The organism is Pseudomonas sp. SORGH_AS_0211 (assembly GCF_031453455.1).
Lineage (GTDB): Bacteria > Pseudomonadota > Gammaproteobacteria > Pseudomonadales > Pseudomonadaceae > Chryseomonas > Chryseomonas aestiva.
This window is the reverse complement of the sequence record NZ_JAVIZV010000001.1, coordinates 396576-453171: the sequence shown is the minus strand read 5'-3', so window position 1 is coordinate 453171 and position 56596 is coordinate 396576. Positions and strand designations below refer to the sequence as shown.

Annotated in this window: 51 protein-coding genes, 2 tRNA genes, 1 rRNA gene, 1 other RNA gene and 1 pseudogene (1 of these 56 running past the window's edge); 11 read left to right on the top strand and 45 right to left on the bottom strand. The window is 66.0% G+C overall.

Annotation, left to right across the window (positions count from 1 at the left end; genetic code table 11):
• Positions 1-304 precede the first annotated feature (304 nt).
• From QE393_RS02080 to rpoE, 13 genes and pseudogenes are all read right to left on the bottom strand, one after another.
• Positions 305-380, bottom strand: a tRNA-Ala gene (locus QE393_RS02080).
• A gap of 6 nt (positions 381-386) precedes the next feature.
• Positions 387-463, bottom strand: a tRNA-Ile gene (locus QE393_RS02075).
• 96 nt (positions 464-559) lie between these two features.
• A 16S ribosomal RNA gene (locus QE393_RS02070) occupies positions 560-2096 on the bottom strand.
• Between the two features lie 494 nt (positions 2097-2590).
• Positions 2591-3331, bottom strand: coding sequence for a pyridoxine 5'-phosphate synthase (pdxJ, locus tag QE393_RS02065; protein WP_310041848.1), 741 nt, complete (start codon positions 3329-3331; stop codon positions 2591-2593).
• Positions 3332-3334: 3 nt separating this feature from the next.
• Positions 3335-4018, bottom strand: a complete 684-nt coding sequence (gene recO / locus QE393_RS02060; RefSeq protein WP_310041847.1) for a DNA repair protein RecO — start codon at positions 4016-4018, stop codon at positions 3335-3337.
• Positions 4019-4020: 2 nt separating this feature from the next.
• Entirely contained in the window at positions 4021-4926 is a 906-nt protein-coding gene (gene era / locus QE393_RS02055; RefSeq protein WP_133862947.1) for a GTPase Era, read from the bottom strand.
• A complete protein-coding gene (rnc, locus tag QE393_RS02050; protein WP_133862948.1) occupies positions 4919-5608 on the bottom strand; it encodes a ribonuclease III in 690 nt (229 codons plus the stop codon). The genes era and rnc overlap by 8 nt, the downstream gene beginning before the upstream one ends.
• Complete coding sequence (locus QE393_RS02045; RefSeq protein ID WP_133862949.1) at positions 5605-6000, bottom strand: DUF4845 domain-containing protein; 396 nt, start codon at positions 5998-6000, stop codon at positions 5605-5607. The genes rnc and QE393_RS02045 overlap by 4 nt, the downstream gene beginning before the upstream one ends.
• On the bottom strand, positions 5997-6851 hold the full coding sequence (gene lepB, locus QE393_RS02040; protein WP_133862950.1) for a signal peptidase I: 855 nt from the start codon (positions 6849-6851) through the stop codon (positions 5997-5999). The genes QE393_RS02045 and lepB overlap by 4 nt, the downstream gene beginning before the upstream one ends.
• Positions 6852-6856: 5 nt before the next feature.
• Positions 6857-8656 carry a translation elongation factor 4 gene (gene lepA, locus QE393_RS02035; RefSeq protein WP_187978494.1) on the bottom strand — a complete coding sequence of 600 codons (1800 nt, stop codon included), beginning with the start codon at positions 8654-8656 and terminating at the stop codon, positions 6857-6859.
• A 147-nt stretch (positions 8657-8803) separates the two neighbouring features.
• Positions 8804-10233: pseudogene (locus QE393_RS02030) on the bottom strand (DegQ family serine endoprotease).
• A 221-nt stretch (positions 10234-10454) separates the two neighbouring features.
• Complete coding sequence (locus QE393_RS02025; protein WP_310041843.1) at positions 10455-10985, bottom strand: sigma-E factor negative regulatory protein; 531 nt, start codon at positions 10983-10985, stop codon at positions 10455-10457.
• Between the two features lie 33 nt (positions 10986-11018).
• Positions 11019-11600 (bottom strand): RNA polymerase sigma factor RpoE, encoded by a 582-nt coding sequence (gene rpoE, locus QE393_RS02020; protein WP_026083736.1) that lies wholly within the window; start codon positions 11598-11600, stop codon positions 11019-11021.
• Between the two features lie 331 nt (positions 11601-11931).
• On the opposite strand from rpoE, the gene nadB reads away from it, so the two are divergent.
• A complete protein-coding gene (gene nadB, locus QE393_RS02015) occupies positions 11932-13554 on the top strand; it encodes an L-aspartate oxidase (protein ID WP_310041841.1) in 1623 nt (540 codons plus the stop codon).
• On the opposite strand, the gene QE393_RS02010 is transcribed toward nadB, so the two are convergent.
• Entirely contained in the window at positions 13511-13963 is a 453-nt protein-coding gene (locus QE393_RS02010; RefSeq protein WP_310041839.1) for a protein YgfX, read from the bottom strand. The genes nadB and QE393_RS02010 overlap by 44 nt on opposite strands.
• Positions 13947-14204 (bottom strand): succinate dehydrogenase assembly factor 2, encoded by a 258-nt coding sequence (locus QE393_RS02005; protein ID WP_183633393.1) that lies wholly within the window; start codon positions 14202-14204, stop codon positions 13947-13949. The genes QE393_RS02010 and QE393_RS02005 overlap by 17 nt, the downstream gene beginning before the upstream one ends.
• A 122-nt stretch (positions 14205-14326) precedes the next feature.
• Here QE393_RS02005 and QE393_RS02000 point away from each other — a divergent pair, with 122 nt between their 5' ends.
• Both QE393_RS02000 and QE393_RS01995 read left to right on the top strand, forming a co-directional pair.
• The gene (locus tag QE393_RS02000; RefSeq protein WP_310041837.1) at positions 14327-15244 is read left to right on the top strand and encodes a folate-binding protein YgfZ; all 918 of its coding nucleotides are present in this window, start codon (positions 14327-14329) and stop codon (positions 15242-15244) included.
• 40 nt (positions 15245-15284) lie between these two features.
• Positions 15285-16115 (top strand): HDOD domain-containing protein, encoded by an 831-nt coding sequence (locus tag QE393_RS01995; protein ID WP_310041835.1) that lies wholly within the window; start codon positions 15285-15287, stop codon positions 16113-16115.
• Positions 16116-16117: 2 nt separating this feature from the next.
• Here QE393_RS01995 and QE393_RS01990 read toward each other — a convergent pair whose 3' ends face one another.
• On the bottom strand, positions 16118-17521 hold the full coding sequence (locus tag QE393_RS01990; RefSeq protein ID WP_310041832.1) for a sensor histidine kinase: 1404 nt from the start codon (positions 17519-17521) through the stop codon (positions 16118-16120).
• The gene (locus QE393_RS01985) at positions 17514-18185 is read right to left on the bottom strand and encodes a response regulator (protein WP_007161984.1); all 672 of its coding nucleotides are present in this window, start codon (positions 18183-18185) and stop codon (positions 17514-17516) included. Before QE393_RS01985 ends, QE393_RS01990 begins: the two co-directional genes overlap by 8 nt.
• Before the next feature lie 330 nt (positions 18186-18515).
• On the opposite strand from QE393_RS01985, the gene QE393_RS01980 reads away from it, so the two are divergent.
• From QE393_RS01980 to QE393_RS01970, 3 genes are read left to right on the top strand one after another with little or no spacing between them, the layout of a single operon-like run.
• Entirely contained in the window at positions 18516-19496 is a 981-nt protein-coding gene (locus QE393_RS01980) for a tripartite tricarboxylate transporter substrate binding protein (protein WP_133862960.1), read from the top strand.
• Between the two features lie 49 nt (positions 19497-19545).
• A complete protein-coding gene (locus tag QE393_RS01975; protein ID WP_310041829.1) occupies positions 19546-20004 on the top strand; it encodes a tripartite tricarboxylate transporter TctB family protein in 459 nt (152 codons plus the stop codon).
• Position 20005: 1 nt separating this feature from the next.
• A complete protein-coding gene (locus QE393_RS01970) occupies positions 20006-21514 on the top strand; it encodes a tripartite tricarboxylate transporter permease (RefSeq protein ID WP_310041826.1) in 1509 nt (502 codons plus the stop codon).
• 62 nt (positions 21515-21576) lie between these two features.
• On the opposite strand, the gene QE393_RS01965 is transcribed toward QE393_RS01970, so the two are convergent.
• The 8 genes from QE393_RS01965 to ppc form a co-directional block, all read right to left on the bottom strand.
• Positions 21577-21668, bottom strand: a non-coding RNA gene (locus QE393_RS01965) — sX9 sRNA.
• A gap of 60 nt (positions 21669-21728) precedes the next feature.
• Positions 21729-22511 (bottom strand): class I SAM-dependent methyltransferase, encoded by a 783-nt coding sequence (locus QE393_RS01960; protein ID WP_310041825.1) that lies wholly within the window; start codon positions 22509-22511, stop codon positions 21729-21731.
• Positions 22512-22542: 31 nt separating this feature from the next.
• Positions 22543-23244 carry an extensin family protein gene (locus QE393_RS01955; protein ID WP_310041824.1) on the bottom strand — a complete coding sequence of 234 codons (702 nt, stop codon included), beginning with the start codon at positions 23242-23244 and terminating at the stop codon, positions 22543-22545.
• Between the two features lie 107 nt (positions 23245-23351).
• Positions 23352-24209, bottom strand: a complete 858-nt coding sequence (locus QE393_RS01950; protein ID WP_310041822.1) for a DUF72 domain-containing protein — start codon at positions 24207-24209, stop codon at positions 23352-23354.
• Complete coding sequence (locus QE393_RS01945) at positions 24209-24568, bottom strand: hypothetical protein (protein WP_310041821.1); 360 nt, start codon at positions 24566-24568, stop codon at positions 24209-24211. The genes QE393_RS01950 and QE393_RS01945 overlap by 1 nt, the downstream gene beginning before the upstream one ends.
• Before the next feature lie 137 nt (positions 24569-24705).
• Positions 24706-25389 carry a tRNA (adenosine(37)-N6)-threonylcarbamoyltransferase complex dimerization subunit type 1 TsaB gene (gene tsaB / locus QE393_RS01940; protein WP_310041819.1) on the bottom strand — a complete coding sequence of 228 codons (684 nt, stop codon included), beginning with the start codon at positions 25387-25389 and terminating at the stop codon, positions 24706-24708.
• A gap of 138 nt (positions 25390-25527) precedes the next feature.
• Positions 25528-26175 (bottom strand): adenylate kinase, encoded by a 648-nt coding sequence (gene adk, locus QE393_RS01935; RefSeq protein ID WP_310041817.1) that lies wholly within the window; start codon positions 26173-26175, stop codon positions 25528-25530.
• 190 nt (positions 26176-26365) lie between these two features.
• Positions 26366-29002, bottom strand: coding sequence for a phosphoenolpyruvate carboxylase (gene ppc, locus QE393_RS01930; protein ID WP_310041815.1), 2637 nt, complete (start codon positions 29000-29002; stop codon positions 26366-26368).
• A gap of 163 nt (positions 29003-29165) precedes the next feature.
• Between ppc and QE393_RS01925 the strand changes: the two genes are divergently transcribed.
• From QE393_RS01925 to QE393_RS01915, 3 genes are all read left to right on the top strand, one after another.
• A complete protein-coding gene (locus QE393_RS01925; protein WP_310041813.1) occupies positions 29166-29501 on the top strand; it encodes a pilin assembly protein in 336 nt (111 codons plus the stop codon).
• Between the two features lie 266 nt (positions 29502-29767).
• Complete coding sequence (locus QE393_RS01920; RefSeq protein WP_007161972.1) at positions 29768-30199, top strand: DUF4398 domain-containing protein; 432 nt, start codon at positions 29768-29770, stop codon at positions 30197-30199.
• A gap of 45 nt (positions 30200-30244) precedes the next feature.
• Positions 30245-31018 (top strand): OmpA family protein, encoded by a 774-nt coding sequence (locus tag QE393_RS01915; protein ID WP_017640124.1) that lies wholly within the window; start codon positions 30245-30247, stop codon positions 31016-31018.
• 59 nt (positions 31019-31077) lie between these two features.
• On the opposite strand, the gene QE393_RS01910 is transcribed toward QE393_RS01915, so the two are convergent.
• The 5 genes from QE393_RS01910 to msbA all read right to left on the bottom strand — a co-directional run bounded on the left by QE393_RS01910 (position 31078) and on the right by msbA (position 38254).
• Positions 31078-32568: a helicase HerA-like domain-containing protein gene (locus tag QE393_RS01910; protein WP_310041808.1), complete on the bottom strand. Its 1491-nt coding sequence runs from the start codon at positions 32566-32568 to the stop codon at positions 31078-31080.
• 50 nt (positions 32569-32618) lie between these two features.
• Complete coding sequence (hldE, locus tag QE393_RS01905; RefSeq protein ID WP_310041806.1) at positions 32619-34046, bottom strand: bifunctional D-glycero-beta-D-manno-heptose-7-phosphate kinase/D-glycero-beta-D-manno-heptose 1-phosphate adenylyltransferase HldE; 1428 nt, start codon at positions 34044-34046, stop codon at positions 32619-32621.
• A gap of 90 nt (positions 34047-34136) precedes the next feature.
• Positions 34137-35552 carry a PIG-L family deacetylase gene (locus QE393_RS01900; RefSeq protein WP_310041805.1) on the bottom strand — a complete coding sequence of 472 codons (1416 nt, stop codon included), beginning with the start codon at positions 35550-35552 and terminating at the stop codon, positions 34137-34139.
• A 1-nt stretch (position 35553) separates the two neighbouring features.
• The gene (locus QE393_RS01895; RefSeq protein WP_310041803.1) at positions 35554-36450 is read right to left on the bottom strand and encodes a GNAT family N-acetyltransferase; all 897 of its coding nucleotides are present in this window, start codon (positions 36448-36450) and stop codon (positions 35554-35556) included.
• A complete protein-coding gene (gene msbA, locus QE393_RS01890; RefSeq protein WP_310041801.1) occupies positions 36440-38254 on the bottom strand; it encodes a lipid A export permease/ATP-binding protein MsbA in 1815 nt (604 codons plus the stop codon). The genes QE393_RS01895 and msbA overlap by 11 nt, the downstream gene beginning before the upstream one ends.
• Before the next feature lie 103 nt (positions 38255-38357).
• Here msbA and QE393_RS01885 point away from each other — a divergent pair, with 103 nt between their 5' ends.
• Positions 38358-38954, top strand: a complete 597-nt coding sequence (locus QE393_RS01885) for a serine acetyltransferase (protein ID WP_273809775.1) — start codon at positions 38358-38360, stop codon at positions 38952-38954.
• On the opposite strand, the gene QE393_RS01880 is transcribed toward QE393_RS01885, so the two are convergent.
• Positions 38929-39768: a hypothetical protein gene (locus tag QE393_RS01880; protein WP_310041797.1), complete on the bottom strand. Its 840-nt coding sequence runs from the start codon at positions 39766-39768 to the stop codon at positions 38929-38931. The genes QE393_RS01885 and QE393_RS01880 overlap by 26 nt on opposite strands.
• A gap of 22 nt (positions 39769-39790) precedes the next feature.
• Entirely contained in the window at positions 39791-40840 is a 1050-nt protein-coding gene (locus tag QE393_RS01875) for a hypothetical protein (RefSeq protein WP_310041795.1), read from the bottom strand.
• A gap of 117 nt (positions 40841-40957) precedes the next feature.
• Between QE393_RS01875 and QE393_RS01870 the strand changes: the two genes are divergently transcribed.
• Positions 40958-41599, top strand: coding sequence for a lipopolysaccharide kinase InaA family protein (locus QE393_RS01870; RefSeq protein ID WP_310041792.1), 642 nt, complete (start codon positions 40958-40960; stop codon positions 41597-41599).
• Here the strand turns inward: QE393_RS01870 and QE393_RS01865 are convergent.
• The 13 genes from QE393_RS01865 to glnE form a co-directional block, all read right to left on the bottom strand.
• Complete coding sequence (locus QE393_RS01865) at positions 41596-42774, bottom strand: O-antigen ligase domain-containing protein (protein WP_310041791.1); 1179 nt, start codon at positions 42772-42774, stop codon at positions 41596-41598. The genes QE393_RS01870 and QE393_RS01865 overlap by 4 nt on opposite strands.
• Positions 42768-43529 carry a glycosyltransferase family 2 protein gene (locus QE393_RS01860; protein WP_310041789.1) on the bottom strand — a complete coding sequence of 254 codons (762 nt, stop codon included), beginning with the start codon at positions 43527-43529 and terminating at the stop codon, positions 42768-42770. The genes QE393_RS01865 and QE393_RS01860 overlap by 7 nt, the downstream gene beginning before the upstream one ends.
• A 50-nt stretch (positions 43530-43579) precedes the next feature.
• Positions 43580-44539, bottom strand: a complete 960-nt coding sequence (locus QE393_RS01855) for a glycosyltransferase (RefSeq protein ID WP_310041788.1) — start codon at positions 44537-44539, stop codon at positions 43580-43582.
• Positions 44536-45669 (bottom strand): glycosyltransferase, encoded by a 1134-nt coding sequence (locus QE393_RS01850; protein ID WP_133862982.1) that lies wholly within the window; start codon positions 45667-45669, stop codon positions 44536-44538. Before QE393_RS01850 ends, QE393_RS01855 begins: the two co-directional genes overlap by 4 nt.
• The gene (locus QE393_RS01845) at positions 45666-47408 is read right to left on the bottom strand and encodes a carbamoyltransferase (RefSeq protein WP_133862983.1); all 1743 of its coding nucleotides are present in this window, start codon (positions 47406-47408) and stop codon (positions 45666-45668) included. Before QE393_RS01845 ends, QE393_RS01850 begins: the two co-directional genes overlap by 4 nt.
• A gap of 186 nt (positions 47409-47594) precedes the next feature.
• Positions 47595-49016, bottom strand: coding sequence for a lipopolysaccharide kinase InaA family protein (locus QE393_RS01840; protein WP_310041786.1), 1422 nt, complete (start codon positions 49014-49016; stop codon positions 47595-47597).
• Positions 49013-49768, bottom strand: a complete 756-nt coding sequence (locus QE393_RS01835) for a lipopolysaccharide kinase InaA family protein (RefSeq protein ID WP_310041785.1) — start codon at positions 49766-49768, stop codon at positions 49013-49015. The genes QE393_RS01840 and QE393_RS01835 overlap by 4 nt, the downstream gene beginning before the upstream one ends.
• A complete protein-coding gene (locus QE393_RS01830) occupies positions 49765-50496 on the bottom strand; it encodes a lipopolysaccharide kinase InaA family protein (RefSeq protein ID WP_310041782.1) in 732 nt (243 codons plus the stop codon). The genes QE393_RS01835 and QE393_RS01830 overlap by 4 nt, the downstream gene beginning before the upstream one ends.
• Positions 50496-51302: a lipopolysaccharide core heptose(I) kinase RfaP gene (gene rfaP, locus QE393_RS01825; RefSeq protein WP_310041780.1), complete on the bottom strand. Its 807-nt coding sequence runs from the start codon at positions 51300-51302 to the stop codon at positions 50496-50498. The genes QE393_RS01830 and rfaP overlap by 1 nt, the downstream gene beginning before the upstream one ends.
• On the bottom strand, positions 51299-52417 hold the full coding sequence (locus QE393_RS01820; protein WP_310041779.1) for a glycosyltransferase family 4 protein: 1119 nt from the start codon (positions 52415-52417) through the stop codon (positions 51299-51301). The genes rfaP and QE393_RS01820 overlap by 4 nt, the downstream gene beginning before the upstream one ends.
• Positions 52414-53421, bottom strand: coding sequence for a lipopolysaccharide heptosyltransferase I (gene waaC, locus QE393_RS01815; RefSeq protein WP_133862989.1), 1008 nt, complete (start codon positions 53419-53421; stop codon positions 52414-52416). The genes QE393_RS01820 and waaC overlap by 4 nt, the downstream gene beginning before the upstream one ends.
• Positions 53422-54456 carry a lipopolysaccharide heptosyltransferase II gene (waaF, locus tag QE393_RS01810; protein ID WP_273809801.1) on the bottom strand — a complete coding sequence of 345 codons (1035 nt, stop codon included), beginning with the start codon at positions 54454-54456 and terminating at the stop codon, positions 53422-53424.
• A gap of 113 nt (positions 54457-54569) precedes the next feature.
• Positions 54570-56596: the 3' portion of a bifunctional [glutamate--ammonia ligase]-adenylyl-L-tyrosine phosphorylase/[glutamate--ammonia-ligase] adenylyltransferase gene (glnE, locus tag QE393_RS01805; RefSeq protein ID WP_310041776.1), read on the bottom strand. Its footprint extends 934 nt past the window's final position; 2027 of the gene's 2961 nt are visible here — the last part of the coding sequence; its start codon lies beyond the right edge, outside the window; it ends in the stop codon at positions 54570-54572.

Sequence of the window (56596 nt, the reverse complement as noted above, 5' to 3'; positions counted from 1 at the left end):
TAACCCCAAGCAATCTCGCTGGCGTCACAAGGACGCTACCGATCTGCAGGGCGCTAAATGAGTGAAGACGACATTTCGCCGAAAACTTGCGCTTGAGTTCGCAAGATTTTACCTTGACGACACTAACTGCCAGTGAAAACAGTTAATGCAGTCTACTTCTATCACTTTCCCAATTTTTTAAAGAACAGTTCTGATCAAAGACCAGAAGTCAGCTTTTGTGCCCTTCTCATTACCTTTCGGTAGGGAGAAGTCAAAGGCTCACTTCTGAGCTTTTCAAGCAATCGCGTTAGCGGTTAGGTGGAAATGGTGGAGCCAAGGAGGATCGAACTCCTGACCTCCTGCGTGCAAGGCAGGCGCTCTCCCAGCTGAGCTATGGCCCCATCGATTGGTGGGTCTGGGCAGATTCGAACTGCCGACCTCACCCTTATCAGGGGTGCGCTCTAACCAACTGAGCTACAGACCCAATCGTCTTACCTTGAGTCTAACTAACTCAATTGCTCTTCTATCAGTGAATCAAGCAATTCGTGTGGGTGCTTGCCAGCAAGCTGACATCTTCGATTAAGGAGGTGATCCAGCCGCAGGTTCCCCTACGGCTACCTTGTTACGACTTCACCCCAGTCATGAATCACTCCGTGGTAACCGTCCTCCCGAAGGTTAGACTAGCTACTTCTGGAGCAACCCACTCCCATGGTGTGACGGGCGGTGTGTACAAGGCCCGGGAACGTATTCACCGTGACGTTCTGATTCACGATTACTAGCGATTCCGACTTCACGCAGTCGAGTTGCAGACTGCGATCCGGACTACGATCGGTTTTATGGGATTAGCTCCACCTCGCGGCTTGGCAACCCTTTGTACCGACCATTGTAGCACGTGTGTAGCCCTGGCCGTAAGGGCCATGATGACTTGACGTCATCCCCACCTTCCTCCGGTTTGTCACCGGCAGTCTCCTTAGAGTGCCCACCATAACGTGCTGGTAACTAAGGACAAGGGTTGCGCTCGTTACGGGACTTAACCCAACATCTCACGACACGAGCTGACGACAGCCATGCAGCACCTGTGTCTGAGTTCCCGAAGGCACCAATCCATCTCTGGAAAGTTCTCAGCATGTCAAGGCCAGGTAAGGTTCTTCGCGTTGCTTCGAATTAAACCACATGCTCCACCGCTTGTGCGGGCCCCCGTCAATTCATTTGAGTTTTAACCTTGCGGCCGTACTCCCCAGGCGGTCAACTTAATGCGTTAGCTGCGCCACTAAGATCTCAAGGATCCCAACGGCTAGTTGACATCGTTTACGGCGTGGACTACCAGGGTATCTAATCCTGTTTGCTCCCCACGCTTTCGCACCTCAGTGTCAGTGTTAGTCCAGGTAGTCGCCTTCGCCACTGGTGTTCCTTCCAATATCTACGCATTTCACCGCTACACTGGAAATTCCACTACCCTCTACCACACTCTAGCTAGACAGTTTTGGATGCAGTTCCCAGGTTGAGCCCGGGGATTTCACATCCAACTTATCAAGCCACCTACGCGCGCTTTACGCCCAGTAATTCCGATTAACGCTTGCACCCTTCGTATTACCGCGGCTGCTGGCACGAAGTTAGCCGGTGCTTATTCTGTCGGTAACGTCAAAACTCACAGGTATTCGCTGTAAGCCCTTCCTCCCAACTTAAAGTGCTTTACGACCCGAGGGCCTTCTTCACACACGCGGCATGGCTGGATCAGGCTTTCGCCCATTGTCCAATATTCCCCACTGCTGCCTCCCGTAGGAGTCTGGACCGTGTCTCAGTTCCAGTGTGACTGATCATCCTCTCAGACCAGTTACGGATCGTCGCCTTGGTAGGCCTTTACCCTACCAACTAGCTAATCCGACCTAGGCTCATCTAATAGCGTGAGGTCCGAAGATCCCCCACTTTCTCCCGTAGGACGTATGCGGTATTAGCGTTCCTTTCGAAACGTTGTCCCCCACTACTAGGCAGATTCCTAGGCATTACTCACCCGTCCGCCGCTGAATCGAGGAGCAAGCTCCTCTCATCCGCTCGACTTGCATGTGTTAGGCCTGCCGCCAGCGTTCAATCTGAGCCATGATCAAACTCTTCAGTTAAGTAGACTGATCGGGTTTTGAGAAAACCCTAAACTTGGCTCAGCAATCGCAAAAAACTCATGAATTCACGAGTTACTTGTGTTGCTGATAATCTTGCGACATCAGACTTATCTCACAAGCACCCACACGAATTGCTTGATTCAACTTGTTAAAGAGCAGTTGGTTGCGACCGTGTCGTCAACCGAGGCGCGCATTCTACGCCAGCCTCACATCCTGTCAAGCGTTGATTTGAACTTTTTCGTTTCAACTCAACCACTTGCGCCTGCCTGACGGGTCTAGCCAATCTCGGCAGTGGGAGGCGAATCCTACAGCATCCCAAGACGCTGTCAACCCCCTCCGCTTCATTTCGTCATCACCTTGAGGTGGAGACCCAATGGCGAAGAATCCGTGGACCCCTCGCCCGGCTCAGATCTAAGTGCTTGATTTTCAAGCCGCTTCAGCGTCTGCGCCGGAAGTGGGGCGCATTATAGGGGAGTTTCAGAGCAGGTCAACAGTTATTTTACGACCGAGTTGCAGCGGATCAATTCGGCCATGTCCCTGACCGCCTGCTTGAAGCCGACGAAAACCGCCTGGGCCACGATGGCATGGCCGATGTTCAGCTCGTTGATACCTGGCAGGGCCGCGATCGGCTGGACATTATGGTAGTTCAGGCCGTGGCCGGCATTGACCACCAGCCCGAGGCCGGTGGCGAAATCCACGGCCGTGGTCAGGCGCTGCAGCTCAAGGGTCTGCTCTTGCTGGGTGTCAGCCTCGGCATAACGACCAGTGTGCAATTCGATCACCGGGGCGTCGCTGTCCTTGGCGGCCTGAATCTGCTGCAGATCAGGGTCTATAAAGAGGGACACTTCCGAAGCGGGCAGCGCGGCAATGGCATCACGGATGCGCTGGACCTGCCCCAGGACATCCAGGCCACCTTCGGTCGTCAGTTCTTCCCGGCGCTCCGGTACCAGGCAGACGTGCTCGGGCCGGATCTCCCGAGCGAACGCCAGCATCTCGGGAGTCAGGGCGACTTCGAGATTCATGCGGGTCTGCAGGAGGTCACGCAGCAGGCGGACATCCCGCTCCTGGATATGGCGACGGTCCTCACGCAGGTGCAGGGTGATGCCATCCGCTCCCGCCTCTTCGGCGTCCAGTGCCGCCTTGACCGGATCGGGATATCTCGTACCCCGAGCCTGGCGCAGGGTGGCGACATGATCGATGTTGACGCCCAACAGAACACGACTGAACTCTTTCATGGCTTATTCACTTGGCTTGGCGAACAATTCGCGACTCATCAGGGGTTTGCTGCCCAGGTGCGGCGCCAGGGCCTGGCGCATCAGGCGCTTGGCAGCGCGGACTACCGTGGGATCGTCCCATTCGCCGCGATCCAGTGCCAGGATTTCCGCGCCAGCCAGACAGCCCGGGCGAACCTCGTCAACGGGCTCGAAGCCCTGATCCGGAATGAAGCGATAGAGACGCTGGGCCTCGATGGCCCGACCATCCAGGGCCTGGGCCAGCGAAAAACCGTAGCCCAGCAGATCAAGCAGATGCCATTCGAAGGTACGCAACAGGGGTTCGACCGGACGACCCTGGACCAGGGCGGTCAGGGTCAGACCATAGAGTTCGAAGAGGGCGGGATAGGGATCTTCGGCGGGTAGCAGCCGGACCAGCAGCTCGTTGAGATAGAAGCCACTGAAAAGGGCCTGCCCCTGGAGCAGAAAGGGCGGCGCCAGGGCCGCCACCTTCTGCAGATTCTTCAGCTCCCCTCGCCCGCTGAGCTGAGCCTCGAGCGGAATGAAGGGTCTGGCCAGACTTCCGGAGCGGGAGCGGGCCGCGCGCAATACGGTACGGACCCGGCCAAAGGCGCCGAACACATCCACCAGCGCACTGCTTTCCCGGTAAGGACGCGAATGCAGGACGAACAGCGGCTCGGACGCCTGCATCGCTAGAGGTCGGAATAACCCAGAGAGCGCAGGGCACGCTCGTCATCGGACCAGCCGCCTTTGACCTTGACCCAGAGATTGAGCATGACCTTGGCGTCGAACAGGGTTTCCATGTCGTGGCGGGCTTCCTGGCCGATCCGCTTGATGCGCTCGCCGGCCTGGCCGATGAGGATCTTCTTCTGGCCATCACGCTCGACCAGAATCAGGCCATGGATGTGCAGCACGCCGTTGTCGTACTTGAATTCCTCGATCTCGACCGCGACCTGATAGGGCAATTCCGCTCCCAGCTGACGCATGATCTTTTCCCGGATCAGTTCGGCCGCAAGGAAGCGGCTGGATCTGTCGGTGATCTGGTCCTCGGGGAAGAAGTGGTCGCCTTCCGGCAGGCGCTCGGCAACCAGCTCCTCGAGGGCGTCGAGATTGTGGCCGTGCTGGGCGGAGATCGGAATGAGCGCGGCTTCCGGCAACTGCTCCTGCAGCCATTGCAGGTGCGGCAGCATGTCGGCCTTGTCTTCCAGACGATCCATCTTGTTGACGGCGAGCAGCACCGGGCACTTCACGAAGCGCACCCGCTCCAGCACCATCTGGTCTTCGTCGGTCCAGCGGGTGCGGTCGACCACGAACACCACGACGTCCACATCGCGCAGGGCGGTGACGGCCGTCTTGTTCATGAAGCGGTTGAGCGCCTTCTGGTTTTCCTTGTGCAGACCGGGGGTATCCACATAGATGGTCTGGACCTCACCCTCGGTCTTGATGCCGAGCATGTTGTGCCGGGTGGTCTGCGGCTTGCGCGAGGTGATAGCCAGTTTCTGCCCGAGGATATGGTTGAGCAGTGTGGACTTGCCGACGTTGGGGCGACCCACGATGGCTACGTAGCCGCAGCGCGATGCCTTCAGCTCATCATTCATGACCATTCTCCACGCCCAGGGCGATCAAGGCCGCCGAGGCCGCTATCTGTTCGGCGATGCGGCGACTGGCGCCCTGCCCCGTCGTCTTTTCATTGAGCATGGCGATCTCGCATTCGACGAAGAAGACCCGGCAATGGGGCTCTCCCTCGATGGCGACCACCTCGTAGCGCGGCAGGTCGCAGGCGCGCGCCTGGAGGAATTCCTGCAGCCGCGTCTTGGGATCCTTGTTGGTATCCACCGGCGTGAGCTCGCGCAGTTGCGGCCCCAGCCAGGCCATGACCCGGTCTTTCGCCGCGTCCATGCCGGCATCCAGATAGATGCCGCCGATCAGGGCTTCCATGGCATCGGCGAGAATGGATTCGCGCCGAAAGCCGCCGCTCTTCAATTCACCGGAGCCCAGGCGCAGGTAGTCACCGAGTTCGAAGCTGCGGGCCAGCAGCGCCAGGGTCTCGCCTTTCACCAGCTTGGCCCGCAAGCGGGACAGCTGGCCTTCGCGGGCCTGGGGGAAGTGGTCGTAGAGGGCTTCGCCGATGATGAAGTTGAGGATGGCGTCGCCGAGAAATTCCAGGCGTTCGTTGTTGCGACCGGCAAAGCTGCGGTGCGTGAGGGCGAGCAGCATCAGGTCCGGGTCCTGGAAGGTATAACCCAGCCGACGCTCGAGGCGATCTAGAGATAAAGTCACGGGAGATTTATACGGAAATCACGATTGAAACGAACGACCAGATCAATGTTGCGGATCAGGTGTTCACGTTTTTCATAGTCGAGGTGGATCTGCAGGTGGTTGCCGTCGGCTTCGACGCGCATGGCCTTTTGCAGATCGAGATCACGGATGTCGTTCACCTGCATACCCTTCCCCACGTAGCTGTAGACGTCGGACACGCTGCGAATCTGGTTATCGGGGTTGTCGCCGATGGATTCGATGACCTTGGTCAGAGCATTGTAGTCCAGGTAATGCGGAACGAGTTTCATGGCCGTGCTGGCCAGGAAGGCGATGACGCAGAGTCCGAGCAGACCACCGAGAAACGACAGCCCCTGCTGACGCGACGGGAGACCGGGCACTCTGCGTTCATTCATCTGATGATACCTACGCGAGACAGGGTGGGCATGCTTTGCAGCTTGGGCTCCGGCCAGCTCAGCCAGACGGCGAAGGCCTTGCCGACGATGTTGCGGTCGGGAACCATGCCCAGCAGGTCACGGGGAATGTTGGGATCGTCCCAGTAGCGACTGTCGTTGGAGTTGTCGCGGTTGTCACCCATCATGAAGTAGTGACCGGCCGGCACCTTCCACTCGTGGTCGGGCTCCATGCGGTAGCGGGTCATCTCTTCGCGGATCAGGTGTTCGGCCTTGCCCAGTTGTTCCTTGAACAGCTTGACGCTGCCCAGCGAGCCCGGCTCGTCGCCCACCAGCTCCTCGCTGACGCGCTGGCCGTTGATGTACAGCTGCTTGTCGCTGGTATAGCGGATGGTATCGCCCGGCACCCCGATCACGCGCTTGATGTAGTTGACGCTGGGATCGCTGGGATAGCGGAACACCATGACGTCGCCACGCTGGGGATCACCGATCGGGATGACCTTGAGATCGATCACCGGCAGGCGAATGCCGTAGGCGAATTTGTTCACCAGGATGAAGTCGCCCACTTCCAGGGTCGGCTTCATGGAGCCCGAAGGAATCTGGAACGGCTCCACCAGGAAAGATCTCAGGATCAGCACGATGGCCAGGACGGGAAAGAAGGACTTCCCGTACTCGACCAGCGCCGGTTCCTTGTTCAACTGCTCCAGGACCACGGGATCAGGCTCGCTGACCTGCTGCCCGTAGGTCTGGATCGCCTTGCGACGACGCGGTGCGAGCACCAGCAGATCGATGAGCGCCAGGGCGCCGCAGACGGCGACCGCGAGAACCAGCAACAGAGGGAAGTTCCAGGACATGGGCTTCAGCTATCCACCTTGAGCACGGCCAGGAAGGCCTCTTGAGGAATCTCTACGCTACCAACCTGCTTCATGCGCTTCTTACCCGCCTTCTGCTTTTCCAGCAGCTTGCGCTTACGGGAGACGTCACCGCCATAGCACTTGGCCAGGACGTTCTTGCGCAGCGCCTTGACGGTGGTACGGGCGACGATCTGACCGCCAATGGCTGCCTGGATCGCCACGTCGAACATCTGCCGCGGGATCAGCTCCTTCATCTTCTCGGTCAGGGCGCGACCCTTGTAGTGCGCCTTGTCGCGATGGACGATCAGAGCCAGGGCGTCGACCTTCTCGCCGTTGATGAGGACGTCGAGCTTGACCAGGCTGGCCGCCTCGAAGCGATCGAAACTGTAATCGAGCGACGCATAGCCGCGGCTCACCGACTTCAGGCGGTCGAAGAAGTCCAGCACTACCTCGTTCATCGGCAGATCGTAGCTGACCTGCACCTGGCTGCTGAGGAACTGCATGTCGCGCTGGACGCCACGCTTTTCGATACACAGGGTGATGACGTTACCCAGGTGCTCCTGGGGTACCAGGATGTTGGCGCGGACGATGGGCTCGCGCATCTCGGCGACGGAGGCCAGGTCCGGCAGTTTCGAGGGGTTGTCGACATAGATGGTGCTGCCATCCTTGAGCACCACCTCGAAGACCACGGTCGGCGCCGTGGTGATGAGGTCGAGATCGTATTCCCGCTCCAGGCGCTCCTGGATGATCTCCATGTGCAGCATGCCGAGGAAGCCGATGCGGAAGCCGAAGCCGAGGGCCTCGGAGCTTTCCGGCTCGTATTGCAGGGCCGCGTCGTTGAGGGTGAGCTTCTGCAGCGCTTCGCGGAAGTCCTCGAAGTCGTCGGAGCTGACCGGGAACAGACCGGCGTAGACCTGCGGCTTGACCCGCTGGAAGCCCGGCAGCATGGCCACGTCAGGGGTGGCGCTGAGGGTCAGGGTGTCACCGACCGGAGCACCGAGGATTTCCTTGATACCGGCGATGATGAAGCCCACTTCACCGGCCTTCAGATCAGGCATCTCGGTGTGCTTGGGCGAGAAGACGCCGACGCTGTCGACCTGGTGCACCTTGCCGGTGGACTTGACCAGGATCTTGTCGCCCTTCTTGACCCGACCGTGCTTGACGCGTACCAGCGAGACGACCCCCAGGTAGTTGTCGAACCAGGAGTCGATGATCAGCGCCTGCAGCGGCGCGTCGATCTCGCCTTCCGGCGGCGGAATGACCTTGACCAGCTGTTCGAGCACCTCCGGCACACCCATGCCGCTCTTGGCACTGCAGGGCACGGCGTCGGTGGCATCGATGCCGATGATGTGCTCGATCTCGGCCTTGACCTTGTCCGGATCGGCCTGGGGCAGATCCATCTTGTTCAGCACCGGCATGACCTCGAGGCCCTGCTCGATGGCGGTGTAGCAGTTGGCGACCGACTGGGCTTCCACCCCCTGCCCCGCGTCCACCACCAGCAGCGCGCCTTCGCAGGCGGCCAGCGAGCGGCTGACTTCATAGGTGAAGTCGACGTGGCCAGGGGTATCGATGAAGTTGAGCTGGTAGGTCTTACCATCTTCGGCCTTGTAGTACAGCGTAACGCTGTGGGCCTTGATGGTGATGCCGCGCTCACGCTCGAGATCCATGGAATCCAGGACCTGGGCCTCCATTTCTCGGTCGCTCAAACCACCACACATCTGGATGAACCGATCCGCAAGCGTCGACTTGCCGTGATCGATGTGGGCGATGATGGAGAAATTGCGGATATGGCTCAGATCACTCACGAATCAGCACTCGAATAGCCAGCGGCGGAACATCCGCCGGGAAAATAGCGGGGGAGTTTACCTGAATGCGGCAAACAAGGGGACTCGCGCCGTTCGAGCGGACAAAAAGAAGGGGCGGTCGCCCGCCCCTGCTCGACTGCCTTGCCGTTACTTGCCCGGCAGCTTGAAGGTGATGAAGCTGGCGCGACCTTCGCGCACTACGCGCATCGAGATGGAGCGACCCGCCGGCAGCGCCGAGGTGATCTTCTCGAAGGCCGGGGCCGATTCGATCGGCTGGTTGTTCAGGTGGGTGATGACATCGCCCGGACGCAGGCCGATGGCCGCGGCAGGACCGTCGCCACTGAGCTTGTTGATGACCACGCCGCCCTGGATATCCAGGGTCTTCTTCTGCTCGGGGGTCAGGTTGGCCACGGCGATGCCCAGGCGATTGCTGGCCCGGTCGGAGCCACGCTCGCCACCGGAAGCGGCCTGGTCATCCTTGGGCATATCGCCCACGGTGACGCTCAGGTTCTTGTCTGCCGCTTGCCCTCGCGGATGATCTCCATGTCGGCCTTGGCCCCCGGCTTGAGGTTGCCGATCAGGTGCGGCAGGTCGGCGGATTCCTCAATCTTCTGGCCATTGACCGAGAGGATGACGTCACCCACCTTGATGCCGCTCTTGGCCGCGGGACCGTCGTCCAGGGTCTGGGCGACCAGGGCACCCGCAGGGCGATCCAGACCGAAGGATTCGGCGAGATCCTTGTCCACTTCCTGGATGACCACGCCGAGCCAGCCACGGCTGACCTTGCCTTCGGTCTTCAGCTGATTGGCCACGTTCATGGCGACGTCGATGGGGATGGCGAAGGACAGCCCCATGAAGCCACCGGAGCGGGTGAAGATCTGCGAGTTGATCCCGACCACTTCACCCTTGAGGTTGAACAGCGGGCCGCCGGAGTTGCCCGGGTTGATGGCTACGTCGGTCTGGATGAAGGGCACGTAGCTTTCATTGGGCAGGCTGCGGCCCTTGGCGCTGACGATACCGGCGGTGACCGAATGATCGAAGCCGAAGGGCGAGCCGATGGCCAGCACCCACTCACCGACCTTGAGCTGGTCGGAGTTGCCCAGCTTGAGGGTAGGCAGGTCCTTGGCGTCGATCTTCAGCAGGGCGACGTCGGTGCGGGGATCTGCGCCGATCAGCTTGGCGGTGTGATCGCTGCGATCGGAAAGGCGTACCAGGATCTCGTCGGCATCGGCGACTACATGGTTGTTGGTCAGAATGTAGCCATCGGGCGAGATGATGAAACCGGAACCCAGCGACTGGGCCTGCTCCTGCTTGCCCCGGGGACTGCGCGGCATCTGCGGAATGCTGCGCTCGAAGAATTCACGGATGCCCGGCGGCAGACCTTCCAGGTCCGGCATGGTCATGGCGCCGGCGCCCCGACCTTCGGGAATTTTCTGACGGGTACTGATGTTGACGACGGCGGGCGACGCCGCCTCGACCAGACCGGTGAAATCCGGCAGATCGGCCCGAGCCATGGCCGTCAGCCCCATCAGCCAGAGCCCCATCAGGGCCGCCGTGTAATGCTTTAGATTGCGCATGCGCATGCAGCTCCACTCTATCCAATGACTTGAACACATCGCTGGCGACCTGCCTTTCCCGGATCGGAGGCACTGTCAGTGACGACTGGCAGCAGAAATACCATGCCCTTGCTGAACGATAGCTTTCGAAGCTTTTTTGCGACCTGGTCGAAAATCTCCAGGGCAAAAAAACGGCGCCTGGAGCTGGACTCCGGGCGCCGTTTCGAGGTGAAGCCAGCGGATCAGCGCTGGGCAGGAGCGTCCTGCTTTTCACCTGCTGCAGGCTGATCAGCCTTGACCTGGGCATTGGCCTTGGTGCTTTCTTCGCTGAAGCTGGCCAGCACGGCCGGGCTACGCGCGGGTTGCGGCACGGTCAGCTGGCTCGGGGCCTGCTGGGCCAGACCCTGGGTGGAGACGTCGGACTGGTTGTACATCCGCACGCCCGCCAGGACGACGAAGGTCACGGACGCGGCGACCGCGACACGACCCAGGCTCGACCAGCGACCCTTGCTCGCCTGAGCGGCAACAGGTGCCGCTGCCGGCGCTGTGGCGACCTCATCACGCTCCAGCGTGGTGGTGACACCCTTGGCGATATCCAGATTCGGCAGCATGGGCTCACCGCGAATCACGGCGCTGACCATGGCGTAGCGCGACCAGGTGGCGCGCAGTTCCGGATCCTTGCTGACCTCGGCGATGACGCGCCGGGTTTCGAATTCGTCCGCTTCGTTATCCATAACAGCGGACAGGGATTCCAGCAGGGCTTCACGACTCATACGTATTACCTCTCTAAAAGCTGTCGCCGCTGTCTATGCATCACGCAGCAGGGGCTGCAATGCTTTGTCTATCGCTTCCCGAGCCCGGAAAATCCGGGACCGGACCGTTCCCACCGGACATTGCATTACATTGGCAATGTCCTCGTAGCTGAGGCCTTCGAACTCACGCAAGGTCAGCGCGGTGCGCAGATCTTCCGGGAGTTGCTGGATGGTCCGATGCACGGTGGCCTCGATCTCATCCCGCAAAAGGGACCGCTCCGGGGACTCGATATCCTTTAGAGCATGGTCGCCTTCATAAAATTCCGCATCTTCGGCACTAACGTCGCTGTCCGGTGGACGACGACCCCGGGCAACCAGATGGTTCTTTGCCGTGTTGATGGCGATGCGATAGAGCCAGGTGTAGAAAGCACTATCGCCACGGAAGTTCCCGAGGGCGCGATAGGCTTTGATAAAAGCCTCCTGAGCGACGTCCTGGGCTTCCTGGGTATCGTGGACGAAACGCACGATCAGACCGAGAATCTTGTGCTGATACTTGAGCACCAGCAGGTCAAAGGCACGCTTGTCGCCGCGCTGTACGCGCTCGACCAGTTGTTGATCCTGCTCCTGAGTGGGCAGGGCTTGCTTGCTATCCTTGGCTTGCAGCTCGGTATCGTCCTTGCTTTCACTATCGACGCGCGCTGCTAGACTGGGCTGTTGCACGAAAGTTCTCCCCTCCACAGCAGTTGATGAGCGAGCACTGAAATGGCTGCTGATCGCTCCTGGGTATTACTGATTTAGCTTTGGCAGATGGCCCATTCTCGTCCAGGCACTCCGGCCGCACGGATGAGCGATTATCTGTACATAGACCCTGCTTTGCGCCCGCGAGTTCCCTGCCCGCTTCCTGCCAACGGCTATGCCGTCAGCCGCCTTGTTCCTATACTCGCCGTCTCGGTGAGAAGGAAACGTCATGGCGCGTCATCTGGAATTCGATGTCCTGGTAATCGGCAGTGGCGCCGCGGGCCTGACGCTCGCGCTCAATCTGCCCGCGACGCTGTCGATCGCGGTGCTGAGCAAGGGCGAGTTGGCGCATGGCTCGACCTACTGGGCGCAGGGGGGTGTCGCCGCCGTGCTGGACGAGGGCGATACCGTCGAGGCGCACGTGCAGGATACCCTAGTCGCGGGCGCCGGGCTGTGTGACGAAGCCGCCGTGCGTTTCACCGTCGAGCACAGCCGCGAGGCCATGCAGTGGCTGATCGACCAGGGCGTGCCCTTCACCCGCGAGCAGGACGCCGCCAAGGGCGGCCTGGGCTTTCACCTGACCCGGGAAGGCGGCCACAGCCACAGACGCATCATTCACGCCGCCGATGCCACCGGCATGGCGATTTTCGACACCCTGCTGCGCACCGCGGAAGGCCGTCCCAATATCCAGCTGCTCAGCCAGCGCGTGGCGGTGGATCTGATCACCACGGAAAAACTCGGCCGGCCGGGCGCTCGCTGCCTGGGCGCCTATGTGCTCGACCGCACCAGCGACCAGGTGGATACCCTGCACGCGCGCTTCACGGTGCTGGCCACCGGCGGGGCCAGCAAGGCCTACCTCTATAGCACCAACCAGGACAGCGCCAGCGGTGACGGCATCGCCATGGCCTGGCGCGCCGGCTGCTCGGTGGCCAATCTGGAATTCAACCAGTTCCATCCCACCTGCCTCTATCACCCCCATGCGCGGAGCTTCCTGATCACCGAGGCCCTGCGTGGCGAGGGTGCCGTATTGCGCCTGCCCGATGGCGAACGCTTCATGCCGCGCTTCGACCCCCGCGCCGACCTGGCTCCGCGCGACGTGGTGGCGCGGGCCATCGACCACGAGATGAAGCGCCTGGGCATCGACTGTGTCTTCCTCGACATCAGCCACAAGCCGGCGGACTTCGTGCAGGAGCACTTTCCCACGGTCTATCGCCGCTGCCTGGAACTGGGCATCGACATCACCCGCGATCCGATACCCGTGGTACCGGCCGCGCACTACACCTGTGGCGGGGTGCGCGTCGATGAGCACGGACGCTCGGATCTCGCCGGCCTCTACGCCATTGGCGAAACCAGCTGTACCGGGCTGCATGGCGCCAATCGCATGGCCAGCAATTCGCTGCTGGAGTGCTTCGTCTACGCGCGCTCGGCGGCGCTGGACATCCAGGCGCAAGAGGCCGAGATCGGCATGCCGCGCGACCTGCCCGATTGGGATGCCAGCCAGGTGACGGACTCGGACGAGGACGTGGTGATCGCGCACAACTGGGACGAATTGCGGCGTTTCATGTGGGACTATGTCGGCATCGTGCGCACCACCAAGCGACTGGTGCGCGCCCGCCATCGCATTCGGCTGCTGATGGACGAGATCGACGAGTTCTACAGCAACTATAGAGTCAGTCGCGACCTGATCGAATTGCGCAACCTGGCGCAGGTGGCGGAGCTGATCATCGAGAGCGCCCTCGCCCGCCAGGAGAGTCGCGGCCTGCACTTCACCCTGGACTATCCGCAACTCGCCAGCACGGCCCGGGACACTATTCTGGTGCCGCGAACCGGCGCGGCGCGAAGCGAAGCCTGACTCTCAGGCGGCGATGAGCGTCCGCGGCGAGGCTGTCGCGGGCGATGCAGAGACTGCGGGTGCGTCTTTCGTCCGGCCCCCGATAGCGCAGCACCACCAGCCGCGGCAGGGCCAGGCTGTCCGGGCGCACCTGGATAGCCTGCCAACCGGTCGCTGGCGACCAGAGCTGCCAACCCTCGGCGCCGTGCCGCAGCCGCCGTGGCACGCCAGGGTAGCGCTGCTGGAGCTGGCGCTGGCGCACGCGCTGCCAGGACCAGAGTACCAGCAGCGTCAGGAGCGGCTTGAGCGTCCAGGGAATGGCCGCCAGCCAAGGGCAGATCCCCGCGGCGAAGGCGGCCAGGGCGTGCAGCCGCAGGAGGCCGGCAGAGGCGCTCCAGTGGCATTCGAAGGGCTCAAGCCGGCTGGACACGGTCCAGAATCATGCGCACGATGAGCTGCAGATCGGTGTCTTCCGGTTCGCCGCGCTGCATGAACCAGTGGAACATGTCCTGGTCCTCGCACTCGAGCAGCTTGCGATAGCGGGCCTGGTCTTCCGCGCCCAGGGAGGAATAGACCTCCTTGACGAAAGGCACCAGCAATACATCCAGTTCCAGCATGCCGCGACGGCTGTGCCAGTACAATCTGTTGAGTTCGGTAGCTTCGGTACTCATGGGGACTCCTGCGACAATCGGCGCAGTATAAGCCCGAAGCGCCCCGCCGCGCAGTGCGCCTGACATTCACCCCGGGCGCGCCTATGATGAGCGGCTTCACTCGACACGGAGCTGCTGCCGCAATGGCCGACTCGCCGTATTTCTGCCGCTTGACCCACGAAGGCGTCCTGGCCATCCGCGGGGTCGATGCGACCAAGTTCCTCCAGGGGCAGGTGACCTGCAACCTCAACTATCTCGCTGACGACCAGGCCGGCCTGGGGGGTCGCTGCACGCCCAAGGGGCGCCTGGTGTCCAGCTTCCGTATCGTCAAGCAGGCCGACGGCTATCTGCTGGCGATGGCCGCGGAGCTGGTCGAGCCCTTGCTGACCGATCTGAAGAAGTATGCGGTCTTCTCCAAGTCGACGCTGAGCGATGAAAGCAGCCAGTGGCAACGCCTGGGGCTCTCTGCCGCCGGTTTCGCCAGCGCCTGTCCCGACGTCGTGCTGGGTGACCAGGCCAATGCCGTGGCGCCGCTCGATGGCGGCTTCGCCCTGCGGCTGGAGGATGGCCGGGTCGAGACCTGGCGCGCGGCGGACGCAGCGGCGCCGGCCTTGCCGGAGGTCGCGCTCGATGAGTGGCTGCTGGCCCAGGTGCGGGCCGGCGTGGGCCAGGTGTTCGGCGCGACCCGCGAGCTGTTCGTCCCGCAGATGATCAATCTGCAGGCGCTGGATGGCGTGAGCTTTCGCAAGGGCTGCTACACCGGCCAGGAGATCGTCGCGCGCATGCAGTACCTGGGCAAGCTCAAGCGGCGCCTCTATCGACTCGCCGGCAGCGACCAGCCCCCCGCCGTGGGTACCGAGCTGTTCTCGCCGGTGCATGGCAGCAGCGTGGGCGAGGTAGTGCTCGCCGCGTCTAGCGCCGAGGGCTGCGAATTCCTCGCGGTGCTGCAGGGCGATGCCGCCGAGGATGGACGCGTCTCGGTGGGCAGCTCGGGCGGGCCAAACTGCCGTTTACTCGATTTGCCCTACTCACTCGATAGCGATCGTGAAATAAAGCGCTGAAGGTTGGGATCGCCTTTTCCGCTCCTCACACAGGTACGTCATGACTCCTCTTGCCGAAAAAGTTGTCCAGGATCTTCTTCACGCGATAGACACCGATCGCGTGGTGCTGCCCACCCTTCCCGAGGTGGCGCTGAAGGTCAGAGAAGCGGCCGAAGACCCCAACGTGGGTGTCGCCGAGCTGAGCCGGGTGATCGCCATGGACGCTGCCCTGACGGCGCGCCTGATCAAGGTGGTCAACAGCCCGCTGCTGCGCACCAGCAAGGAGATCACCGACCTGCAGATGGCGGTCGGGCGCCTGGGCATCAACTACACGGCGAATCTGGCCACGGGCCTGGCCATGCAGCAGATGTTCCAGGCCACCAGCGACGCCGTGGATCGCAAGATGCGCGAGGTCTGGAGCCAGGGCACCGAGATCGCCGCCATCAGCCATGCGCTGTGCAAGAAGTACACGCGCCTGATGGCCGACCGCGCCCTGCTCGCCGGCCTGGTGCACCAGATCGGCGTGCTGCCGATCCTCACCTATGCCGAAGAACAGGAAGAGCTGCTGGCCAACGCCATCACCCTCGACCAGGTGACGGCGCGCATCCATCCGGAGATCGGCGAACGCATTCTCAAGGTCTGGGACTTCCCGGCCGACATCGCCTGCGTGCCCCGGGAGTATCTGGAGCTGGAGCGCCAGCCCGCGGCGGCCGACTATGCCGATATCGTGCAGGTCGCGACCCAGCTGCATGCGCAGCGCCAGGGTCAGCAGGAGATCGTGGTGCAGACGCTGCCGGCCGGCATCCGCCTGGGGTTGAATAACCAGCCGGATCCCGCCCAGGATCAGTCCTTCTGGGACGCGGTGGAACAGTCGCGCACCCTGCTCGGCTGAGCCTAGGCTTCCTCGGCGGGAAATTCGACCCGCACCCGTAGCCCGCCGAGCGCGCCGTCCAGCAACTGGATGCGGGCCCGGTGGGCGGCGCAGATCTCACCGACGATGGCCAATCCCAGACCGGCGCCCCCGGATTGCGGATCCAGGCGCTGAAAGCGCTCGAAGACCTTGGCCCGCGCATTGGCCGGAATGCCGGGACCGTCATCCTCGACCTCCAGCACCGCCGGGGCCAGCACCCGCACCACGATGTTGCCACCTGGCTGGCTATGGGCCAGGGCGTTTTCCACCAGATTGCAGAGCAGCTCGTTGAGCAGCGTCGGCTCGCCGATCACCGGCGCCTTGGCGAAGGGCTCGAAGGCCAGGGCGACGCCCTTGGCATGGGCCAGCGGTGCCAGCGCCATGGCCAGCTCCCTGGCCAGTTCGCTGAGCTCCAGGCGTTCGGCGCCACCCTCGGCGATGGCCTGGGCGCCGCTCTCGATGCGTGCCAGCGACAGCAGCTGGTTGGCCAGGCGCGCCAGGCGATCGGTACTCGCGCGGGTCTCCTCCAGGGTGGCGTACCAGGCCTGGGGCTCGCGTTCGCGCAGGCCCAGTTCGACCCGCGCCTTGATCGCCGCCAGCGGGGTGCGCAATTCGTGGGCGGCGTTGGCGATGAAGTCGGCCTGGCGCTCGAACAGGCGACGCAGGCGCAGGGTGAAGCCTTCCAGGGCATGCACCAGCGGCAGCAGTTCCTGGGGCGCCCGGACCTCCGGCAGCGGTCGCAGGTCGTCCACCCCACGCTCTTCCACCGCCTGGCGCAGGCGCTCCAGCGGACGCAGGGCGGCACCCACTGCCATCCACACCAGCAGGATGGCACCTAACCCCATCAGCCCGAGGCGGATCAGGGTGTCGGTGAGCAGACTGCGGGCCACCTCCTCGCGAGCTTCGGCGGTCTCGGCGACGCGGATCTCGGCCATGCCGGTGAGATCCGGCTGGCTGACCGGCTGGGCCAGGCTGACCACCCGTACATCCTTGCCGCGATAGGTGCTGTTGTAGAAGCGCGCCAGGGCCGGATAGTCGCGGGTCAGGGACGTCCCCGGCGGCGGGGGTGGGATCTCTTCGTAACCGGAGATCAGCCGACCCCGGGTATCCAACACCTGGTAGAAGATACGCCCCACGTTGTCGTAGGCGAAATTGTCCAGGGCGATGTAGGGCACATCGGCGCGCAGCGTGCCGTTGGAAGCCGACAGGCCCGCGGCGATGGTACGGGCCGAAGCCAGCAGCGTCCGGTCATAGGCCACGTCGGCCAGGCGCCGGCCATTGAGATAGGCCGCCAGACTGCTGATCGCCAGGATTACCGCCAGCAGGATGACCATGCGCAGCAGCAGGCGGCCACGCAGACTGCCCGCCGCCTTCGCCACCTCAGCCATGCTGCTCTTCCAGCAGATAGCCCAGGCCGCGGAAGGTGACGATGCGTACCGCGCCGGCTTCCAGCTTCTTGCGCAGGCGGTGCACATAGATCTCGATGGCCTCGGGACTGGCTTCCTCGTCCAGGCCGAAGACCTGGGCGGCGAGTTGTTCCTTGCTCATGACCCGGCCGGGACGGGCGATCAGCGCGGCCAGCACGGCGTGCTCGCGGGAGGTGAGCGACAGCGCCTCCTCGCCCAGGGTGAAGCGCGAGGTATTGAGGTCGTAGATCAGCGGACCACAGCGCTGCTGGCGATCCCCGCCCAGCACGCTGCGGCGCAGCAGGGCCTTGACCCGGGCTTCCAGCTCGGTGAGTTCGAAAGGCTTGGCCAGGTAGTCGTCGGCGCCGAGGTTGAGGCCCTGCACCCGGTCCTTGACCTCGCCGCGGGCGGTGAGCATCAGCACCGGCAGGCGATCGCCGCGCTCGCGCAGGCGCGCCAGCACCTCGAAGCCATCCATGCGCGGCAGGCCGACGTCGAGAATGGCCAGGGCATAGCTTTCGCTCTGCAGGGCCAGGTCAGCGGCCACGCCATCGTTGAGCAAATCGACGTTAAGACCGGCATTCTTGAGCGCCTGGGCAACGCTTTCGGCCAGTGGCGGATGATCTTCGACCAATAGGATGCGCACGCTGACAGCTCCTGCCTAAAAGGTCCGAGTTTACCGGATAGTGGCCCCTTGACCCGCTGCTAGCCATGCACATTCGTTGCCTTTCACGACTGAAAGGCTGTTGAAAGCTTGGCGGTCTAGAGTGAAAGGTAGCGGTCCCAGAACCGCATGATGCTTGCCCAAGCGCCACCCCTGGTTGGCCAACAACAATAACAAGCGGAACGACATCCATGCTCGCCCTCGCGCAGCTCCACGTGCTCCCGTGCTACCTCTCCGAACGATCGCCGTCCTGGCGAGCCTGAGCCGTGTCCGCCTGTCAGCTTCTGAAATAACAACAAAAGGAAGACGTCGATGAGCACCACCTTGCGCACCCTCACCCTGACCCTGGCCGCCTCCGTGCTGCTGTCCGCCCAGGCCATGGCCGAACCCAAGCGTCCCGAATGCATCGCTCCGGCTTCCCCGGGCGGTGGCTTCGACCTGACCTGCAAACTGGCCCAGAGTGGCCTGGTGGAAGCCAAGCTGCTGGACAGGCCCATGCGCGTGACCTACATGCCCGGCGGCGTCGGCGCGGTGGCCTACAACACCGTGGTGGCTCAGCGGCCGGCGGATGGCGACACCATCGTCGCCTTCTCCAGTGGTTCGCTGCTGAACCTGGCCCAGGGCAAGTTCGGTCGCTTCGACGAGAAGGCCGTGCGCTGGCTGGCGGCGGTGGGTGCCAGCTACGGTGCCATCGCGGTCAAGGCCGATTCGCCCTACAAGACCCTGGGCGACCTGGTCGAGGCGCTGAAGAAGGATCCGAGCAAGGTGGTGATAGGTTCCGGCGGCACCGTGGGCAGCCAGGACTGGATGCAGACGGCGCTGATCGCCAAGGCCGCCGGCATCAATCCCAAGGACCTGCGCTACGTGGCCCTGGAAGGCGGCGGCGAGATCGCCACCGCGCTGCTGGGTGGCCACATCCAGGTCGGCAGCACCGACATCTCCGACTCCATGCCCCATGTCGAGGCCGGCAACATGCGCCTCCTGGCGGTCTTCGCCGAGCAGCGTTTCGACGAACCGGCGATGAAGGACATCCCCACCGCACGTGAGCAGGGCTACGACATCGTCTGGCCGGTGGTCCGCGGCTTCTATGTCGGCCCGAAGGTCACCGACGAGCAGTACAACTGGTGGAAAGCCAGCTTCGACAAGCTGCTGGCGTCCGACGACTTCGCCAAGCTGCGTGATCAGCGCGAGCTCTTCCCCTTCGCCATGACCGGTTCCGAACTGGACGCCTATGTGCAGAAGGAAGTCGCGCGCTACCGCGGCATGGCCAAGGAATTCGGCCTGATCCAGTAACAGAGCCCCCGCCCCTGGCGCCCCTCCGGGCGCCTTCGAGGATGTCGACATGATCTTCCAACGCGCCTTCATGGCGGTCTGGCTGGTGGCCGGACTCGTCATGCTGTTCATCGCCCGGGATTACCAGGCGCCCTTCTCCTACGAGCCGGTCGGTCCGCGGGCCTATCCGATGCTGATGTTCGGGCTGATGAGCCTGGGCCTCGCCTATCTGATCATCCGCCCCACGCCGATCGGCGATGGCGAAGACCAGAAGCCGCTGGACGCCTCGTCGCTGCGCAAGGTGGTGGCCTGCTGCGTCATCCTGCTGGGCTACGCCCTGACCTTCCAGCCACTGGGCTTCCCGTTGAGCGCCTTCATTACCGCCACCCTGTGCGGCCTGCTCTATGGCGGCCGCCTGATGCCCTGCGCCCTGGTCAGCCTGCTGCTCTCGGCAAGTCTCTATGTGCTGTTCGACCGGGTGATGGAAGTCCCCCTCCCCCTTGGCGTGCTGGAATTCCTGGAAGGCTGACATGGAAACCTTGAATTTTCTGATGCAGGGCTTTGGCGTCGCCATGACGCCGACCAACCTGATCGTGGCGCTGATCGGCACCTTGATCGGCACCGTGGTGGGCCTGCTGCCGGGTCTCGGCCCGATCAACGGCATCGCCCTGCTGATCCCGGTGGCCTTCGCCCTGGGCCTGCCGCCGGAGACGTCGCTGATCCTGCTGGCGGCGGTCTATCTGGGCTGCGAATACGGCGGCCGGATCTCTTCGATCCTGCTGAACATCCCCGGCGAAGCCGCGACCATGATGACCTGCCTGGACGGCTATCCACTGGCACGCCAGGGCATGGCGGGCGTGGCCCTGTCGCTGTCGGCCTGGAGCTCCTTCATCGGCGCCTTCATCGCCACCTGCGGCATGGTGCTGTTCTCGCCGCTGCTGGCCAAGTGGGCGATCGCCTTCGGTCCGGCGGAGTACTTCGCGCTGATGGCCCTGGCCATCCTCAGCCTTTCCGGCATGGCCGCCGAGAAGCCGGTCAAGACCCTGGTCGCCGCGCTCTTCGGCCTGGCCATCGCCTCCGTGGGCATCGATGCCAACAGCGGCGTCTATCGCTTCACCTTCGACAACGTGCACCTGGCCGACGGCATCGACTTCGTGATCCTGGTGCTGGGGCTGTTCTCGGTGAGCGAACTGCTCCTGCTGCTGGAGCAGACCCATCATGGCCAGGTCGCGGTCAAGGCCACCGGGCGCATGCTGTTCAACGTGCGCGAAGCCCGCAGCGTGTTCATGGTCAACCTGCGCAGTTCGGTGAGCGGCTTCATCATCGGCGTCCTGCCAGGTGCTGGCGCGACCCTGGCCAGCGCCCTGGCCTACACCACCGAGAAGCGTCTGGCGGGTGCCGATGGCAAGTTCGGCAAGGGTGACCTGCGTGGCCTGGCCGCGCCGGAAACCGCCATCGGCGCGGCGGTGTGCGGCAACATGATTCCCATGCTGACCCTGGGCATCCCCGGCTCGGGCACCACCGCGGTGATGATCGGCGCCCTGACCCTGTACAACATCACCCCCGGCCCGCTGCTGTTCCAGAACGAGCCGAATCTGGTATGGGGCCTGATCGCCTCGCTGTTCATCGCCAACGTGATGCTGCTCATCCTCAACGTGCCCATGGTGAAGATGTTCACCAAGATCCTCGATGTGCCGAACTGGTCGCTGGCCCCGGCCATCGCCATCATCACCGGCATCGGCGTCTACGCGGTGCATGCCACCACCTTCGACCTGGTGCTGATGGTCTGCGTGGGCATCTTCGGCTACATCATGCGCAAGCTGGACTTCCCCCTTTCGCCGCTGCTGCTGGGCTTCATCCTCGGCGAGCTGATGGAGACCAGCCTGAGACGCGCGCTGTCGATCTCCAACGGCGAAGTGGGCATCCTCTGGCAGAGCGGCATCAGCCAGGTCATCTGGATCGTCTGCATCCTGATGGTGGCCCTGCCCTTCTACCGCGCCTGGCGCAAGCGGCGCGCAGCCAAGCCCGCAACCGTCTGAAGTCGGTGACACCAGCGCCCGCGGTCGGAGTCCTTCCGCCCGCGGGCTTTTTCGTTCAGAGCGGCCAACAAAGCGTAACGAGCGGTTGTCAGGTGGGTGCGCGCAACGCGCAGGAACCGCACCGGGCTCGCGTTCGAGTGTACGAGCGGTACACGAGAATTCCGAGCACTGCACGCGCCCGCTTGGCGGATGCGCAGCAGGGTTGTTAGCTGCTCTAGGAGGACTTGAAGCTCTTCTTCGGATAGACGTCATAACGGCTGGACTTGCCCTCCAGCACATAGCCCGGCTTCACGCCCTCGATGGCCGGCGCCTTGCGCGGACGCTTGACCACCACCCGGTGACTGGCGCGGGCCAGGGCCGCGGCCAGCAGCGCCGGGGCGTCCAGATCGTCGCCCACCAGCGGCCGGAACAGGCGCATTTCCTTCTTCACCAGGGCGCTCTTGTCGCGGTGCGGGAACATGGGATCCAGGTAGATCACCTCCGGCGCCTCGCCTTCCCCGCCTTGCAGGTAGGCGGTGGAGTCGGCCCGCACCAGGGTCATCAGGGCGGCGATGCCGGCCGCTTCGTGATCCCGTGCCGCACGGGCGAGGCCGTCTTCGAGCAGGGCGGCGATCAGCGGCTGGCGCTCGACCAGCGTCACCGTACAGCCCAGGGTAGCCAGCACGAAGGCGTCGCGGCCCAGCCCCGCGGTGGCATCGAGGATGCGCGGGCGCACGCCGGGTCCGACCCCGACCGCCTTGGCGATCATCTGGCCGGCGCCACCACCGAACTTGCGCCTGTGCGCCGCCGCGCCCTCGACGAAGTCCACCCGTACCGGACCCGGTGCCTCCGGGCCGCGCTGCACCAGTTGCAGGCCCTGAGCACCGACTTGCAGGGCGAATTCCTCGGTCGTGGCCGTGCCCAGGGGCAGACCCAGGCGCGTGGCCCAGTCAGCAGCAGCCTTGATGAAGGCGGGTTCCAGGGCTTCGACGATAAGCGCGGGGCAGGCGGTGGACATGGGCGACTCGCTGGCGAAAAGACCGGCCATTCTACCGGCAGACGCGGAAGCCACCCATGTCGACATGGAAATGATCACGGTGCGCCGCGTTGTAGTCCGGTCCCAGGGTGGTATTGAAGGACCGGCAGGCGCCGTCACGCACCAGCCGCAGGAAGCGCTGCGCCTGGGGATCGCCCTTCCAGTCCCGCGCCACACTGATCCGCCGACCGTCGGCCAGGCGCATTCCGGCGATGTCCAGGGCATTGGCGGTGGCGTGCTGACTGCGCCGGCCGCTGGCGCGGCCATAGATGTTGCGGCAGGCAAAGCTGCCGTAGTGCTCCACCTCGGCCACCCGCTGGCCATAGACGGCTTCGGCCGCCGGCTGCAGGGCCTGCCGCTCGAACAGCGCGAAGCTGACGGCCAGGGGACAGCTGGCGAGGAAGCTGCCGCTGAGTCTTACCCCTTCGCCGCGCTGGATGCGCACCGTCCGCTCCAGCGGGCAGTCGGCCGAACCGGCATTGCCGCGCAATTCGCGATAGTTGAGTGCCGAGGTGGCCAGGGACGCCGCGCAATAGTCGGCATCGGCCTGCAGGCGCCAGAGCTTGAGTCGGGTGACGGCATTGGTGGGTGCCTGGATGTCCAGCGGCGCCCAGGGGTTGTAGGCCGGCGGAATGCGCAGCCAGCCCTGGTCGAAGGCGGTGTGCAGACCGCCATAGAGCAGGATGACGAGACCGAGCAGGTGTCTGGCTTTCATGCGGCGCGCCGAAGAGGATCGTCAAGCGAGAGACTTCATCTGACCGGAGCGGACCCCGGGAATGCCGGCGAAAACGTCGCCAAACGTATCGCGACGAAGGGCACGGACTAGAGCAGGCCGAGTTGTTCGGTGTCGGCGGTGCTCAACTCGGGTAACGCCGGCAAGCCGGGCAGGCGTTCGCGCAGCTGGGCGTGGAATCTCAGGGCCAGTTCGGGCGCCTGGCGGTTGTCCGGGGTATGCAGGAAGACATAGGGCACCTTGCCCGCCTCGATCCAGTCGGCGACCCGGGTGACCCACTTGGCCAGGTAATAGTCGTTGGCGGCCAGCTCCAGGCGGCCGATGAAGCGCACCTGGGGATGCTCGCTGAACGCCAGGGCACGCGCCGGTACCCGCGGCTTCTTGGCCTGGGCCAGACGCACGGCCGGCTCGCTCGGATCGGCGCTGAACAGGGCAGCCGAATCCAGGCCGACGCGCTCCACGCCCAGGTCCATGAGCAGGCGGTTCAAGGCCCGCTCGGACTCGCCCTTGTCGAAAAAGGCCAGGTGCCGGACCTCCACGGCCAGGGCGCAACGCGGCGCCATGGCCGAGAGAAAGACCTGCAGTTCCTTGAGCCGGTCGGGCCCGAAGCCGGCGGGCAGCTGCAGCCACAGCGGACTGGCCCGCTCGCCCAGGGGCGCCAGCAGTTCGAGAAAGGTACGCGCGCTGGCGAGTTGCACGCGCAGATCCTCGGCATGGCTGATGTCGCGGGGAAACTTGGCGCAGAAGCGGAAGTCGGCAGGCAACAGCTCGGCCCAGCGGCGGATGGTGTCCGCCGCGGGCCAGGCATAGAAGGTAGTATTGCCTTCCACGGCATTGAACACCTGGGCATAGCGCGGCAGGAAATCACCCGGGCGCAGGCCGTGGTAGAGGCTTTCACGCCAGGCGTTGTCGTTCCAGGAGGGGCAGCCGAGAAAGTACGGCAGCATCAGGCGTAGAGATCGAGGCCCACGACGCTGGAGGAGCCGTCCGGCTCGGCGCCGAGGGCGGCGGTGCTGCCGTAGCTGGCCAGCGCCTGTTGCGCACGCGCGGTGAGTTGACTGGCAAAGCGCCCTTCCCGCTCGCTCAGCACCAGGCCATTGCCACTGCCGTTGCCGGTATCGGTCGCCGCGGTCGCCTCGACGCGGCGGACGGGCGCGACGTCGGGCCGGGGATTGCCCGTGGCCTCGCGGGCGATGGCGTTCTGACGGGCGTCCTCGTCCTTCGCCACCTCGCGTACGGGCGTGACCGCGCGCGAGGAACGATTCAGGGGATAAGCTGAGGAGGAATAGCCGCTGTCAATGCGCATGGCAGGTCCCGAACGGATGACACTACTCTAAGTAGGGTCGAAAGCTATGACAATCAAGGGCCGGACGCCCGTCGCGACCGGCGGACGAGTGGCATATACGGCTTGGACGTCAGACTATTACGCCGGGTTTCCTGACGTCAGACCGACTGTTTGGGAGTGGCGACCCGATCACGCAGATAGACGGGTTGCGCCGCTTCGGATTCGGCCGACACGGCTTCGCCGCGCTGCCAGGCCGAGGCCGCCAGGACCGCCAGATCCTGCGCATGGGGCAACAGGGTGGCATCCCGCCCGGTCAGCGGCACGGCCATGCGACCGACGTAACCCCAACCGGTGCCGGCACCGAACCAGTCGCCGGTGGCGGCAGCCGGCAGGACGACGGCCTCGGGTGCCAGCACGGCTTCCGTCCCCGCCAGCACCATGGCGTCGCCGGCGAGGCGATAGCAGCCCCAGTAGACCTCGTCCATGCGCGCATCGATGGCGGCGGCCACCTGGGTCACGCCACGCTCGCGCCAGGCGCGCTGGGCGATGATGGCCAGATTCGACACCGGCAGCACCGGTCGCTCCAGACCGAAGGCCAGGCCCTGCACCACGCCGATGGCGATGCGCACGCCGGTGAAGGCGCCCGGACCGCGACCGAAGGCGATGGCATCCACCTGCGCCAGACTCAGACCGGTCTCGGCCAACAGTTCCTGCACCATGGGCAGGACCCGCTGGGCATGCAGGCGTGGCGCGATCTCGTAGCGATGGATGATCTCGTCGCCCAGATGCAAGGCGACCGAACAGGCTTCGGTGGCGGTGTCGAGGGCGAGCAGGATGGACATGGGGCGAATCCGCGACTAGGGAAAAGGGCTGCGCATTCTAGAGGAAGACGGGACGCGAGGGGACCCGCCCATCGGTCATGACGCCAGGACGGCGCCTTGACCGGACCGCCTGCAGGCACAGGCGGCCGTTACCGGCGTTTAGTTCAGGGCCTGCAGCACCTTGGCGGTGATGGCATCCACCGAACCCACGCCCTCGATGCGGCTGCACTTCGGCGTGCCCTGGGCGGCGCCCAGCTTCTGGTAGAACGCCACCAGCGGCTTGGTCTGGGAATGATAGAGGTCCAGACGCTTGCGAATGGTGGCTTCGCGATCGTCTTCGCGCTGTACCAGCGGCTCGCCGGTCAGGTCGTCGGTGTCGGCGACCTTGGGCGGATTGTGCTCGACGTGATAGACGCGACCCGAACCCGGGTGCACGCGGCGACCGGACAGGCGCTGGACGATTTCCTCGTCATCGACGGCGATTTCCAGCACGTGGTCGATCTTGACGCCCGCGGCTTCGAGGGCCTCGGCCTGGGGAATGGTGCGCGGGAAGCCGTCGAACAGGAAACCCTTGGCGCAATCGGCGTCGAGGATGCGTTCGCTGATCAGGGCGATGATGATCTCGTCGGAGACCAGGCCGCCGTTGTCCATGATGTCCTTGACCTGCAGGCCCAGGGGCGTGCCGGCCTTGACCGCGGCACGCAGCATGTCGCCGGTGGAAACCTGCGGAATGCCGAATTTCTCAGTGATGAACCGGGCCTGAGTACCTTTGCCGGCACCGGGCGCTCCCAGCAGGATTACGCGCATCTGTTGCTCCTTAGAATGGTCTCGGACTGGCAGCCCGCATGGGGCGCTGTCGCGATGATTGTTGTCGACGACACGAGACGGCCAAAGGGACCAACCATACACAGCGCCCCCTGGCCGCACAAGTTACCAAGCGTCGCAGGTGCCGGGGCCGTCCAGACGACGCCGGACCCCGGCAAAAGCGACAGTCTGTTCAGCCGGTATTGCGCAGTCCTGCGGCGATCCCGGCCACGCTCACCAGCAGGGCCTGATCGAGTGCGGCCGGCTGGCTTTCGCCCGCCGCCCGCGCCCGGGCCAGCAACTCGATCTGCAGGAGATGCAGCGGATCGAGATAGGTGTTGCGCACGGCGATGAACACCAGGGTCTCCGGATGGTGCTCGAGCAATTCGTCCTGCCCGGTCAGGCGCAATACCGCCACCCCGGCCTGGCGCAGCCGCTCGCGCAACTGGCTGCCGAGGACCTGCAGATCGGCCTCCACCAGGCGCTGATCATAGAGCCGCGCCAGTTCGGCCTCGGCCTTGGCCAGCACCATTTCCAGCATGTCGATGCGCGTCTGGAAGAACGGCCAGCGCTCGCGCATCTCGCGCAAAAGCGGCGATTCGCCACGGCGCTCGGCTTCTTCCAGCGCCCTTTCCCAGCCGAGCCAGGCCGGCAGCATCAGCCGGGTCTGGGTCCAGGCAAAGATCCAGGGAATGGCCCTGAGGCTTTCCACGCCGCCTTCGCGGCGCTTGGCCGGGCGACTGCCCAGGGGCAACCGGCCCAGCTCCTGCTCGGGCGTGGCCTGACGGAAATAGCTAACGAAATGCGGATCCTCGCGCACCACCCCGCGATAGGCCTGCAAGCTATCGCGGGCGAGGCGATCCATCTGCTCGCGCCAGGCCGGCTCGGGTGCCGGTGGCGGCAACAGGGTAGCCTCCAGCACGGCGCCCAGGTACAGCGCCAGATTCTGCTCGGCGATGGCTGGCTGACCGAACTTGAAGCGGATCATCTCGCCCTGTTCGGTGGTGCGGAAGCGCCCGGCCACCGAGCCCGGCGGTTGCGAGAGGATGGCCGCGTGAGCCGGGCCACCGCCACGCCCCACGGTGCCGCCACGGCCATGGAACAGCAGCAGTTCGACGCCACGACTGGCGCAGATGTCCACCAGGGCTTCCTGGGCACGGTACTGGGCCCAGGCGGCCGCCAGGGTGCCGGCGTCCTTGGCCGAGTCGGAATAGCCGATCATGACCTCCTGGGGACCAGCCAGCCGCGCACGATAGTCGGGCAGGTCGAGCAGGCTGGCGATAGCGGTGCCGGCGTGATCCAGGTCGTCGAGGGTCTCGAACAGCGGCACCACGCGCATCGGCTGCCGCACCCCACACTCGCGCAGCAGCAGCTGCACGGCCAGCACGTCGGATGCGGCGCCGGCCATGGAGATGACATAGGAGCCCAGCGCATCAGGCGGCGAAGCGGCGATGACGCGGCAGGTGGCGAGCACCTCCCGGGTATCGGCCTCCAGCTCGGCGTCCAGCGGCAGCAGGGGGCGCCGGCTGCCGAGCTCGCCGCGGAGGAATTCCAGGCGCTGCTCCTCGCTCCAGGCGGCATAGTCGCCCAGGTCCAGGTAGCGGCAGATATCGGCCATGGCCGCGGCATGGCGCGCGGCGTCCTGGCGGATGTCCAGGCGGACCAGATAGAGGCCGAAGGTGCGGGCCCGCCGCAGGGTGTCGAGCAGGGAACCGTCGGCGATGACCCCCAGGCCGCAGCGCTGCAGGGAGTCGTAGCACAGCTGCAGCGGCGCGATCAGCTCGGCGTTGTCGCTGAGGACATGACGGGCGCCGGCATGGGGATCGGTGATGGCATGGGCCGCCCAGCTGCGGGTGATCTGCAGCCGCTCGCGCAGCACCTTGAGCACCTTGCGATAGGGCTCCGGGTGATCGCCGGCCTGCTCGCGCAGGGCCGGACTGGCCGCCTGCATGGACAGCTCCGCGGCCAGCCGATCGACATCGCGCAGATAGAGATCGGCGGCCATCCAGCGCGCCAGCAGGAGCACCTCGCGGGTGATGGCGGCGGTGACATTGGGATTGCCGTCGCGGTCGCCCCCCATCCAGGACGAGAAGCGCACCGGCGCCGCCGTCAGCGGCAACCGCTGGCCGGTGCGCTGCTGCAGGCCGGCATCCAGCTTGCGCAGCAGACTGGGTATCGCCTGCCAAAGCGAATTCTCGATCACCGCGAAGCCCCACTTGGCTTCGTCCACCGGCGTCGGGCGCTGGCGGCGGATCTCTTCGGTGTGCCAGGCCTCGGCGATCAGCCGGCGCAGCCGTGCCTCTATGGCGGCCACCTCGGCAGCGGTCAGGTCGCGATGATCGAGGGCCGCCAGTTGCGCGCTGATCTCGTCGTATTTCTGGATCAGGGTGCGCCGGGAGACCTCGGTGGGATGGGCGGTCAGCACCAGATCGATGTCCAGCGCCGCGACCCGCTCGGCCAGCGCCTGGCCGGAGTGCCCGGCCGCGCCCAGCCGCTCCAGCAATTCCGGTAGCACCTGCTGCTCGAAGGGGGGCGGCTCGTCTTCGGTGCGCCGTCTGACCCGATGATATTCCTCGGCAATGTTGGCCAGGTTGAGAAAATGGCTGAACGCCCGCGCCACTGGCAGCAGCTCGTCTTCGGCCAGGGTATCCAGGGTGTCGCCCAGTTGGCGGGCACCCTCCGCGGAGCCGCCACGGGCGGCCTTGGCGCCTTTGCGGATCCGCTCGATCTTGTCGAGAAAGGCCGCGCCATGCTGGTCGGCGATGGTCTGCCCCAGCAGATCGCCCAGCAACCGCACCTGCTCGCGCAGGCGAACGTCGATTTCCACCATCTCGTGCTCCTCGAAAGTACCGGTTCGGACCTCACGGCAACCGCTGCGGTCTAGCGCAGAGGACAGCACCCTGCTGTCACGGTTGCAAGCCCCGGCTGTTGCAGGGTGCCCAGCCTCGCTCAACCTGAATATCCGACCTTTGCCTAAGCCACGGGAGATGCTCATGAAGATTCGCGAACTCGCTCACCAATGGGAGCAGCAGGCCACCCCCTCCGGCACCACCCGCAGCTACCGCCTCGACCTGGAAGTCGAGACCGCGGCCCGTCTCGAGGCGCTCTGCGAACTCTATCCCCAGCGAACGCCCGAAGCCCTGCTCGGCGAGTTGCTGGCGGCCGCCTTTGAAGAACTGGAAGCCAGTTTCCCCTATGTGCAGGGCGAGGAAGTGGTGGCCACCGATGAACTCGGCGACCCCCTCTATGCCGATGCCGGCACCACGCCGCGCTTCCTGGAACTGGCGCGCAAGCACCTGCATCGCCTGCAGTCCGAAACGGCCGGCTAGCCGCCGACCTGCAGCTTTACCTACGCCGATACCGCTCTGCCAAGGGCTTCCGCACACGGCGAAATTCGATAGCCAGTGAACATTTTTGCCGGATGAGCGGTCACAGAGTCAGACCGCAGCGCTGGACGAGGGCTGGTTACCAGTACCCGTCACGGCCCCTTGGGGACGGATCGGACTTGCTTCCACGTGCGGCTTTCACCTGACCAGGCGCCCGCCCTGCCCGTGCCGGCGGCGCGCTTTTCGGATCAACAACGGAGCTTGAATCCATGAAGAGTGCCACTGCCCAAAAGTCCCTTTCCAAAGCCTGCACCCTGAAACTTGCAGCCCTTGCCCTGGGCAGCTCGCTGTTGCTGGCCGGTTGCGCCGGCAATCCGCCGACCGCCCAGATGGCCGTGACCCAGTCCGCCGTCAACGAGGCCGTGAGCTCCGGTGGCAACCAGTTCGCCCCCATCGAGACCAAGTCGGCCCAGGACAAGTGGACCCAGGCCCAGACCGCCCTGTCCAACGAGAAGTACGACGAAGCCAAGCAACTGGCCGAACAGGCCGAGTGGGATGCCCGCCTGGCCACCCGCAAGACCCAGGCCGCCAAGGCCGACGCCGCACTCAAGGATGCCCAGAACAGCATCCAGCAGATCCGTGAGGAAGGTCAGATCAACCTGCAGCTCCAGCAGAACCTGCAGAAGAAGGTCCAGCAGTAAGCGACCGCCCCTTTCCTCCCTTCACGAATTCAAAGGACGACCATCATGCGTAAACACATTCTGATCCCTGCCGTGTCGCTGCTCAGCCTGGCCCTAGCCGCCTGCTCCACGCCGCCCAACCCGAATCTGGAACAGGCCAAGTCCGACTACTCGGCGCTGGAATCCCAGCCCCAGGCCGCCCAACTGGCCGCCCTGGAGACCAAGGACGCCGGTGCCTGGCTGCAGAAGGCCGAGAAGGCCTATAAGGACGGTGAAAACGAGAAGACCGTCGACCAGCTGGCCTACCTGACCAACCAGCGCATCCAGACGGCCATGCAGACCATCAAGCTGCGCATGACCGAAGCCCAGATGCAGAATGTCGACGCCGAGCGTACCCAGGCTCGCCTGGACGCCCGTACCGCCCAGCTCAAGCAGCTGCAGGACGCCCTGCAGGCCAAGCAGACCGAGCGCGGCACCGTGGTGACCTTCGGCAACGTGCTGTTCGACTTCAACAAGGCCGAACTCAAGCCCCAGGGCTACGCCAATGCCCAGAAGCTGGCCGATTACCTGAAGCAGAATCCCGAGCGCAAGGTGATCGTCGAGGGTTACACCGACAGCGTCGGCAGCGACTCCTACAACCAGCAGCTGTCCGAGCGTCGCGCCCAGGCCATCCAGACCGCCCTGGTCAGCGCCGGCGTCGAGCCGAGCCGCATCCAGACCCGTGGCTATGGCAAGGCCTTCCCGGTGGCCAGCAACAGCAACGCCTCCGACCGCGCCCTGAACCGTCGCGTGGAAGTGACCATCTCCAACGACGCCAACCCCGTCGCCCCGCGCATGTAATGACTGCGTGAAGCTCAAGGACCCCGCCCAGGCGGGGTCTTTTTTTGCCTGCGGCCCGGCTAGCGGCGCTTGCCACCCAGCAGGGAGCCAAGCAGCCCCCGGACCAGCTGCCGTCCGAGCTGATTGGCCGCCTGGCGCGCCGCGCTCCTGAGCGCATGTCCCGCGAGCTCGCCTACCAGATCGCTGAGTGCACCGCCCTGCCCGGCCTTGGTCTGTGCCGCTGCCGGCGCCTCCGCCGGTACCCGCTCGGCCTGACGATCCCGCAGGATCTCGTAGGCCGATTCGCGATCCACGGCCCGGTCATAGCGACCCGCCTGGGGCGACTGGCGGATCAGCGTCTGGCGCTCGGCTTCGCTCAGCGGGCCGACTCGGGATTGCGGCGGGGCGATGGCCACGCGCTGGACCATCGCCGGCGTGCCCTTGTCTTCCAGGCTGCCCACCAGGGCCTCACCGATGCCCAGCTCGGTCAGCACCTGCAGGCTGTCGAACGCCGGATTGGGCCGGAAGCCGTCGGCCACCGCGCGCAGGGCCTTCTGCTCCCGGGCGGTGAAGGCGCGCAGGCCGTGCTGGATGCGCAAGCCCAGCTGGGCGAGGATGGCGTCCGGCAGATCGCTGGGCGACTGGGTGACGAAATAGACGCCGACGCCCTTGGAACGGATCAGTCGCACCACCTGCTCCAGGCGATCGCGCAGGGCCTTGGGGGTGTCGCCGAACAGCAGATGGGCCTCGTCGAAGAACAGCGCCAGCACCGGCCTATCGGCATCGCCGCGCTCGGGCAGCTGCTCGAACAGCTCGGCCAGCAGCCAGATCAGGAAGGTGGCATAGACCTTGGGCGCCTCGTGCACCAGGCGACTGGCATCGAGCAGGTGGATGCGTCCGCGGCCGTCGGCCTCCGGGCGCAGCACGTCTTCCAGTTGCAGCGCCGGCTCGCCGAAGAAGGCCTCGGCGCCCTGCTGCTCCAGGGTCGCCAGCCGGCGCAGCAGCGCCTGGGCCGAGGCGCCGGTGAACAGCGCGCGGTCCTCGCCGAGAGCCTCGGACTGTTCGCGCAGGTGATTGAGGACCGCCTTGAGGTCCTTGAGATCGAGCAGCAGCAGGCCCTCGCGATCGGCCACCTTGAAGGCGGCGTGCAAGGCGGCCTGCTGGCTGTCGGTCAGCTCCAGCAGATTGCCCAGCAACAGCGGGCCCATCTCGCTCAGGGTGGTACGCAGCGGATGACCGCGCTTGCCGTCGACGTCCCAGAGGGTGACCGGATAGGCCTGGGGCTGGTGCGGCAGACCCTGGGCGGCGATGCGCTCGGCCAGCTTGCCCTGGGGCGCTCCGGCCGCGCCGAGGCCGCAGAGATCGCCCTTGATGTCGGCGGCGAAGACGGCGACGCCGGCGTCGCTGAAGGCTTCGGCGAGGCGCTGCAGGGTCACGGTCTTGCCGGTGCCGGTGGCGCCGGCGATCAGACCATGCCGATTGGCCAGCTTGAGCGGATGACCGAGCGGTTGGCCAGCGTGCGGGTCGGTAGAAACGGCAGTACCAAGGATCAGCAGGGGCGTCGAGGGCATGGCGCAGCTCCAGGGAGGTTCTGCGCCCAGCTTAACCCGGGAGTCCGCGCTCAGGTGCGGTTGCGGATGCGCTCGACGATGGCGGTGGTGGAGCTGTTTTCCACCAGGCCGAGGATGCGCACCTCGCCACCGTAGGCCTGCACGATCTGGGCGCCGACCACCTCTTCGACGCTCTTGTAGTCGCCACCCTTGACCAGCACATCCGGGCGCACCTGCTCCAGCAGGCGCTCCGGGGTGTTCTCGCTGAAGGGGATGACCCAGTCCACCGCGCCGAGGCCGGCCAGCACCGCCATGCGCCGGTCGACGCTGTTGATCGGCCGGCCCGGGCCCTTGAGACGGGTCACGGAGGCATCGTCGTTGACCGCGACGATCAGGCGATCGCCCTGGGCGCGCGCCTGCTCCAGGTAGGTCACGTGACCGGCGTGGAGGATGTCGAAGCAGCCGTTGGTGAAGACGATCTTCTCGCCATGGGCGCGGGCGTCCTCGATGGCCAGCTGCAGCTGTTCCAGGGTCAGGACGCCGCGCTCCGAGCCTTCCGAACGCTGCACCGCGCGCCGCAGCTCGGGGGCGCTGATGGCGGCGGTACCCAGCTTGCCGACGACGATGCCGGCGGCCAGATTGGCCAGCCCCACGGCCTGGGGCAGGTCCTCGCCGGCGGCCAGGGCAGCCGCCAGGGTGGAGATCACGGTGTCGCCTGCGCCGGTGACATCGAACACCTCGCGTGCACGCGCCGGCAGATGCAGAGCCGGCTGAGCGGGACGCAGCAGGGTCATGCCGTGCTCGCCGCGAGTCACCAGCAGCGCGCCCAGATCCAGGCGCGCCATCAATTCGCTGCCCTTGGCCACCAGCTCGGCGTCGTCGGCACAGACGCCGACGATGGCTTCGAATTCGGAGAGATTCGGCGTGATCAGGCTGGCGCCGCGATAGATGGAAAAGTCCTTGCCCTTGGGATCGGCCAGCACCGGGATGTTGCGCGCCCGGGCCAGCTGGATGAGGGCCTGGTGATTCTTCAGGGCGCCCTTGCCGTAGTCGGACAGCACCAGCACCTTGACCCCGGCCAGCATGGCGGCGGTGTCCGAGGCCAGCGCCTGGGCATCGGTGTTGAAGGGCTCTTCGAAGTCGACCCGGATCAGTTGCTGATGGCGACTCATGATGCGCAACTTGACGATGGTCGGCTGCTGGGCGATGCGCTGGAAGCGCACCTGCACGTGAGCCGCTCTCAGGCTGTCGGTGAGGGCATCGGCGGCTTCGTCCTGGCCGGTGACGCCGACCAGATAGGCCGGCGCGCCCAGGGCGGCGATATTGAGGGCGACGTTGGCCGCGCCACCGGGACGATCCTCGTGCTGGTCGACGCGCACCACGGGCACCGGCGCCTCGGGGGAGATCCGCGAGGTGGTGCCGTGCCAGTAGCGGTCGAGCATCACGTCGCCGACCACCAGGACCGGCGCGAGATCGAAGCGAGGCATGGTCAGCTTCATAGGGACAGGCTCCAAAGCGCGAAAATGGCGGCGATCATAGCATAGGGGCCAAGGCGCCCCGAAAGCGCCTGCCGGCGGGAGACGCCGGGTTCAGAGCTCGTCGCGGCGGCTTATCCAGAACAGCTCGTGACGGCGTACGGCCTTGCGGAAGAACTCGTCTTCGCCGGTGCGCGGCCAGCGGCGTCCGGCCAGCAGCCACTGGATGGCCCGGCGCAGGCGTTTCTTCGCCGGCAGCGGCACCAGCAGGTCGTGCTGCATACCCAGGGCCATGGCCTTGTCCAGCCGCCGCTCGGGGGTCAGCAGCGGACTCCAGGGCACCAGGGGCGTGGGCGTCTCGATGGCCGGCGGCAGGGCGATGCCGCCTTCGGCCGGGCCCATGGGCCAGCGGTCGTTGTCGTGCAGGTGGTTGGCGTAGAGCAGTTCGAGTTCGGGCTGCCACTGGCTGAGGGTCAGGGCTTCGCGCAGGGCCTGGGTACTGGCCACGTGATCGGCATGGGGATCGATCTGCGGATGCGGCAGCACCACCACCTCGGGACGGAAGTGCTCCAGCAGGGCCACCAGATCGGCGACCAGGTTGCGCCAGGTGGGGACGCCGTCGACATCGCCGGGCAGCTGCAGGGGATTGTGGCGACGGGCGCTGCGGATATCGCTGTCGCCGGACTCGCGGGAGCCGAAGGTATCTTCCGGCGCCTGGCGCATGGCCGGCAATTGCAGGCAGTAGTAGCCCAGCTGCACGCAGCGCTCCGGCGCTACCCCACCCCACAGCGGCGTGACCAGGCTGTCCCAGGTGCGCAGCCGGCCCTTGAGCCGGGCCGCGGCCTGGCGATCGAGGCCCAGGCGCTGGTAGTGCCCGGCCTCGATCTCGCCCTGGGTCAGGGTGACGATGCTGGCTTCCTGTGCCTGGCTGTAGAGGCCGAACGCCGCCAGTTCGGCGTCGTCGGCGTGGGGCGCGATGACCATGACCCGCTTGCTGCGAAAATCCGGCTGAGCGAAGACGTGCAGGCGCAACTCGCCCTGCAGCCGGCAGAAGCGCGTCCAGAGGTGCAATTCGCCACGCCGCAGGGCCTCGGCGTAGCCACTGAGATTGACATAGCGCCGCCCGGCCACACCGCGCTCGAAGTCCTGGCGATCGCCTTCGTCACCGGCGCGCAGGTGCACCCGGGGATCCAGCAGGCGACCGAGCCAGCCGGCCCGCAGCCGACATTCCAGGAACAGCGTCAGCTCGCCAGGCGGCAATTCCACCGCGGCCAGTCGACCGTGCTCCAGATGCAGGCCCAGCACCAGGGTGTCGGCAGGGAACTGGTAGCTGTAGTTGTCGCGCGGCGAATAGAAGAGGTGATCGGCGAACCAGGCCTCGTGGCCGAGCCAGACCAGCAGCGCCAGCAGCGGCGCGCTCCACCAGGGCCCGAGCGCCAGGCAACCGAGCAGCACGACGGCGATGACCGCCAGGACCAGTCGCTTGTGGCGGCGGTGACGCTTGAGCAGGGCTTGTTTGCGGGCGGTCATCTCAGCTCTCGAAGACGGTGACGCGATGGCACCAGCGGTCCTTGTAGTCGCGATCGGCGCGGCCGAAGGAGTAGCGCAACGCCTTGCCGAGGGCGCGGGCATCCTGCCAGGCGGCCTGGGTGTTCAGATAGGTGAGGACGCTGCCGGGACTCAGGTCGCTGGCAGCGGGATCGACACCGCCGTTGACGTATTCGACGCTGATCCATTCGGGCGCTTCCACGCGATAGAGCACCTGGATCGCCACCGGACGTTCGCCGAGCATGAGCAGCGAACCGGTCATGAACTCCCGCAGCAGGCCGAACACTTCGGCGAGTCGGGTCTTGCCCGGCACCTCGAAGCCCCAGCGCGCCTCGAACAGCTCGGCATAGATCCGTGCCTGCTCGGCGCTGTCCAGCTCGGCCATGGGGACCACGCGCCCCCCGGCGTCTTCGAACAGGCGCTGCTCGCGCCGCTGGTTGTAGCGGAATTTCTTCGACCAGGCTTCCGGCTCGCGCAGCATGGCCAGTTCTTCGCTCTGCCGGCGCAGACCGGCGAAACGCTCGTCGCACAGTGGCGACAGATAGCGGGCGCGCTGCCGCAGGGGTGCGGCGGTACCGGCCGCGGCCGGCAGGATGATCTCGGCGTTGCCCAGGTCGAACAGGGCGCGCTGGCGGCGCTTCTTCAGCACCGTACGCGACAGCGCCAGCTCGCGCCCCCAGCAGGGCACCGCGGCCTGCAGGCCATCCGCACCGGGCCAGCCCAGGTAGCGCACCGGGATGCCGGCCAGTTCGGCCAGGCGGGCGACCACCTCGGGATGGCTGGCGACGCTGCCACCATGGCGCTGCCAGGTGGCGGCGTAGTCGGCGGCGGAGATGGTCGTCCAGCCGCGTTCACGCCAGAAACGGAATCTATTCAGCATGGGACGCGGGCGTCGCGGTAGCGACGTCCTCGAACTGCTTGGCGTGCAGGCGCGCATAGTAGCCGTTCAGCGCCAAGAGTTCGCCATGGCTGCCACGCTCGACGATGCGGCCATGGTCCATCACCAGGATCAGGTCGGCCTTCTCGATGGTGGAGAGACGGTGGGCGATCACCAGGGTGGTACGGCCCTGCATGACCCGGTCCAGCGCCGCCTGGATGTGGCGCTCGGATTCGGTGTCCAGCGCCGAGGTGGCCTCGTCGAGGATCAGCAGCGGCGCGTTCTTCAGCAGGGCCCGGGCGATGGCCAGGCGCTGGCGCTGACCGCCGGAGAGCAGCACGCCGTTCTCGCCGACCTGGGTGTCGTACTGCTGCGGCAGGCGCTGGATGAATTCGTCGGCATAGGCGGCCTCGGCCGCCGCCTTCACCTGCTCCATCGGCGCCCCGGCCAGGTCGCCATAGGCGATGTTGTTGGTGACGCTGTCGTTGAACAGGGTGACGTGCTGGGTCACCAGGGCGATGTGCCGGCGCAGGTTGGTCAGCCGATAATCCTGGATCTCCAGGCCGTCGAGCAGGATCTCGCCCTGTTCGTGCTGGTAGAAACGGGGAATGAGGTTGGCCAGGGTCGACTTGCCGCTGCCGGAACGGCCCACCAGGGCCACCATCTGGCCGGGCTCGGCGACGAAGTCGATGCCTTCCAGCACCGGCTTGTCGGTGCCCGGGTAGCGGAAGGTCAGGTTGCGCACCTCCAGCCGACCCTGGACGCGCTCGCGTTCTTCACGGCCGTCGTCGCGTTCGGCGGGCTCGTCGAGCTGCTCGAAGATGCTTTCCGCACCGGCCACGCCGCGCTGGATGGTGGAGCTGACCTCGGAGAGCTGCCGGATCGGCTTGGGCAGGAGGCCGGCCATGGTGATGTAGGCCACCAGGTCACCGGCGGAGGCTTCGCCGCGCAGCCAGAGCACCAGGAACATCAGCACCGCCATGGCGGAGTAGATGACCAGCTGCAGCATGGGCGTATAGACCGCGCCGGTCTTGGTCATGGTCAGCTGCTTGTCGGTGTTGGCCAGACTGGAATCGAGGAAACGCCGTTGCTCGTAGGTCTCGCCGCCAAAGCTGCGCACCACCCGATAGCCCTGGATGGCCTCGGAGGTGATGTGGGTGACGTCGCCCATGGCCGACTGGATCTTGCTGCTCTGCTTGCGGAACTTGCGACTGGCGCTGGTCACCATCAGGGCGATCAGCGGCAGGATGGCCACCATCACCAGAGTCAGCTTCCAGTTCATCCACAGCAGCGAGGCGAACAGGAAGACCACGGTCATGCCTTCGCGGATCACCACCTTGATCGCCTCGGTGGCGGCGCCGGTCACCATGGTGACGTTGAAGGTGATGCGCGAGATCAGGTGACCCGAGTTGTTGGCGTCGAAGTAGCGATTGGGCAGGCGCAGCATATGGTTGAACAGCGCCACCCGCAGGTCGTGCACCAGGCCGAGGGAGACCCGCGCCAGGAAGTAGTTGCCGAGAAAGGAACCGATCCCCTGCCAGGCGGCGATCAGGATGATCATCAGCGGCACCGCCTGCACCAGGTGCAGGCCACCGACAATCGGCCAGCCCGGGAACATGGAGGCGTTGGGGTTGTTCAGGCCATCGACGAAGTACTTGAGGATGCCCGCCAGCATCGGCTGGGTGGAGGCGAAGATCAGGAAGCCGACGATACTCAGGGCGAACATGCCGACGTAGGGCCGCACGTAGCCGAGCAGGCGGAAATAGATCTTCAGACTGGAGGTCTGCGCAGGGGAGTCTTGGCTCATGGTCTCGTCGTGACGCAAAAGCGCCATGTTAACACGCACCCGCCGCCGACCCAGCGGCGGGATTTTCCGCTAGGCTTGCCCTCCCCTGCTGCGGACCCCTGACATGCAACCGCTGATCGCCACCTATGCCGAACTCAAGGACCATTGGCGCCTGGAGGTGCTGGATGCACCCGGCAAGCCCTTGCGGCTCAAGCGCCTGTTCCGCCGTGTAATGGCGGGAGAAAGTCCGAGCTTCCTGTTCTGGTATCGCCTGGCGCAATTCCTCTACTGCCGCCCGCGCGGCCTGCTCAACTATCGCAAGCTGGCCGAGCGGATCAATCGCCGGCTTATCCGCCGGCACAATATCGAGATCCTGCTGGGCGCCCGTATCGGGCCCGGGCTGCGCCTGCCCCATCGCATGGGCATCTGCGTGTCGAATCTGGCGGTGATCGGCCGCAACGTGATGATCCGCCAGCACACCACCATCGGCATCAAGAGCGACGATCCGGCGCAACTCGTCGGCATCTTCATCGGCGACAATGTCAGCCTTGGCGCCCACGTCTGCATCGTCGGCGACCACCTGACCATCGGTGACAACGTGGTGGTCGGCGCCGGCGCCCTGGTGATGCGCGACATCCCCGCCGAAAGCCTCTACTACAGTCGCCACGAGGCGGTGATCCGCCCGCTGCCGAGCGCTACGCTCGGGGATGGCGCCCCCTGAGGACGGTCCGCAGCATCTGCGGCAGCACGCCGTACAGATACAGTCGATTGCCCAGCAGCTGCCGCCCCAGGTAGCGCAGCACCTTGCCGCGCGAGACGCCCTTGTAGTGCAGGCGCAGCAGCAGGGCGACATAGAATTTCTCGATGTCGCGAAAGCGCCGCTGGGCCGGGGTTTCCGCTTCCAGTTCGGACAGCGAATGGTCGAGGATGCCCGCGCAGCGCAGCTCCACCGGCGCCTCCCGCGCCAGCGCCTGCACTCGCAGGAAAAAGGAGACATCGACGCCATAGAGGGCGAAGCGCTCGTCGAAGACATCGCCGTGGCGGGCCGCGATACGCGCGGCCAGGCCCTGCGTCAGGCACAGGCCCGAACTGATGGTCACGGTGGCCTGGGGATCCAGGGGCCCTTCTGCGGTCACCACCGCCTTGTACTGATGGGGATAGCGGATGGCGCCCGCGCCCAGCACCAGGGGCACCAGCAATTCGGCCGTCTGGCCAAGCGCCTGCAGATAGCGCCCATCCACCACGGTGTCCTGGTCGAAGATCACCAGGCGCTCGGCGCCCAGTCGCAGTGCCTGGTTGTAGACCCGGCTCAGGGGCGGGTTGCCGAGGTCTTCCTCGATCAGGACCGTCGTCCAACCCGGGGCCGCCAGCAGCGACTGGCGCTCCGCGTCCTCCAGCATCCGGGGACCGTTGTTCCAGACCAGCAGGTCGCTGTCGGCCGGCAGGCTGGCCGGGGACTGGGCCAGCAGGCTGTCGAGGGTGGCCGACTCCGCGGGGCGCAAGCCATAGAGGACGACGAGAAAGAGCGTTCGCATGGAATTTCCCGGGGATGGCGGCCTAGCCGCGCACCCGCTTGCGCAAGTAGTCGAGGGCCGCGCTGGCTTCGTCGGCCAGGTGCGGCCGCGGCAGGTCGTTGGGCCAGATGCCTTCGGCGAAGGCCTGGCGATCGCCGCCGCCGAGGCGCTCGCTCAGCGCCCGCTCCCACCAGACGTGGCGACAGGCACGAGCGTAGCTGTCCTGGGGCGCCAGGCAGCCGTAGAGCAGCTTGCGTCCCAGGCTCGCCCGCTGCTTGTCCAGTCCGGCCAGTTGCCACTTCACCCGCAGCCGGGTCCAGACATCGGGCAGCGGCTTGGTCAGGGGTACCTCCTGCCAGTGCTGCTGCAGCGCCGGCGAATAGTCCTCGCCATAGCGCTCGAAGAAGTGCGCCAGCATGAAATGCAGAAAGCGCTTTTCCGCGTAGTAGTGGCGCACGGGGCCGCGCGCCTCGCTGATGGCCAGATCCGCCAGGCTGAACGACAGGGCGATCTGCTCCAGGGTATGGACCTCCTCGTCGTGGCCATGCCAGTCGTCGATCAGGGCGATGGCCTGCTCGACCCGCGGCAGATGGACCCGCGCCAGACCGCAGACGCCGCTGTTGTAGAGCCGGGTCTCTTCCGCCGGCTCCTGGCCCCGCGCGGCCAGGGCCGCCGCGAAGCGGACGAATTCCGGGCGGGTACGGGCCTTGCGCCAGGACCACTCCTCGATGTCCAGCAGCCCGCGTCCGCTGTCGATGCCGTCGAACAGCGACGCCAGTGGCGCCTGGACCACGGTGTCGCTGTCCAGAAACAGGGTCTTGTCGGCCCGCGGCAAGGCCCAGGCGATGGCGCAGGCCTTGCTGCGATGCAGATAGCCGTGCTGCCCCTGCCACTCCCTGAGTGTCGCGACCTCGATGGCCATTACGTCCACCGGCCAGCCGCGGTAGTCCTGCGGCCGATCGGTCAGGATACGGAGGGCGATGTCCTGGCCCTGCCGCCAGTGCAGGGCGCTGAGCAGGCTGAACTTCAGCTCCTGCCGATAGGCCTGGGCACCGCCGTAGACGAAATACAGGAGTTGACGTGTTGGGCGCATGTAAAGCTGCCGGCAAAAATCTGATTCTAGCAACAAGCGGCCGGATAGGTCGCAGGGGTCACTTCACAGCCTGCCACCTTCGGGTAACATGCACGCCCTGACGTTGACGGGTCCTGCATGAAGCCTCTCGAACATTCGCGCTATCTCGAATTGCGCGACGCCGCCCAGGTAGTGGAAGCCGATCACCATGGCGACAAGGTCCTGCGCCTCACCGATGGCAGCTATCTCAAGCTCTTTCGCCGCAAGCGACTGCTGACCTCGGCGGCGCTGTTTCCCTATGCCCAGCGCTTTGCCGACAACGCCCGCCAACTGGCCGAGCGCGGCATTCCCTGTCCGCAGGTTCTGGAGGTCTATCGCGCCGCCTCGCTGCAGCGCGATCTGGTGCACTACAGCCCCCTGCCGGGCGCCACCCTGCGCCAGCTACGTAGCTCGAGCGAGGCCGCGGCGCTGCGCCCCGCCCTGGGTCGCTTCATCGCCGAATTGCACGACAGTGGCGTCTACTTCCGCTCGCTGCACCTGGGCAACGTGGTGCTCACGCCGGAAGGCGAACTGGGCCTGATCGACATCGCCGATCTGCGCTGTCATGCGCGGCGTCTGCCGCTGCGCCTGCGGGTGCGCAACTTCCATCACCTGCTGCGCTACGGCGAAGACCGAGACTGGCTGTTCGAGCCCGGTCGCGAACCCTTCCTCAGGGCCTATGCCGAAGCCTGCCGCCAGCCCCTGGACTGGCGCGAACTCGACCGGCAGCTACAGGACTAGACCGGCACCGCCTGTCCCAGCGCCAGCTTGCGCCGGCGCTGCACCTCGGCCCCGACGATCATCGCCGCGGGCAACAGCACCAGCGGCCACAATTCGTCCGGATTGCCGATCAGCTTGGCGCCGTCGAAGTTGAGCATCAGCAGGGCCACGGCCAGATAGAGTCCCCAGGGATCGCGCTGGCGCAGGGCCGCGCCCAGGCTGGCCAGCATCAGCACGCCGAAGATCAGCAGCGACACCAGGCCGGTGTAGATGCCGAAGGAGACGAAGATGTTGTGCGGGTGCTGGATGGCCTCGGTGCCGTGCAGCAGGTCGTGACTCTGGTAACCCAGGCCGCAGCCCAGCCACCAGCCGCAGGACTCCCAGTCCTTGATCATGAAGTGGAACAGTTCGATGCGTCCGGAATCCGCCCGGCCCCAGAAGGCGACGAACCAGGCTTCGGTGTGCACCACCTGGACCACCCCGGCGATCAAGGCACTGACCAGGACCACCAGCGCCAGGGTGCGCAGCGGAAAGCGCGGAAAGGCGAAGAGCACGCCGAGGGCGGCCAGGAAGCCGATGCCCACCAGGCCGGTGCGGGTCTGCAGGGCGAAGGAGATGCCGACGATGCTGACCACCACCGCCGCCAGCAGCTCGATCCAGCGCCGCTCGCGGATCCAGGTGGGCGCGGCCAGGCCGCCCAGGCAGACCATCCAGATGCTCACATAGATGGGATTGGAGATGCGTCCCGGCAGGTGGATGACCCGCTGGCCGACGGCATAGTGGCCGGTCAGCCAGAACACCAGGCTGGAGCCCACGGCATAGGCGCAGACCACCCAGAAGGCCAGGCGTACGAGGCCGGGGCGACGAAAGAAGTCGCCATCCACCAGGCAGGCCACGGTCAGCACGAACAGCAGCACATAGAGGATGTGCTTGAAGAACTGCCCCTCCTCGGCCCGTGCCCCCGGCACGATGAACCAGGCGAGAAACACCAGCCAGAGCAGCAGCAGCGGCGAGCGCCAGTCGATCAGCCGCGGCCGTAGCACGAAGAGGATCAGCGCCGGCAGGGCGATCGCCGCATAGAAGTAGCTGTTGATCGACTTGGCCGTGGGGATGCACAGGTAGGCGGCCATGAACACCAGCACCGCCAGGGTGAAATAACGACTCTGCTGCAGGCGATCGAGCAAGGGGGTCACCACAACAGGGCTCCCAGGAGTGCGCCGACCAGGAAGGCCAGTGCCAGTTTGATGCGTTCCATCCGCCGGCGCTTCTGCTTGTCGCTGCGGTCCTTGTCGCTGACCGCGTGCTGGCCGAAACCAGTGTGCAGCACGGCATCGTTTTCCAGGATCAGCGCATAACGATTTACTTCGGCATAGCGCCGGGACAGCTCCTTCTCGCCGCTCAACTCGCCATAGGGGGCGTGCAGCAGGTAGTCGGCGCGCCGGCGCAGGCCGGGATTGAAGGAAAAGCCCTGCCATTCGGGCTTGTGCGAGCCGACTTCATGGAAGGCGATGCCGGCATGCACCTGCCGCGGCTTGAGATAGACGTAGGGGCTGTGGATCGCCAGGTCATGGGCATGGCTGCGCAGCCAGACCTGCAGTGCCTGGGGATCGGCCTCCAGCAACGCCTGGGAATCCTCGATGAAGCCGGGGCGATAGAAGGCCCAGTCGTCTTCGCAGTGGAAGATCCAGCTGGTCTCGACCCGACCATAGGCGGCATCGACGCTGCGCATCTGGCCAAGCTTGGGATTGTTGACGATGAACTCGGTGTGTTCGCGCCAATGGGCGGGGATGCAGTCCCGTACCGCCTCGTCACCGGAATCCTCGGTGATGAAGACCCGGCGGATGGGCGCGGTGTTGAATTCGTCGAAGGTCGCCAGCGTCTGCCGGAGCAGGTCGAAGCGCCCGCAACTGGTGACGACCACGGAGATGTCGCTGTCGGCGGAAAACTGCATGTTCTACCCTTTCTGCCAGTTGAGTCGAAAGCCGGACCTCGTGCGGCGCATCAGCGTCCCAGCCTGCCGAGCAGACGGTGCAGGAACCCCGGAGCGACTGCCGGTCGCAGCGCTGGGGTTATAGCCGAAACGATGCGCGCACCCAAGTGGCCGAAAGCGAAAGAGTGACGCGCCAGGGCCTCTCCAGCCCTGGCGATGGCCGCGGCGTGCGCCGGATCGCCGCGCAGCCGCGCGAGTTTCTCGCGCAACTCGTCCAGCGAGCGATAGAGCACCACGTTGACGCCATCCGCGAAACCCAGGGCGCGGTTCTCTTCTTCGCCCTGATCGAAGGTGAAGAGCACGCAGCCGCAGGCCATGGCCTCGAAGTTCTTGATCATGTATTCACCCATGCCGACATCGGCGCCAACGAAGAAGCGGATGCGGTTGAGGGTCTGCAAATATTCATCGCCCGAGCGGGTCTTGGTGATCAGCAGCGGCTCGACCTGGGCCAGGTCTTCCAGCAACTGCTTGCGCCCGCTGTAGGCCACGCTGCCGAGGCTGCCGACGAAGCCCAGTTCGATATCGCGTTCGAGCCCCAGGTCGCGCAGCCGGCTGTCGTCGTAGCCCTTGGGCACGAAAACCGCGTCTACCCCCTCCTCCTGTAGCCGCCGCGCCACGCCGGCGCCGGAGACCAGCACCCGGACATGGGGCATGGCGCGGTAGTAGCGGCTGAATTTGCCGGTGTACTTGCAGGGGATGAAATTCTGGTAGGCGTCGTGCTCCAGCTCCACCAGATTGGGCAGGCTGCGGATGAAGGCGACCTGCCTGAGCTGCTTCTTGAATCTCAGAAACAGCAGGATGCGATCGTATTGCTCGGGCTGGGGCACCGCGCGGCGGAAATAGCCGCGCAGGTCGGCCTGCTCCTCGTCACTCAGCCAGCGCAGATCGCAGTCGCAGTGGGCGGCGATGCTGGCATAGAAGTGGTCCAGCAGGATGCGTTGCTCCTTCTGGACCAGGAACAGGACTTTCACGGCGCCGGGGCCTTGAAGGCGGCGACCATCGGCAGGCGCCAGAAGTCGCGGCGCACGGCCTCGTCGGAGAAGCGTTCGGCCAGGCGCTCGCGCATGTGCTGCACGCAGGCGCGTCTCTGGCTCGGCGCCAGGCGGCCCAGGTGCTGCAGGCCCTGGCCGAGGGCTTCGGCGTCACCCAGGGGAAAGAGGAAGCCCACCCCCTCGACGATCTCCCGGGCGCCGCCGCAGGAGGTGGCGATCAGGGGGACGCCGGCGGCCATGGCCTCCAGCAGGACCATGCCGAAGGGCTCGTGGTCGGAACTGAGGGCGAAGACGTCGAACGCCTTGAAATAGCGCCGGGCGCCGTCCACCTGACCCAGGAACAGTACCCGGTCGGCGATGGCCAGCTCGCGGGCCAGGTCCTTGAGGTCTTCTTCCAGGCGGCCCTTGCCGAGGATCGCCAGCAGGGCATTGGCCGGCAGATTCGGCAGGGCGGCGGCGAAGCCGCGTAGCAGGGTGGCCTGGTCCTTGTCCGGATGCAGGCGCCCGACGTTGCCGACGATCCAGGCGTCCTGGGGCAGCTTGAGCCCGGCGCGGGCCTCGTCGGCCGGCAGCAGTTCGCGTTCCACCGCCTCGACGTCCAGACGGTTGTAGAGGGTCTCGATGCGCTCGGCCGGCCAGTCCTTGAGGCGCTGGCGCAACTCGTCGCGCACCGCGTCGGAGACGCCCAGCAGGGTCAGGCGCTTGCTCATTAGCTTGGCGAACAGCCGCCGGCCGAGCCGGTCGTAGTCGCCAAAGGCATGGTGGACGCCGATCACCGGCAGATTGGTGGCCAGGCAGGCGATCCAGATCGGCTTGAACCTATGGGCGATGACGAAGCGGATACCGCGCGAGCGGACGATCTCGCGCAGCGCCTGGATGGCGCCGAGCTTGAGACCCCGCACGTCCTTGGAGGAGTACTCCAGGAACAGCACCTCGTCGCTGCCGCAGCCGGCGGCCACCTCGGCATCGGCCGTGCCGGTGAGAAAGACCGTGGTGACGCGATAGCCGCTGCCCGCGAAGAGGCTGGCGGTCTGGCGGGCGCAGTCGAGGAAGGGACCGTCGTAGCCATGACAGAACTGCAGCACCCGCGGTTCGGCGGAACGCGTCATAGGCCGGCCCCCTCCTTGATCACCAGGACGTCTTCCATGATCAGGTACTGCAGGTCCGAGCCGAAGAACATGTTCAGGGCATCGGTGGGCGAGCAGACCATGGGTTCGCCGCGGCGGTTGAGCGAGGTATTGAGGGAGACGCCGTTGCCGGTGAGCTTTTCCAGCTCGACCATGAGGTCGTACCAGCGCGGATTGTGCCGGCGCTCCAGCACCTGGGCGCGGGAGGTGCCGTCTTCGTGGACCACCTCGGGTACCCGGCTCTTCCATTCCTCGTTGACCTCGAAGGTAAAGGTCATGAAGGGCGAGGGATGGTCGACCTTGAGCATCTGCGGCGCCACGGTATCGAGCATGGACGGGCAGAACGGCCGCCAGCGCTCGCGGAACTTGATCTGGGCGTTGATCCGATCGGCCACGCCCGGCACGCTGGGGCAGCCGATGATGGAGCGACCGCCCAGGGCGCGCGGACCGAATTCCAGGCGACCCTGGAACCAGGCCACCGGATTGCCGGCCACCATGATCTCGGCGATGCGCTGGGGCATGTTGTCGATCCGCTCCCACTTGGGTGCGTTGGGATGGCGGGCGCAGGCGGCGATGACGTCTTCGTTGCTGTAGCCGGGGCCGAGATAGACGTGCTCCATCTTCTCCACCGGCACGCCACGGGCGTGGGAGACGTAGGCGGCAGCGCCGACGGCGGTGCCGGCGTCGCCCGAGGCGGGCTGGACGAACAGCTCCTTGACCTCGGGACGGGCGATGATCTTCTGGTTGAGCTTGACGTTGAGCGCGCAGCCGCCGGCAAAGGCGATCTTGCCGGTCTGGCGGATGATGTCGCCCAGGTAGTAGTCCATCATCTCCAGCGCCAGGCGTTCGAACAGCGCCTGCATGCTGGCGGCGTAGTGGATGTAGGGATCGTCGGCGATGTCGCCTTCACGCTTGGGCCCCAGCCACTCGATTAGCTTGGGCGAGAAGTAGTAGCCCTTGCCCTTTTCCTTGTAGCGGCGGAAGCCGATGACGTTGGCGTAGTCGGTGTTGATGATCAGCTCGCCGTTCTCGAATTTCGCCAGGCGCGAGAAATCGTACTTGCTGGCATCGCCATAGGGCGCCATGCCCATGACCTTGAATTCGCCATCGAGCATCTCGAAGCCGAGGAATTCGGTGAGGGCGCCATAGAGGCCACCCAGGGAGTCCGGGTCGTAGAACTCCTTGATCTTGTGGATCTTGCCGTTCTCGCCATAGCCGAAGAAGGTGGTGGCGTACTCGCCCTTGCCGTCGATGCCGAGGATCGCGGTCTTTTCGCTGAAACCCGAGCAGTGATAGGCACTGGAGGCATGGGCCAGGTGGTGCTCGACGGCTTCCAGCTTGACCTTCTTCAGGTCGAAGCCGAGCTGCACCAGGCACCATTCGATGCGCTTCTGGTAGCGGTGGTAGCGACGATTGCCGAACAGGATGGCGTCCAGGGCACGATCCGGGGCGTAGGCGTAACGCTTGGCATAATGCCAGCGGGCTTCGCCGAAGAGACTGATGGGCGCATAGGGAATGGCCACCACGTCGACGTCGGCGGGGCTGATCCCGGCCTGTTCCAGGCAGAACTTGGCCGACTCGTAGGGCATGCGATTCTTGGCATGCTTGTCGCGCACGAAGCGTTCTTCTTCCACCGCGGCGATCAGCTTGCCGTCGATATAGAGCGCGGCGGAGGGATCGTGGCTGAGGGCGCCGGACAGGCCAAGGACGGTCAGGGACACAGGTAAAGCCTCTGTACAGGGCGAAGCCAGAGGAGTTCGCCGGGGTTTCGCGAGGCCGCTGCAGGCCCGCCTCGCCTCAAAAACGGCGAATTATAGCCGTTCAGGCAGGCCACGGGTAATGGCCGCACGCCGGAGCGGGGCCTAGCGCACGGCGATTCAGCCCCGGTACAGATGGCGGGTCGGCGCTCAGGCCGGCGGCAGACGCTCGTCGAGCAGGCGATGCAGGGCGCTGTCGGCCGGCCAGTTGCGCAGCAGCCGGGCGCGGTCGCGGGCATAGGCGGCGGCGTAGGCGCGGTCGCTGGCATGGGCCTGGAGGGCGTCGAGGTCGATCACCAGCCAGCGACCTTCATGCCAGATCAGGTTGGTGCCCTTGAAATCGCCATGGCCGAGGCGCTCGCGACGCAGGGTCTCGACCAGTGCCAGCAGGGCCTCCAGCTCGACCGCGGGCGGCGCCGATTCCACATAGGGCGCGAAGCGCTCCAGTAGATTGGGTCCGTCGACGAAGGGCGTGACCAGATAGGCGCGCCCGCGCAGGCCGAGAAAGCGGCGCTCGCGCACGGCCAGCGGCTCGGGGGTGGGAATGCCGAGGAACCGCAGCCGATGGCCTTCGCGCCAGCTGTGCCAGGCTCGACTCGGTCGCCAGAAGCGCGTCAGCCAGTGGCCGAAGCCCTTGATGTTGTATCTCTTGAGCACCAGGTCCTGGTCCTGCCACTGCACGCGGGCCACGGTGGCGGCGCCGCCGTCCTTGAAGGTCGGCAGGCCGGCCAGGGCGGCATCGGGATCGGCCAGCAGGCCTTCCAGGCGACTCAGCCAGGTGCGCCGCACGGCGATGAGGCCGAAGGCGCTGCGGGTAACGGCGAACAGAGTGCATTCCCGGCCGCTCTTCTTCAGGTAGTCGGCCAGGCGCCAGCGGCGGATCTCGGCGATACGCGCCAGCAGGGCTTCCAGGCGCAGGGCGTGTTCGGCATTGACCAGCAGGTAGTGGATCAGCAGCTCTTCCAGCTGGGCATCCAGGGCGGCCGGCAACTGGGCGAAGAATACCGCCAGGTTCTCCTGCACCCGCGCCTGGGACAGCGGCTGGCCGACGGTCTCGGCCTGGATGTCCGCCGCGTCTATGACCAGGGCGGCGCCGTCCTTGACCAGCAGGTTGTCCAGGTGCAGATCGGCTTGCCAGAGCCCCTGGGCATGCAGCCGCGCCAGGGTGGCGAGGGCTGCGCCGAGCAACGCGTCCTGTGCCGGCGACAGGGGCGGCTCGGTGGCGATCGGCTGCCAGAGCTGCTCGACGCTGGGCGCCGCCTCGATGAAGTCGAACAGCAGCCAGGCGCCCTGCCCGCTCGCCTCGCCGCTGTCCAGCAGCGCGGGGGTCGGCGCCGCGGCGGCCGCCAGCAGGCGACAGCCCTCGCGCTCGCGGGCGAATTGCCGACTCGCGCGTTCGCCGACCAGCAGCTTGGCCAGCACCCGCCGGCCCTGCCAGAGCGCCTCGCCGACATAGCGCTGACCGGGCAGCACCCTGAGCAGCGACAGCAGTTCCAGCTCGCCACTGGGCAATTCGATACGTAGCGGCAGGACTGGCGCACGGCCGGCCTTGGTTAGTTGCTCCAGGGTCATGCCTTGCGCTCCTTGTGGCGGCGACGCCCGGCCAGGTGCCGCCCCCAGTCACGCACGGCGGCGCTGTCCAGCGGCTGGTCAAGATAGCTCGCCAGCAGGCGGGCGATGTCCTGCTCGCTCCATTGCGGCGCGCGGCGCAGCAGGGGTTCGAGATCGCGTAGGCGATCGCGTCGGCCGAACAGCAGCGGCCGGGTCTTTTCCAGATCGATCAGCCGTGCGACCAGGCCTTCGCCCTGGCGCTGCAGGAACAGGTGCTTGGGATAGAAGCAGCCGTGCACCTGGCCGGCGCCGTGCAGCTGGCGAGCCAACTCGCCGACGGCGACCAGCACCGCCTGGCGCTCCTCGGGAGCCAGGTGCGCCCAGACGCGCAGCCAGCTGTCGAGATCGCGCCAGTCATCCAGGGCCCGGGTCAGCAGGATGGCGCGCCAACCCTGCTCATCGCGGCGCTCGCCATAATAGGCCAGCTCCAGCGCCGGGATGCCGCGCTCGGCGTAGCGGCGGATGTTGCGACTCTCACGAGCGAAGGTCGGCTCGCCCAGCGGGCGGGCCAGGGTGCGGGTCAGGTAGTCGCGCTGGCGCTTGAGGTAGTAGCCCCGGCCGGCGATATCCAGGCGAAACACCTGGCTGAAGCCGCCGCGACCCTGGTTGGGTTCATCCACCGCGGTCAGCTCCAGCGTCCACAGCGCCTCGAAACCGTCCAGGCCCTGGCCGGCCAGCACGGCCCGATCCTCGGCCGCCCACACCTCGTTCATTCCCGCCCCTTGAAATAGTCCAGCACCTCGCGGATGCGCCCCTTGTCGTTGTCGCTGAGGCGCGCGCGACCGCGGTATTGCAGATAGAACCTGAGGCGCTGGGTGCGCGACAGCTGGTACTTGGCCACCTTGTCCAGGCAGGCCAGGTCCTTGACGATGCGCCAGCGCAGCCAGTGGCCGACCCAGAAGGCGCCGGCCGGGCAGTCGATGAGATAGAGCACGCCCTGGCCATCCACCAGCAGGTTGCGCCACTTGAGATCGTTATGGACGAAATGGTGGTCGTGCAGGGTACGGGTCGCCGCGGCCAGCTGACGGCTGACGTTGTCCACCCACACCCGGTCGCGCAGCCGCGGATCCGCGCGCCTGGCCAGTTCGGCGAGGTCCAGGGTATCGGGAATCTCGCGGGTGATCATGGCGCCGCGGGTGAAGCCCCGGGGCGAGCGCTCCATCCCCCAGGCCACCACCGGCGCGGTGGCGATGCCCCACTTGGCGAAACGCTTGAGATTCTGCCATTCGGCCTTGACCCGCGGCCGCCCGACATAGCGCCGCAGGCCCTTGCCGGCGCCGTGGTAGCGCTTGACGTAATAGCGGATGCCGTCGCGCTCGATGCGCACCACTTCCGACAGCGGATCGCTGGTCAGGCGTTCGCCGCCGAGGGCGAACACCGCCTCCAGGGTGGCGAATTCGGGCAGGTGGGCGACGCTGGAATCGATGCGCCAGTCAGCCATCAGAGCCGGTCCCCGTAGCGTTCCTTGCGTTCCACCAAGGCGGCGGCCTTGCGCTCCAGCCGCGCCAGCAGCGGCGCCTCGTCGCGCAGGATCTCGCGCAGCGGCCGCTGGAAATAGCCGCGCAGGAAGCGCAGGAAGTCGCGTCGCGTCAGGTCGATGCCCAGGGCGGAGAAATACAGCCCGGCCAGGTCCTTGTCGCGCCAGCGCCGGGGCACCTGGGTGCGGCACTGGGCGCGGTGCAGGTCGATCAGCCAGAGTCGCAGAGTGGCCACGCTGACCGGCTGCGCGGTGTCGAGCAGGAAATGACAGATGTAGCAGTCGCGATGGTTGACGCCCGCCCGGTGCATGGCCCCGGTCATGCGCGCCACCTCGGCGATCAGCGCCCGCTTGAGCAGGGGCTCGGGCGGCTGGCGGAGCCAGTCGAGACTGAAGTCTTCGAGACTGACGGTGGGCGCCAGCTCCTCGGTAATGATGAAAGAGTGCTGGGTCGCCGGATTGGCGCCACGCTCGCCAAAGGCCACGGCGGTCATGGTCGGCACGCCGACCTGGTGCAGCCGCTCGATGGCCTGCCATTCCTGGCGCGCACCCAGCACCGGCTGCTTGGCCTGCAGCAGATTCTTGGCGATCTCGCCCCAGCCGATGCCGCGGTGGATCTTGACGAAGTAGCCACGACCGGCCACCTCGGTGCGCAGGGTGCGGCGTCCGTCCAGCTCGCGATAGACCTGACCCTGCAGGGCCTCCACGGCGACGAAGGGATCCTGGCCGGCCCAGAGGCTGGCGAAGGGCTCACGCAATTCCAGGGTCATGCCACCCCCAGGATGACATCGGCGGCGCGTTCGGGCAGCGAATAGAGATCGGCGCTGGCGGCGAAGGCCAGGCCATTGCGGCCCTGCACCGCGCGGCGCTCGGGATCGGCCAGCAGCTCGGCGAGCATCCTGTCCAGCGTCTCCTGGACGAAGGGTGACGGCACCACCGCGCCGGCGCGGGCCTCGTCGATGTAGTGGGCATAGCCGCAGACGTCGGTGACCAGCACCGGCAGCCCGGCGACCAGCGCCTCCAGCAGCACGGTGCCGGTGTTCTCGTTGTAGGCCGGATGGATCAGCAGGTCGGCGCCAAGCAGGAAGCGCGGGATATCGCTGCGGCCCTTGAGGATCTCGACCCGGTCACTCACGCCCAGGGCCTTGGCCTGGAGGAGGAAGGGCTTGGGATCGTCCTGGCCGATGGCGAACAGCCGGGTGCGGCGACGCAACTCCCTGGGCAGGGACGCCAGGGCGCGCAGGCTGCGATCCAGGCCCTTGGTCTTGAAGCCGGAACCGATCTGCACCAGCAGCAGCTCGCCCTCCTCCAGTCCGAATTCGCGACGGAAGTCGGCACGGATCTCGGCGGCATTGGCCGGCGCGCGCCGGTCGGCGGCGATACCCGGCGGCAGCAGGTGGAAACGCCCTGCGGGCGTCCCGTAGTGCTTGACGAACAGCGGCTGCTGCACCTCGGAGATCATCAGGATCTCGGTCGACGACTCGGGCGCGAACACCGCGCGTTCGTATTCGGCGAAATGGCGATAGCGACCCCACTGGCGATACAGCGGATTGCGCAGGGTCTGGGCCTTGTCCTCGAAGCAGGGATCGGCGGCGTAATAGACGTCCAGCCCCGGCATCTTGTTGAAGCCGATCACCCGATCCACCGGATCGCGGGCGAGGTCGGCCTGCAGCCAGGCGTGGAATTTCTCGTTGCGGCGGTGATTGAACAGCGCGCTGACCCTGGCCACCCGCACGTCGAAGCCCTCCGGCACCGGGCCCTCCCAGATCAGGGTGTAGACGCGGATGGCATGGCCCCGGCGCTGGCACTCCTGGGCGATGCGCAGGAAGTCCCGCTGCAGGCCGCCAAAGGGAAAGTACTTGTAGAGCACGAAAGCCAGGGTCATGCGGGGAGGTCTTCCAACAGCAGGGTTTCCAGTTCCAGTTCGACCCGTTCCGGGGTCAGGGCGGCGAGACTGGCCGATGGCTGATCGCGCGGCTCGTCGGTGCCGTCCAGGCCGACGGCGCTCAGGTGCACCTGGGAACGGCCATAGGCGCCGACCTTCTTCGGACTGGTCGGGCCATAGAGCGACACGGTGGGCACGTCCAGGGCCGCGGCCAGATGACCCAGGCCGGTATCCACCGCCACGCAGGCACGGGCGCCGGCCAGCACCTTGGCCACCCCGGCGAGATTCAGTCGCGGCAGTACCTGGACGCCATCCAGGCCGTCGGCGATGCGTTCGGCACGGGCATGTTCCGCCTCGTTGCCCCACAGCAGTCGCACCGGCCAGTCCAGCTGGCTCATGCGCTCGGCCAGTTCGCGCCAGTGGGCCTCGGGCCAGTGCTTGCTGACCCAGGTGGTGCCGTGCAGGAACACCACATAGGGCGTCTCGTTGGGGCCGGCCAGGCGTTGCCGATCCAGGCCGTAGTCACCCACGCCCGCCGGCAGCGGATAGTCCAGGGCCTGGGCGAACAGCTGGCGGATCCGCTCCAGGGCGTGCTGCCCCTTGGCGACATGATAGCGCTCGTCATAGAAGCGGCTGGCCAGGGGCTCGCGCGCGGAGTTGCGGTCGAGACCGGCCACCGGTGCCTCGGCGTAGCGGGTCAGCCAGGCACTCTTGAGCAGGCCCTGGGCATCGATCACCCGGTCATAGCGCTGCTCGCGCACGCGCGCCTTGAATTCGCCCCACTCGCCACTGGCCCAGGCGGAAAAGGGCTGCTTGCGCCAGCGGCGCAGGGCCACCGGGATCACCTGGCTCACGGCCGGGTGCCAGGCGGGAATCTCGGCGAAGCCCTCCTCCACCACCCAGTCGAAGCAGATGCCGGGGATGGCCCGGGCCGCATCGGTCAGCGCCGGCAGGGTATGGATTACATCGCCGAGGGAGGAGGTCTTGATCAGCAGCACGCGCATCTAGCCCACCTCGATCGGATCGGCGACCAGGCGGCCGAGCGCCTCTTGCACCAGGCTCGGCTGCAGCAGGCGCAGGCAATCGTAATGGCCGAAGCGGCAGGTACGGTCGAAGCAGGGACTGCACTCCAGCCCCAGGCGCACCACCTCGACCTGGCTGGCCAGCGGCGGCGTGAAGCCCGGCGAGGTGGAGCCATAGACCGCCACCAGCGGGCGATCCAGGGCAGCGGCCACGTGCATCAGGCCGGAATCGTTGCTGATGACCGCACCGGCACAGGAGAGCAAATCGATGGCCTCGGCCAGGGAGGTGCGCCCGGCCAGGTTGTAGACATCTTCCTCGAAGCCGGGGGTGACCCACTCGCGGATCTCTTCGCCACCGGGGGCGTCCTTCTGCGAGCCGAACAGCCAGACCTGCCAGCCCTGACGCAGCCGGGCGTCGGCCACGGCGGCGTAGTGCTCGGCAGGCCAGCGCTTGGCCTCGCCGAATTCGGCGCCCGGACAGAGCGCCAGCACCGGCCGGTCCAGGCTCAGGCCGAAGCGCTCCAGGGCGGCGTCACGGCTGGCCGGGTCGATGGCCAGCCGTGGCTTGGGATAGGGTTTGGGCAACTCCGCACCGGGCGCGTAAGCCAGCGCCATGAAGCGCTCGATCATCAGCGGATAGCGCGCTTTGTCGAGGGTGCGGATGTCGTTGAGCAGGCCGAATCTCATCTCGCCACGCCAGCCGGTGCGCGTGGGAATACCGGCGAAATAGGGCACCAGCGCCGACTTCAGCGAGTTGGGCAACAGGATCGCCTGGTCATAGCGACCGCGCAGCTGCTGGCCGATGCGCCGGCGGGTGGCCAGCTCGAAGGCGCCGTGGCCGAGGGGAAAGCTCAGGGCTTCGCGCACCTCGGGCATACGCTCGAGCAGCGGGCGACTCCACTCGGGGGCGAGGACGTCGATCTGGCAGTCGGGGTGCTGGCGATTGAGGCAGACGAAGAGGGTCTGCGCCATCACCATGTCGCCGACCCAACTGGGTCCGATGATCAGAATATTCATGCTGGAAGGCGATCGGCACCTAGCGGGTGGCCGACTCCCACTCCCTCAGGCCCGGTCTGATCGAAAGCTCGCGCACGGACATCGACATCTTGCCTCTCCTTACTGATGGCGGCCTAAAGGGTGGCCGGATTGCCGGACGGCGTGTCCAGCCCCAGGCCGTGCCAGATACGGCGCACTTCGTCGCGCTCGGCGAGAAAGCCGTCGGCCGGCACCTTGCCCGGCTGCTTCTGCAGCACCAGACGGTGCAGCGCGGCGCGATAGACCTTGTAGGCTTCGCGCAGGGCAATGGCGTCCGTGGCCGGTACCAGACCAGCCGCCTCGAGGGATTCCAGGATGCGGATGTTGTCAGGAAAACGCAGCAATTCGGGATGCTGCCACGACCAGGCCAGAACGGCATATTGGACCATAAATTCGATATCGACGATACCGCCGGCATCCTGCTTGAGGTCGAACCGCTGCTCCGGCCGGCGCGCGTTCGGCCCCAGTCCGCCGGCGGTCACCGCGGTGCCAAGGTTGTCGAGCATCTTGTCGCGCATGCCGGCCACGTCGGCCTGCAGGGTCGCGAGCTCCCGCTGCCGACCGAGAATACGCGCCCGCACCTCGTCGAAGCGCTCGCCAAGCCGCGGGCAACCCGCCACCACCCGCGCGCGCACCAGGGCCTGGTGTTCCCAGGTCCAGGCCTCGCTCTGCTGGTAGCGCTCGAAGGCCTCCAGCGAACTCACCAGCAGCCCCGCCGCGCCGGACGGTCGCAGGCGCATGTCCACCTCGTAAAGGGTGCCCACCGGGGTGGTGGTGGTGAGCAGGTGGATGATGCGCTGGCCGAGGCGATTGAAGAACTGGGCGCCGTCCATGGGCTTGGCACCATCGGTCTCGGCCAGGGGATCGGCGTCGTGGATGAACACCAGGTCGAGGTCCGAGCCGTGGCCGAGTTCGATGCCGCCGACCTTGCCGTAGCCGACGATGACGAAGTCCGGCTGGCAGGGCGAGCCGTCGCGTCGCTGCGGCGTGCCATGGCGCTGCACCAGCTGGCGCCACGCCAGGCCGAACACCTCCTCGAGGATCACCTCGGCGAGCCAGGTGAGGTAGTCGCTGACCTTCATCAGCGGCAGGCTGCCGGCGATTTCCGCCGCCGCCACCCGCAGGCTGTGGGCGCGCTTGAAGTGACGCAGCACGTCCATCTGCTGCTCGAGGTCCTCTTCGGGCAGGCGCATCAGGCGCTCGCGCAGTTCGGCGGCCAGTTCCGGCTTCTGCGGCGGATGATAGAGCCGACCTTCGTTGAGCAATTCGTCGAGCAGCGCCGGATAGCGGGTGATCTGTTCGGCCACCCAGGCACTGGCGCCGCAGAGCTCCAGCAGCCGCGCCAGGGCTGGCGGATTCTCGCTGAGCAGGACCAGGTAAGCGGAGCGTCGCGCCACCGCCTCCACCAGCGGCAGCACCCGCTCCAGCGCTCGATCGGGTTGCTCGTCGGCGCTGACCGCATCCAGCAACCGCGGCATGAAGGCATCCAGGCGCTCGCGACCGGCGCGCTGCATGGCCCGCACCTGCCCGCTGGCCCGCAGGCTGGCCAGCAACTCCAGCGCCTGCTCCGGCGCCTGGAAGCCCGCCGCGCGCAGTCGCGCCAGGCACTCCTCGGGGTCGAGCAGGTCCTCCCACAGCGGCAGCCAGCTGTCTTCCAGCTCGGCGCTCTGGGTCTCCTCCTCGGGATCGGCGATGGTCTGCTGGAAGTGCCAGTCGATGCGCTGGCGCCAGTCTCCGAGGGCCGTACTGAATTCGTCCCAGTCGGCATAGCCCATGAGGAAAGCGACCCGCGCCCGGCCCTGGGGATCCACCGGCAGGGTCTGGGTCTGCTGGTCGGCGATGGCCTGCAGCCCATGCTCGACATAGCGCAGGAAGCAATAGCCCTCGCGCAACTCGGCTTCGGCCGCGGCCGGCAGGTAGTCGCGCTCGCGCAGACTGGTCAGCACCCTGAGCAGCGGCCGCTGCTGCAGTGCCGGATCGCGCCCGCCGTGGATCAGCTGGTAGGCCTGGGCGATGAATTCCACTTCGCGGATGCCGCCCGCGCCTAGCTTGACGTTGTCGGTCATGCCGCGCCGGCGCACCTCCTGGCGGATCAGCTGCTTCATGCTGCGCAGGGCTTCGA

Bases quoted from the DNA above. Each gene is read 5' to 3' on its own strand.
- QE393_RS01860 (WP_310041789.1), bottom strand. From the start codon at position 43,529: ATGCAGTTTTCCGCCGACAGCGACATCTCCGTGGTCGTCACCAGTTGC.
- QE393_RS01960 (WP_310041825.1), bottom strand. From the start codon at position 22,511: ATGTCCACCGCCTGCCCCGCGCTTATCGTCGAAGCCCTGGAACCCGCC.
- QE393_RS02000 (WP_310041837.1), top strand. From the start codon at position 14,327: ATGGCCGACTCGCCGTATTTCTGCCGCTTGACCCACGAAGGCGTCCTG.
- QE393_RS01970 (WP_310041826.1), top strand. From the start codon at position 20,006: ATGGAAACCTTGAATTTTCTGATGCAGGGCTTTGGCGTCGCCATGACG.
- QE393_RS01835 (WP_310041785.1), bottom strand. From the start codon at position 49,768: ATGAACGAGGTGTGGGCGGCCGAGGATCGGGCCGTGCTGGCCGGCCAG.
- QE393_RS01995 (WP_310041835.1), top strand. From the start codon at position 15,285: ATGACTCCTCTTGCCGAAAAAGTTGTCCAGGATCTTCTTCACGCGATA.
- QE393_RS01895 (WP_310041803.1), bottom strand. From the start codon at position 36,450: ATGCTGAATAGATTCCGTTTCTGGCGTGAACGCGGCTGGACGACCATC.
- QE393_RS02025 (WP_310041843.1), bottom strand. From the start codon at position 10,985: ATGAGTCGTGAAGCCCTGCTGGAATCCCTGTCCGCTGTTATGGATAAC.
- waaF (WP_273809801.1), bottom strand. From the start codon at position 54,456: ATGAATATTCTGATCATCGGACCCAGTTGGGTCGGCGACATGGTGATG.
- QE393_RS01830 (WP_310041782.1), bottom strand. From the start codon at position 50,496: ATGGCTGACTGGCGCATCGATTCCAGCGTCGCCCACCTGCCCGAATTC.
- lepB (WP_133862950.1), bottom strand. From the start codon at position 6,851: ATGTCCTGGAACTTCCCTCTGTTGCTGGTTCTCGCGGTCGCCGTCTGC.
- QE393_RS01975 (WP_310041829.1), top strand. From the start codon at position 19,546: ATGATCTTCCAACGCGCCTTCATGGCGGTCTGGCTGGTGGCCGGACTC.
- msbA (WP_310041801.1), bottom strand. From the start codon at position 38,254: ATGAGCCAAGACTCCCCTGCGCAGACCTCCAGTCTGAAGATCTATTTC.
- QE393_RS01885 (WP_273809775.1), top strand. From the start codon at position 38,358: ATGCAACCGCTGATCGCCACCTATGCCGAACTCAAGGACCATTGGCGC.
- QE393_RS01820 (WP_310041779.1), bottom strand. From the start codon at position 52,417: ATGACCCTGGCTTTCGTGCTCTACAAGTACTTTCCCTTTGGCGGCCTG.
- QE393_RS01875 (WP_310041795.1), bottom strand. From the start codon at position 40,840: ATGCGCCCAACACGTCAACTCCTGTATTTCGTCTACGGCGGTGCCCAG.
- QE393_RS01870 (WP_310041792.1), top strand. From the start codon at position 40,958: ATGAAGCCTCTCGAACATTCGCGCTATCTCGAATTGCGCGACGCCGCC.
- era (WP_133862947.1), bottom strand. From the start codon at position 4,926: ATGAATGATGAGCTGAAGGCATCGCGCTGCGGCTACGTAGCCATCGTG.
- QE393_RS01955 (WP_310041824.1), bottom strand. From the start codon at position 23,244: ATGAAAGCCAGACACCTGCTCGGTCTCGTCATCCTGCTCTATGGCGGT.
- QE393_RS01945 (WP_310041821.1), bottom strand. From the start codon at position 24,568: ATGCGCATTGACAGCGGCTATTCCTCCTCAGCTTATCCCCTGAATCGT.
- QE393_RS01840 (WP_310041786.1), bottom strand. From the start codon at position 49,016: ATGACCCTGGAGCAACTAACCAAGGCCGGCCGTGCGCCAGTCCTGCCG.
- QE393_RS02045 (WP_133862949.1), bottom strand. From the start codon at position 6,000: ATGAATGAACGCAGAGTGCCCGGTCTCCCGTCGCGTCAGCAGGGGCTG.
- adk (WP_310041817.1), bottom strand. From the start codon at position 26,175: ATGCGCGTAATCCTGCTGGGAGCGCCCGGTGCCGGCAAAGGTACTCAG.
- ppc (WP_310041815.1), bottom strand. From the start codon at position 29,002: ATGGTGGAAATCGACGTTCGCCTGCGCGAGCAGGTGCGGTTGCTGGGC.
- recO (WP_310041847.1), bottom strand. From the start codon at position 4,018: ATGCAGGCGTCCGAGCCGCTGTTCGTCCTGCATTCGCGTCCTTACCGG.
- QE393_RS01925 (WP_310041813.1), top strand. From the start codon at position 29,166: ATGAAGATTCGCGAACTCGCTCACCAATGGGAGCAGCAGGCCACCCCC.
- QE393_RS01850 (WP_133862982.1), bottom strand. From the start codon at position 45,669: ATGACGCGTTCCGCCGAACCGCGGGTGCTGCAGTTCTGTCATGGCTAC.
- QE393_RS01980 (WP_133862960.1), top strand. From the start codon at position 18,516: ATGAGCACCACCTTGCGCACCCTCACCCTGACCCTGGCCGCCTCCGTG.
- nadB (WP_310041841.1), top strand. From the start codon at position 11,932: ATGGCGCGTCATCTGGAATTCGATGTCCTGGTAATCGGCAGTGGCGCC.
- tsaB (WP_310041819.1), bottom strand. From the start codon at position 25,389: ATGTCCATCCTGCTCGCCCTCGACACCGCCACCGAAGCCTGTTCGGTC.
- rfaP (WP_310041780.1), bottom strand. From the start codon at position 51,302: ATGACCCTGGAATTGCGTGAGCCCTTCGCCAGCCTCTGGGCCGGCCAG.
- QE393_RS02005 (WP_183633393.1), bottom strand. From the start codon at position 14,204: ATGAGTACCGAAGCTACCGAACTCAACAGATTGTACTGGCACAGCCGT.
- QE393_RS01910 (WP_310041808.1), bottom strand. From the start codon at position 32,568: ATGCCCTCGACGCCCCTGCTGATCCTTGGTACTGCCGTTTCTACCGAC.
- QE393_RS01915 (WP_017640124.1), top strand. From the start codon at position 30,245: ATGCGTAAACACATTCTGATCCCTGCCGTGTCGCTGCTCAGCCTGGCC.
- QE393_RS01900 (WP_310041805.1), bottom strand. From the start codon at position 35,552: ATGACCGCCCGCAAACAAGCCCTGCTCAAGCGTCACCGCCGCCACAAG.
- QE393_RS01880 (WP_310041797.1), bottom strand. From the start codon at position 39,768: ATGCGAACGCTCTTTCTCGTCGTCCTCTATGGCTTGCGCCCCGCGGAG.
- QE393_RS01950 (WP_310041822.1), bottom strand. From the start codon at position 24,209: ATGCTGCCGTACTTTCTCGGCTGCCCCTCCTGGAACGACAACGCCTGG.
- pdxJ (WP_310041848.1), bottom strand. From the start codon at position 3,331: ATGAAAGAGTTCAGTCGTGTTCTGTTGGGCGTCAACATCGATCATGTC.
- waaC (WP_133862989.1), bottom strand. From the start codon at position 53,421: ATGCGCGTGCTGCTGATCAAGACCTCCTCCCTCGGCGATGTAATCCAT.
- hldE (WP_310041806.1), bottom strand. From the start codon at position 34,046: ATGAAGCTGACCATGCCTCGCTTCGATCTCGCGCCGGTCCTGGTGGTC.
- QE393_RS01990 (WP_310041832.1), bottom strand. From the start codon at position 17,521: ATGGCTGAGGTGGCGAAGGCGGCGGGCAGTCTGCGTGGCCGCCTGCTG.
- QE393_RS01920 (WP_007161972.1), top strand. From the start codon at position 29,768: ATGAAGAGTGCCACTGCCCAAAAGTCCCTTTCCAAAGCCTGCACCCTG.